60 protein-coding genes and 1 pseudogene (2 of these 61 only partly in view) are annotated in these 54,205 nt (G+C 64.2%); 35 read left to right on the top strand and 26 right to left on the bottom strand.

Annotated elements, in window-relative coordinates; all coding sequences use genetic code 11:
- On the bottom strand, nt 1-70 hold the beginning of the coding sequence (locus AC0L2J_RS03390) for a patatin-like phospholipase family protein (RefSeq protein WP_007609083.1). It extends 1,094 nt beyond the left edge of the window; only the first 70 of its 1,164 coding nucleotides appear in the window; it begins with the start codon at nt 68-70; its stop codon lies beyond the left edge, outside the window.
- A 232-nt stretch (nt 71-302) separates the two neighbouring features.
- Here AC0L2J_RS03390 and AC0L2J_RS03385 point away from each other — a divergent pair, with 232 nt between their 5' ends.
- The 3 genes from AC0L2J_RS03385 to AC0L2J_RS03375 all read left to right on the top strand — a co-directional run bounded on the left by AC0L2J_RS03385 (nt 303) and on the right by AC0L2J_RS03375 (nt 3,637).
- A complete protein-coding gene (locus tag AC0L2J_RS03385) occupies nt 303-1,085 on the top strand; it encodes an acetoacetate decarboxylase (protein ID WP_106943171.1) in 783 nt (260 codons plus the stop codon).
- A 109-nt stretch (nt 1,086-1,194) separates the two neighbouring features.
- On the top strand, nt 1,195-2,211 hold the full coding sequence (locus AC0L2J_RS03380; RefSeq protein WP_473248444.1) for a transporter: 1,017 nt from the start codon (nt 1,195-1,197) through the stop codon (nt 2,209-2,211).
- A gap of 22 nt (nt 2,212-2,233) precedes the next feature.
- Nucleotides 2,234-3,637 (top strand): carbohydrate porin, encoded by a 1,404-nt coding sequence (locus tag AC0L2J_RS03375; protein WP_473387189.1) that lies wholly within the window; start codon nt 2,234-2,236, stop codon nt 3,635-3,637.
- Here the strand turns inward: AC0L2J_RS03375 and AC0L2J_RS03370 are convergent.
- The 3 genes from AC0L2J_RS03370 to AC0L2J_RS03360 form a co-directional block, all read right to left on the bottom strand.
- Nucleotides 3,634-4,929: an MFS transporter gene (locus AC0L2J_RS03370; RefSeq protein WP_473248446.1), complete on the bottom strand. Its 1,296-nt coding sequence runs from the start codon at nt 4,927-4,929 to the stop codon at nt 3,634-3,636. The two genes, AC0L2J_RS03375 and AC0L2J_RS03370, sit on opposite strands and share 4 nt — an antisense overlap.
- Nucleotides 4,930-5,036: 107 nt before the next feature.
- The gene (locus AC0L2J_RS03365) at nt 5,037-6,233 is read right to left on the bottom strand and encodes an acetyl-CoA C-acyltransferase (RefSeq protein ID WP_473387187.1); all 1,197 of its coding nucleotides are present in this window, start codon (nt 6,231-6,233) and stop codon (nt 5,037-5,039) included.
- Between the two features lie 139 nt (nt 6,234-6,372).
- Entirely contained in the window at nt 6,373-7,143 is a 771-nt protein-coding gene (locus AC0L2J_RS03360; RefSeq protein ID WP_473387184.1) for an enoyl-CoA hydratase, read from the bottom strand.
- A gap of 151 nt (nt 7,144-7,294) precedes the next feature.
- On the opposite strand from AC0L2J_RS03360, the gene AC0L2J_RS03355 reads away from it, so the two are divergent.
- Together AC0L2J_RS03355 and AC0L2J_RS03350 are read left to right on the top strand one after the other, a co-directional pair.
- Nucleotides 7,295-7,834 carry a PaaI family thioesterase gene (locus AC0L2J_RS03355; protein WP_473387182.1) on the top strand — a complete coding sequence of 180 codons (540 nt, stop codon included), beginning with the start codon at nt 7,295-7,297 and terminating at the stop codon, nt 7,832-7,834.
- 59 nt (nt 7,835-7,893) lie between these two features.
- Nucleotides 7,894-8,514 carry a TetR/AcrR family transcriptional regulator gene (locus AC0L2J_RS03350; RefSeq protein WP_473387181.1) on the top strand — a complete coding sequence of 207 codons (621 nt, stop codon included), beginning with the start codon at nt 7,894-7,896 and terminating at the stop codon, nt 8,512-8,514.
- A 151-nt stretch (nt 8,515-8,665) separates the two neighbouring features.
- Here AC0L2J_RS03350 and AC0L2J_RS03345 read toward each other — a convergent pair whose 3' ends face one another.
- Nucleotides 8,666-9,574, bottom strand: a complete 909-nt coding sequence (locus AC0L2J_RS03345; protein WP_007609106.1) for a LysR family transcriptional regulator — start codon at nt 9,572-9,574, stop codon at nt 8,666-8,668.
- Between the two features lie 101 nt (nt 9,575-9,675).
- Here AC0L2J_RS03345 and AC0L2J_RS03340 point away from each other — a divergent pair, with 101 nt between their 5' ends.
- From AC0L2J_RS03340 to AC0L2J_RS03305, 8 genes are all read left to right on the top strand, one after another.
- On the top strand, nt 9,676-11,172 hold the full coding sequence (locus AC0L2J_RS03340) for a CoA-acylating methylmalonate-semialdehyde dehydrogenase (protein ID WP_473387178.1): 1,497 nt from the start codon (nt 9,676-9,678) through the stop codon (nt 11,170-11,172).
- Nucleotides 11,173-11,289: 117 nt separating this feature from the next.
- Nucleotides 11,290-12,435, top strand: coding sequence for an isobutyryl-CoA dehydrogenase (locus AC0L2J_RS03335; RefSeq protein WP_473387176.1), 1,146 nt, complete (start codon nt 11,290-11,292; stop codon nt 12,433-12,435).
- The gene (locus AC0L2J_RS03330; protein WP_473387173.1) at nt 12,432-13,499 is read left to right on the top strand and encodes an enoyl-CoA hydratase/isomerase family protein; all 1,068 of its coding nucleotides are present in this window, start codon (nt 12,432-12,434) and stop codon (nt 13,497-13,499) included. The genes AC0L2J_RS03335 and AC0L2J_RS03330 overlap by 4 nt, the downstream gene beginning before the upstream one ends.
- A gap of 28 nt (nt 13,500-13,527) precedes the next feature.
- Nucleotides 13,528-14,415, top strand: coding sequence for a 3-hydroxyisobutyrate dehydrogenase (gene mmsB, locus AC0L2J_RS03325; RefSeq protein ID WP_473387171.1), 888 nt, complete (start codon nt 13,528-13,530; stop codon nt 14,413-14,415).
- 132 nt (nt 14,416-14,547) lie between these two features.
- Nucleotides 14,548-16,266 (top strand): AMP-binding protein, encoded by a 1,719-nt coding sequence (locus tag AC0L2J_RS03320; RefSeq protein WP_473387169.1) that lies wholly within the window; start codon nt 14,548-14,550, stop codon nt 16,264-16,266.
- Nucleotides 16,267-16,746: a MaoC family dehydratase gene (locus tag AC0L2J_RS03315; RefSeq protein ID WP_473387166.1), complete on the top strand. Its 480-nt coding sequence runs from the start codon at nt 16,267-16,269 to the stop codon at nt 16,744-16,746.
- Between the two features lie 288 nt (nt 16,747-17,034).
- Nucleotides 17,035-17,952 (top strand): SDR family NAD(P)-dependent oxidoreductase, encoded by a 918-nt coding sequence (locus AC0L2J_RS03310; RefSeq protein WP_473387162.1) that lies wholly within the window; start codon nt 17,035-17,037, stop codon nt 17,950-17,952.
- On the top strand, nt 17,949-19,175 hold the full coding sequence (locus tag AC0L2J_RS03305; RefSeq protein ID WP_473387237.1) for a BaiN/RdsA family NAD(P)/FAD-dependent oxidoreductase: 1,227 nt from the start codon (nt 17,949-17,951) through the stop codon (nt 19,173-19,175). Before AC0L2J_RS03310 ends, AC0L2J_RS03305 begins: the two co-directional genes overlap by 4 nt.
- Before the next feature lie 29 nt (nt 19,176-19,204).
- On the opposite strand, the gene AC0L2J_RS03300 is transcribed toward AC0L2J_RS03305, so the two are convergent.
- The 3 genes from AC0L2J_RS03300 to AC0L2J_RS03290 all read right to left on the bottom strand — a co-directional run bounded on the left by AC0L2J_RS03300 (nt 19,205) and on the right by AC0L2J_RS03290 (nt 22,659).
- Nucleotides 19,205-20,284: an alanine racemase gene (locus AC0L2J_RS03300; RefSeq protein WP_007609122.1), complete on the bottom strand. Its 1,080-nt coding sequence runs from the start codon at nt 20,282-20,284 to the stop codon at nt 19,205-19,207.
- Nucleotides 20,285-20,347: 63 nt separating this feature from the next.
- Complete coding sequence (locus AC0L2J_RS03295) at nt 20,348-22,153, bottom strand: ABC-F family ATP-binding cassette domain-containing protein (RefSeq protein WP_473387160.1); 1,806 nt, start codon at nt 22,151-22,153, stop codon at nt 20,348-20,350.
- A gap of 8 nt (nt 22,154-22,161) precedes the next feature.
- Nucleotides 22,162-22,659, bottom strand: coding sequence for a YaiI/YqxD family protein (locus AC0L2J_RS03290; RefSeq protein WP_007609125.1), 498 nt, complete (start codon nt 22,657-22,659; stop codon nt 22,162-22,164).
- 141 nt (nt 22,660-22,800) lie between these two features.
- On the opposite strand from AC0L2J_RS03290, the gene AC0L2J_RS03285 reads away from it, so the two are divergent.
- Entirely contained in the window at nt 22,801-23,601 is an 801-nt protein-coding gene (locus tag AC0L2J_RS03285) for a hypothetical protein (RefSeq protein ID WP_473387158.1), read from the top strand.
- Between the two features lie 171 nt (nt 23,602-23,772).
- On the opposite strand, the gene AC0L2J_RS03280 is transcribed toward AC0L2J_RS03285, so the two are convergent.
- On the bottom strand, nt 23,773-26,145 hold the full coding sequence (locus tag AC0L2J_RS03280; protein WP_473387155.1) for a xanthine dehydrogenase family protein molybdopterin-binding subunit: 2,373 nt from the start codon (nt 26,143-26,145) through the stop codon (nt 23,773-23,775).
- A gap of 211 nt (nt 26,146-26,356) precedes the next feature.
- Here AC0L2J_RS03280 and AC0L2J_RS03275 point away from each other — a divergent pair, with 211 nt between their 5' ends.
- Both AC0L2J_RS03275 and AC0L2J_RS03270 read left to right on the top strand, forming a co-directional pair.
- Nucleotides 26,357-27,424: a Ppx/GppA phosphatase family protein gene (locus tag AC0L2J_RS03275; protein WP_473387151.1), complete on the top strand. Its 1,068-nt coding sequence runs from the start codon at nt 26,357-26,359 to the stop codon at nt 27,422-27,424.
- 1 nt (nt 27,425) lies between these two features.
- Nucleotides 27,426-28,115: an RlmE family RNA methyltransferase gene (locus AC0L2J_RS03270; protein ID WP_007609132.1), complete on the top strand. Its 690-nt coding sequence runs from the start codon at nt 27,426-27,428 to the stop codon at nt 28,113-28,115.
- 104 nt (nt 28,116-28,219) lie between these two features.
- On the opposite strand, the gene AC0L2J_RS03265 is transcribed toward AC0L2J_RS03270, so the two are convergent.
- From AC0L2J_RS03265 to AC0L2J_RS03255, 3 genes are all read right to left on the bottom strand, one after another.
- Entirely contained in the window at nt 28,220-29,710 is a 1,491-nt protein-coding gene (locus tag AC0L2J_RS03265; protein ID WP_007609135.1) for an MFS transporter, read from the bottom strand.
- A 161-nt stretch (nt 29,711-29,871) separates the two neighbouring features.
- Nucleotides 29,872-30,264: a type II toxin-antitoxin system VapC family toxin gene (locus AC0L2J_RS03260; protein ID WP_007609137.1), complete on the bottom strand. Its 393-nt coding sequence runs from the start codon at nt 30,262-30,264 to the stop codon at nt 29,872-29,874.
- Entirely contained in the window at nt 30,261-30,491 is a 231-nt protein-coding gene (locus AC0L2J_RS03255) for a FitA-like ribbon-helix-helix domain-containing protein (RefSeq protein WP_035974028.1), read from the bottom strand. The genes AC0L2J_RS03260 and AC0L2J_RS03255 overlap by 4 nt, the downstream gene beginning before the upstream one ends.
- A gap of 263 nt (nt 30,492-30,754) precedes the next feature.
- Between AC0L2J_RS03255 and guaB the strand changes: the two genes are divergently transcribed.
- From guaB to AC0L2J_RS03240, 3 genes are all read left to right on the top strand, one after another.
- The gene (gene guaB / locus AC0L2J_RS03250) at nt 30,755-32,245 is read left to right on the top strand and encodes an IMP dehydrogenase (RefSeq protein WP_007609139.1); all 1,491 of its coding nucleotides are present in this window, start codon (nt 30,755-30,757) and stop codon (nt 32,243-32,245) included.
- A gap of 120 nt (nt 32,246-32,365) precedes the next feature.
- Entirely contained in the window at nt 32,366-33,388 is a 1,023-nt protein-coding gene (locus AC0L2J_RS03245; RefSeq protein ID WP_007609140.1) for an NADP-dependent oxidoreductase, read from the top strand.
- Between the two features lie 151 nt (nt 33,389-33,539).
- Nucleotides 33,540-33,836 carry a hypothetical protein gene (locus tag AC0L2J_RS03240; RefSeq protein WP_473387235.1) on the top strand — a complete coding sequence of 99 codons (297 nt, stop codon included), beginning with the start codon at nt 33,540-33,542 and terminating at the stop codon, nt 33,834-33,836.
- A gap of 16 nt (nt 33,837-33,852) precedes the next feature.
- On the opposite strand, the gene AC0L2J_RS03235 is transcribed toward AC0L2J_RS03240, so the two are convergent.
- The gene (locus tag AC0L2J_RS03235; protein ID WP_007609144.1) at nt 33,853-34,695 is read right to left on the bottom strand and encodes a metallophosphoesterase family protein; all 843 of its coding nucleotides are present in this window, start codon (nt 34,693-34,695) and stop codon (nt 33,853-33,855) included.
- Between the two features lie 70 nt (nt 34,696-34,765).
- A complete protein-coding gene (locus tag AC0L2J_RS03230; protein WP_007609145.1) occupies nt 34,766-35,425 on the bottom strand; it encodes a hypothetical protein in 660 nt (219 codons plus the stop codon).
- Nucleotides 35,426-35,593: 168 nt separating this feature from the next.
- On the opposite strand from AC0L2J_RS03230, the gene AC0L2J_RS03225 reads away from it, so the two are divergent.
- Both AC0L2J_RS03225 and AC0L2J_RS03220 read left to right on the top strand, forming a co-directional pair.
- Complete coding sequence (locus tag AC0L2J_RS03225) at nt 35,594-36,016, top strand: MAPEG family protein (protein ID WP_007609147.1); 423 nt, start codon at nt 35,594-35,596, stop codon at nt 36,014-36,016.
- Nucleotides 36,017-36,050: 34 nt separating this feature from the next.
- Nucleotides 36,051-37,349: an RsmB/NOP family class I SAM-dependent RNA methyltransferase gene (locus AC0L2J_RS03220; protein ID WP_473387144.1), complete on the top strand. Its 1,299-nt coding sequence runs from the start codon at nt 36,051-36,053 to the stop codon at nt 37,347-37,349.
- Nucleotides 37,350-37,474: 125 nt separating this feature from the next.
- On the opposite strand, the gene AC0L2J_RS03215 is transcribed toward AC0L2J_RS03220, so the two are convergent.
- The 3 genes from AC0L2J_RS03215 to AC0L2J_RS03205 form a co-directional block, all read right to left on the bottom strand.
- On the bottom strand, nt 37,475-37,684 hold the full coding sequence (locus AC0L2J_RS03215) for a cold-shock protein (protein WP_007592195.1): 210 nt from the start codon (nt 37,682-37,684) through the stop codon (nt 37,475-37,477).
- Nucleotides 37,685-37,942: 258 nt separating this feature from the next.
- A complete protein-coding gene (locus AC0L2J_RS03210; RefSeq protein WP_473387142.1) occupies nt 37,943-38,275 on the bottom strand; it encodes a DHCW motif cupin fold protein in 333 nt (110 codons plus the stop codon).
- A gap of 253 nt (nt 38,276-38,528) precedes the next feature.
- On the bottom strand, nt 38,529-38,900 hold the full coding sequence (locus AC0L2J_RS03205; RefSeq protein ID WP_473387140.1) for a nuclear transport factor 2 family protein: 372 nt from the start codon (nt 38,898-38,900) through the stop codon (nt 38,529-38,531).
- Nucleotides 38,901-39,046: 146 nt separating this feature from the next.
- On the opposite strand from AC0L2J_RS03205, the gene guaA reads away from it, so the two are divergent.
- The 3 genes and pseudogenes from guaA to AC0L2J_RS03190 form a co-directional block, all read left to right on the top strand.
- Nucleotides 39,047-40,645, top strand: a complete 1,599-nt coding sequence (guaA, locus tag AC0L2J_RS03200; protein WP_473387138.1) for a glutamine-hydrolyzing GMP synthase — start codon at nt 39,047-39,049, stop codon at nt 40,643-40,645.
- Between the two features lie 67 nt (nt 40,646-40,712).
- On the top strand, nt 40,713-41,612 hold the full coding sequence (locus tag AC0L2J_RS03195) for an HNH endonuclease (protein ID WP_473248464.1): 900 nt from the start codon (nt 40,713-40,715) through the stop codon (nt 41,610-41,612).
- A 59-nt stretch (nt 41,613-41,671) separates the two neighbouring features.
- Nucleotides 41,672-41,825, top strand: a pseudogene (locus AC0L2J_RS03190) (GMP synthase (glutamine-hydrolyzing)); the annotation flags it as partial.
- An 81-nt stretch (nt 41,826-41,906) separates the two neighbouring features.
- On the opposite strand, the gene AC0L2J_RS03185 reads toward AC0L2J_RS03190, so the two are convergent.
- Nucleotides 41,907-42,299: a VOC family protein gene (locus AC0L2J_RS03185; protein WP_473387136.1), complete on the bottom strand. Its 393-nt coding sequence runs from the start codon at nt 42,297-42,299 to the stop codon at nt 41,907-41,909.
- Between the two features lie 453 nt (nt 42,300-42,752).
- Between AC0L2J_RS03185 and AC0L2J_RS03180 the strand changes: the two genes are divergently transcribed.
- The 4 genes from AC0L2J_RS03180 (at nt 42,753) to AC0L2J_RS03165 (ending at nt 44,228) form a co-directional block, all read left to right on the top strand.
- Entirely contained in the window at nt 42,753-42,977 is a 225-nt protein-coding gene (locus AC0L2J_RS03180) for a hypothetical protein (RefSeq protein ID WP_035974954.1), read from the top strand.
- Between the two features lies 1 nt (nt 42,978).
- Entirely contained in the window at nt 42,979-43,545 is a 567-nt protein-coding gene (locus AC0L2J_RS03175; protein WP_473248466.1) for a type II toxin-antitoxin system VapC family toxin, read from the top strand.
- Between the two features lie 147 nt (nt 43,546-43,692).
- Nucleotides 43,693-43,845, top strand: coding sequence for an integrase (locus tag AC0L2J_RS03170; protein ID WP_473387134.1), 153 nt, complete (start codon nt 43,693-43,695; stop codon nt 43,843-43,845).
- Entirely contained in the window at nt 43,845-44,228 is a 384-nt protein-coding gene (locus tag AC0L2J_RS03165; protein ID WP_473387132.1) for a hypothetical protein, read from the top strand. The genes AC0L2J_RS03170 and AC0L2J_RS03165 overlap by 1 nt, the downstream gene beginning before the upstream one ends.
- Before the next feature lie 91 nt (nt 44,229-44,319).
- On the opposite strand, the gene AC0L2J_RS03160 is transcribed toward AC0L2J_RS03165, so the two are convergent.
- The 5 genes from AC0L2J_RS03160 to AC0L2J_RS03140 form a co-directional block, all read right to left on the bottom strand.
- Nucleotides 44,320-44,559 (bottom strand): hypothetical protein, encoded by a 240-nt coding sequence (locus tag AC0L2J_RS03160; RefSeq protein WP_473387130.1) that lies wholly within the window; start codon nt 44,557-44,559, stop codon nt 44,320-44,322.
- An 11-nt stretch (nt 44,560-44,570) separates the two neighbouring features.
- Nucleotides 44,571-44,981 carry a nuclear transport factor 2 family protein gene (locus AC0L2J_RS03155; RefSeq protein WP_473387128.1) on the bottom strand — a complete coding sequence of 137 codons (411 nt, stop codon included), beginning with the start codon at nt 44,979-44,981 and terminating at the stop codon, nt 44,571-44,573.
- Between the two features lie 314 nt (nt 44,982-45,295).
- A complete protein-coding gene (locus AC0L2J_RS03150) occupies nt 45,296-45,895 on the bottom strand; it encodes an NADPH-dependent F420 reductase (RefSeq protein ID WP_473387127.1) in 600 nt (199 codons plus the stop codon).
- 30 nt (nt 45,896-45,925) lie between these two features.
- Nucleotides 45,926-46,678 carry a glucose 1-dehydrogenase gene (locus tag AC0L2J_RS03145; RefSeq protein WP_473387125.1) on the bottom strand — a complete coding sequence of 251 codons (753 nt, stop codon included), beginning with the start codon at nt 46,676-46,678 and terminating at the stop codon, nt 45,926-45,928.
- A 49-nt stretch (nt 46,679-46,727) separates the two neighbouring features.
- Nucleotides 46,728-47,462: an SDR family NAD(P)-dependent oxidoreductase gene (locus AC0L2J_RS03140; RefSeq protein WP_473387123.1), complete on the bottom strand. Its 735-nt coding sequence runs from the start codon at nt 47,460-47,462 to the stop codon at nt 46,728-46,730.
- Nucleotides 47,463-47,725: 263 nt separating this feature from the next.
- Between AC0L2J_RS03140 and AC0L2J_RS03135 the strand changes: the two genes are divergently transcribed.
- The 5 genes from AC0L2J_RS03135 (at nt 47,726) to AC0L2J_RS03115 (ending at nt 51,802) form a co-directional block, all read left to right on the top strand.
- A complete protein-coding gene (locus AC0L2J_RS03135; RefSeq protein WP_473387121.1) occupies nt 47,726-48,622 on the top strand; it encodes a LysR family transcriptional regulator in 897 nt (298 codons plus the stop codon).
- A gap of 143 nt (nt 48,623-48,765) precedes the next feature.
- The gene (locus AC0L2J_RS03130) at nt 48,766-49,665 is read left to right on the top strand and encodes an HNH endonuclease (RefSeq protein ID WP_473387118.1); all 900 of its coding nucleotides are present in this window, start codon (nt 48,766-48,768) and stop codon (nt 49,663-49,665) included.
- A 131-nt stretch (nt 49,666-49,796) separates the two neighbouring features.
- A complete protein-coding gene (locus tag AC0L2J_RS03125; protein ID WP_473387114.1) occupies nt 49,797-50,678 on the top strand; it encodes an AraC family transcriptional regulator in 882 nt (293 codons plus the stop codon).
- A gap of 99 nt (nt 50,679-50,777) precedes the next feature.
- Nucleotides 50,778-51,440 (top strand): SRPBCC family protein, encoded by a 663-nt coding sequence (locus tag AC0L2J_RS03120; RefSeq protein ID WP_473387112.1) that lies wholly within the window; start codon nt 50,778-50,780, stop codon nt 51,438-51,440.
- Complete coding sequence (locus AC0L2J_RS03115) at nt 51,440-51,802, top strand: ArsR/SmtB family transcription factor (RefSeq protein WP_007609182.1); 363 nt, start codon at nt 51,440-51,442, stop codon at nt 51,800-51,802. Before AC0L2J_RS03120 ends, AC0L2J_RS03115 begins: the two co-directional genes overlap by 1 nt.
- 37 nt (nt 51,803-51,839) lie before the next feature.
- On the opposite strand, the gene AC0L2J_RS03110 is transcribed toward AC0L2J_RS03115, so the two are convergent.
- The 3 genes from AC0L2J_RS03110 to AC0L2J_RS03100 all read right to left on the bottom strand — a co-directional run bounded on the left by AC0L2J_RS03110 (nt 51,840) and on the right by AC0L2J_RS03100 (nt 53,291).
- A complete protein-coding gene (locus tag AC0L2J_RS03110; RefSeq protein ID WP_063992751.1) occupies nt 51,840-52,244 on the bottom strand; it encodes an MAPEG family protein in 405 nt (134 codons plus the stop codon).
- A 25-nt stretch (nt 52,245-52,269) separates the two neighbouring features.
- The gene (locus tag AC0L2J_RS03105) at nt 52,270-52,683 is read right to left on the bottom strand and encodes a GFA family protein (RefSeq protein ID WP_473248477.1); all 414 of its coding nucleotides are present in this window, start codon (nt 52,681-52,683) and stop codon (nt 52,270-52,272) included.
- Between the two features lie 110 nt (nt 52,684-52,793).
- A complete protein-coding gene (locus AC0L2J_RS03100; RefSeq protein WP_473387110.1) occupies nt 52,794-53,291 on the bottom strand; it encodes a peptide deformylase in 498 nt (165 codons plus the stop codon).
- A 76-nt stretch (nt 53,292-53,367) separates the two neighbouring features.
- Between AC0L2J_RS03100 and AC0L2J_RS03095 the strand changes: the two genes are divergently transcribed.
- Nucleotides 53,368-53,952 (top strand): TetR/AcrR family transcriptional regulator, encoded by a 585-nt coding sequence (locus AC0L2J_RS03095; RefSeq protein WP_473248479.1) that lies wholly within the window; start codon nt 53,368-53,370, stop codon nt 53,950-53,952.
- Nucleotides 53,953-54,056: 104 nt separating this feature from the next.
- Nucleotides 54,057-54,205, top strand: the 5' portion of a protein-coding gene (locus AC0L2J_RS03090) for a DUF308 domain-containing protein (protein WP_473387108.1). The gene runs 433 nt beyond the window's last position; only the first 149 of its 582 coding nucleotides appear in the window; it begins with the start codon at nt 54,057-54,059; its stop codon lies off the right edge, out of view.

Genomic DNA, 54,205 nt, shown 5'->3' with positions numbered 1-54,205 from the left:
CGCGGTCGCAGCGCTCGGGCCGCCAGCCTCGTGAAGAAGGCTGATGTGTCTGATATGTGCGGGCGTCCATGGTCGGTGCTCCCTGTTTCGCCGAACGATTGCGTCCGGCGGTGACGGCGTAATGACAATTCTGGCGCCGATGCATCGCTTGCATGCACCATGATCGCCTTGGGAATGGCTGCGGTCGTGCGGCTGACGGAAATCCTTCACATCGCAGTCAATGACGGCGGCTAGCACTCTGCATCGCCGCCTGACGCCGCCGGGTGGGCATCACGTGAGCGCCACGAGAGGAGAGACCAGCGATGCGCAGGGAAGATTTGCTGAGACTTCCGTCGATGCCGGCGGCCGGGCCGAGCTATCCGGCCGGGCCCTATCGCTTCGTCAACCGCGAATTCCTCGTCATCACCTACGAGACCGATCCGGACCTCATCCGCGCCGGCCTGCCTGAGCCGCTGGAGCCGATCGATCAGCCGATCGTGCATTACGAATGGATCAGGATGCCGGACTCCTCCGGCTTCGGCAGCTACACCGAGTCCGGCCTCGTCATCCCCGCGCGCCTGCACGGCGAGGAGGTCAACTTCGTCTCGCAGATGTATCTGGACGATGATCCGCCGATCGCCGCCGGCCGCGAGATCTGGGGCTTTCCCAAGAAATACGCGCATCCCAAACTCGAGATCGTCAAGGACACGCTGACGGGCACGCTGGAATATGCCGGCCAGCTCGTCGCCATGGGCACGATGGGCTACAAGCACGAGAGCATGGCCGGCAACGGCGATCTGACCCGGGCGACGCTGTCGAAGACGCAGATCAATCTGAAGATGATCCCCGGCGTCGACGGCCGCCTCGAGATCTGCCAGCTCGTCGCGATCAACCTCATCGACATCGTGCCGAAGGGCTCCTGGATGGGGCCCGGCCGGCTGCATCTGGTGCCGCATGTCAACGCGCCCGTCGCTGATTTCCCGGTCCGCCGCTGCCTCGGCGCGCATCATTACATCGCCGACCTGACGCTGCCGTTCGGCCGCGTCGTGCACGACTACATCAGGGAAGCCGAGGCGGCGGCCTCGACGGCGCTGGCGGCCGAGTAGGGCGTCATCATCAAACTGTAACAATGCCGTAATTGAGTACCCGCGTGGGTCCGGAAGAGGCGTCAGCCATCTTCCGGAGCGGGGCATTCGTTGACGGTTGGGGTTGGTCATGGCTGAGCCGGCAAAGCGTGTCAGCGCGATATCGGATTCCGTGTCTGGCATTCCCGGCCTGGTGTGGGCGTTCCGCCTCCACAGCGACGGCGGTGCCGAAGCGCTGCCGATCGACCAGCCGATCGAGTTCAGTCACGACGGCCGGCTCTGGCTGCATTTCAACCTCACGGACACGCGTTCACGGCCGTGGATCGCCGCGTCACAGCTGCCGCCGCTTGCGCGCGAGCTCTTGCTGTCCAACGACACCTTCCAGCAGCTTCACGTCATCGATCACTGCATCTACGGCGTGTTCTCCGACCTCGTACGCGACATCGGCAGCGCGACGGAGGAGACCGCGTTCCTGCGCTTCGCCATGACCGAGCGGCTCCTGATCAGCGGCCGCCATCAGGCGCTGTGCTCGGCGGACGCGACACGCCGGGTGCTCGAAGGCGGCTACCGCGTCGACAATGTCGCCCATCTCCTCGAAAAGATCGTCGACGAGGTCGCCGACACGCTTGATAGGATGGCCGACAAGCTCGGCCAGGAGATCGACGAGATCGAGGAGCGGATTCTGGCCGACGACGCCAAGCCGGAGATGCGCCGCAATCTCGGCCGGCTGCGCCGGACCTGCGTCAGGCTGCATCGCCAGCTCACCGGCCTGCGTACGCTGTTCCATCGCCTCGACCAGAAGAACACCGACCACCTGTCGCCGGACCTGCGTATCCAGGCCGGCAAGCTGGCGCAGCGGCTGGACGGCCTTGACCACGATATCGTCGAGCTGCGCGAACGCAGCCGCCTGCTCGAGGAGGAGCTGCGTTTCAAGAACGAGGAGCAAAGCAACAACCACCTCCACACGCTATCGATCGTCACTTCGCTGTTGCTGCCGCCGACGCTGATCACCGGTATCTTCGGCATGAACACCAAGGGCCTGCCGCTGACCGATGTCGAGAGCGGATTTTTCTGGGCGGCGCTCCTGATGGCCTCGTCGGTCGGTGCGGCCTATCTCTTCATGCGGCGTAGCGGCATCTTCAAATAGCGTACGCCAGCCGGTATCAGCCGTGATCGCGAGTGCACATCGATTTTTGCTGCGATATGCGGCTGCCATTGCGCTGGCCTGGACAGTGGCAGGCACGAGCGCGTTCGCCGGCGCCAAGGACGAAAGCGCGGCGGGGTGGCTCGCTCCGAAATGGTTCAACGACTGGCATGACGGCCTCGCCGACAAGGGCCTGAATTTCGGCGCCACCTACATCGCCGACAACATCGGCAATGTGTCGGGTGGCGTTAAGCGCGGCGCCATCCATTTCGGCCGGCTTGATCTGTCGGTCGATGCCGATCTCGACAAGCTGGTCGGCTGGACCGGTGGCCGCTTTTACGCCAATGCCTTCGTGATCTACGGGCGAGGTCTGAGCCGCAACTACGTCATGAATCTCGCCACCATCAGCGAAATCGAGGCGCTGCCGGACCAGCGGCTCTACAATGCCTATTTCGAGCAGAGCTTCTTCAACGACCGCTTGAACATCAGGGCCGGCCAGCAGGCCGCCGATGTCGAGTTTTTCGACAGCCAGACCGACGATCTCTTCATCAACGGCACCTTCGGCTGGCCGGCGATCAAGGCATCCAACCTTCCGGCCGGCGGGCCGGCGCCGCCGATCGCGGTGCCCGGCATTCGCATCAAGGCCGCGCTGACGGATCAGATCACGGCGTTCGGTGCTGTCTTCAACGGCGATCCGTCAGGACCTGGCGATGCAGATCCGCAGCTTCGCGACCATCATGGTCTCGCCTTTCGCGTCAACGACCCGCCGTGGGTGATCGGGCAGGTTCGCTTCAACTACGCCATCGATATCGGCGGCCGTCCGCTCGCCGGCAATGTCACGCCGGGTGCCTGGAAGCATTATGGCTCCTTCGACAGCCAGCGCTTTACGGCGGAGGTGCAGTCGATCGCCGATCCCGGCGGAAGCGGCATTCCGGCGAAGCTTCGCGGCAATTACGGAATCTTCGCGGTCATCGAGCAGGTGCTCTACCGCCCGCCGGAGGTCAGGGACAACAGCACGTCGGCCTCGCTCGCGGGTGTCACCGCGTTCGGCCGCATCGCCTACAGCCCGCCTGACCGCAACCTGATTGATCTCTATATCGACGGCGGCATCGGCTTCGTCGGTTTCGTTCCCGGTCGACCGCTCGATCGCTTCGGCGTGGCGGCGGCCTACATGCGGATCTCGAACACTGCGCGTCATCTCGACGTCGATACCCGATTCTTCACCGGCATCCAGAGCCCGGTGCGCAGCAACGAAACCCTGATCGAGATGATCTACGAAGCGCATGTCAAGCCGGGCTGGCTGGTCGCGCCGTACTTCCAATATGTGTTCCGTCCATCGGGCGGCATCCCGGACCCGAACGATTCGAGCGGTGTCGCGCGGATCGGTGACGCCGCAATCTTCGGCGTCACCACCACGATCAGGTACTAAGCCATCGCGGCCTGCGGCTTCGGCTTCGGTTGTCGCGACAGCGTCAGCACGATCAGCGAGGCGAACACGCAGAGCGCACCGGCGATGAAGAAGGCGGGCAGGTAGCTCTGATAGACCGTACGCGAGAAACCCGCGCCGAAGGCGGCGGTGCCCGCGCCGAGCTGGTGGCCGGCAAAGATCCAGCCGAACACCAGATTGGCGCGCTCGGGTCCGAATTTCTGCGCGGTCAGGCGCACCGTGGGCGGCACGGTTGCGATCCAGTCGAGCCCGTAGAACATCGCGAAGATCGAGAGCCCATAGAACGAGAAATCGCTGAAAGGGAGGAAGATCAGCGAGAGCCCGCGCAGGCCGTAATACCAGAACAGCAAATAGCGGTTGTCGTAGCGGTCCGACAGCCAGCCCGACATGATGGTGCCGAAGAAATCGAAGATGCCCATCGCAGCCAACAGGCCCGCGGCCTGCACCTGGGGGATGCCGAAATCGAGGCACATCGGAATCAGATGCACCTGCACGAGGCCATTGGTGGATGCGCCGCAGACGAAGAAGGTCGCGAACAGAACCCAGAACGCGCTGCTCTTCGAGGCGTCGCGCAGCGTGCCGAGCGCCACGCCGGTGATCGAGCCGTGGCTGACGGGCGGGGCGGGCAGGGGCTCTGCGCCTTCGTCGCCGAAGGGGCGCAGGCCGACGTCGCTCGGGCGGTCGCGCATCGCGAGCAGGACCGCGAGGGCGGAAACACCGAGCGCGATGCAGACGAAGCCGAGTGCAAGCCGCCAGCCGAAGCGTTCGGTGAGGCTTGCCAGCAGCGGCAGGAACACGAGCTGACCGGTGGCGACACTCGCGGTCATGATGCCGACGACGAGGCCGCGCCGCGCCGCGAACCAGCGCGTCGCGATGGTGGCGCCCAGCACCAGCGCAGTCATGCCGGTGCCGATCCCGATCACCACACCCCACAGCGCGACGAGCTGCCAGACCTCTGTCATGCCGAGCGAGAGCACCAGCGCCGAGACGACGATGAGCTGCGCGGTCAGCGTGACGTTGCGCAGGCCGTAGCGGTTGAGCAGGGCAGCCGCGAACGGCGCCATCAGCCCGAACAGGATGAAGCGGATCGACAGTGCGGAGGAGATCTCCGCCGTGCTCCAGCCGAACTCCTTCTGAAGCGGAACGATGAACACGCCGGGCGCGCCGACCGTGCCGGCGCTGATCAGCGCCGTGAGGAAGGTCACGCCGACCATCACCCAGCCGTAGTGGATATTGCGGCGTCCGAGCGTTGCCGCGAGCCAGTTCGAGATCATTGGGCCTCAATCTTGATGGGCAGGCGAGAGACCTGCGCAAGTTTGCAGAATGGCACGGGACGCGTCTGTCGAAAATGACAGAGTTCCCTCACTTCCGGACTTTCACGTCAGTGCGTCAAGCGCTCCACCGCAATCGCAGTGGCTTCGCCGCCGCCGATGCAGAGCGCCGCGATGCCGCGCTTGAGCTTTCGCGCCTCGAGCGCATGTAGCAGCGTCACGATCAGCCGTGCGCCGGTGGCGCCGATGGGATGGCCGAGCGCGCAGGCGCCGCCGTTGACGTTGAGCTTGTCGCGGGGAATGCCGAGATCGCGCTGCGCCGCCATCGCCACCACGGCAAAGGCCTCGTTGATTTCGAACAGATCGACATCGTCGGCGCTCCAGCCGACCTTGTCGAGCAGCTTGCGGATTGCCGGGATCGGCGCCGTGGTGAACCATTGCGGCTCCTGGCTGTGGGTGGCGTGGCCCTTGATCTCGGCCAGAGCCGGCAGGCCGCTGCGATCGGCGAGCGAGCGCTTCGTCAGGACCAGCGCAGCGGCGCCGTCGGTGTTGGCGGAGGAGGCCGCCGGCGTGATGGTGCCGTTGGCGCGGAACGCCGGCTTCAGCCCGGGGATCTTCGCGGGATCGACCTTCAGCGGATGCTCGTCATTGGCGACGATGCGGGGACCTGCCTTCTCGCTCAGCGTGATCGGCGCGATCTCGGCCTTGAACGCGCCGCCCTCGACCGCCTTGCGCGCGCGGCTGAGCGTTTCCATCGCATAGGCGTCCTGGTCCTTGCGGGTGAACTGATAGGCTTCGGCGGTGGCCTCGCCGAAATCGCCCATGGAGCGGCCGGTCTCGTAGGCGTCTTCGAGGCCGTCCATCATCATGTGGTCGATAATGCGGTCGTGGCCGGCGCGATAGCCGCCACGGGCCTTGGTGAGCAGATACGGCGCGTTGCTCATGCTTTCCATGCCGCCGGAGACGACGATCTCGGCCGAGCCGGCGCGAATGATATCGTGCGCCAGCATGGTTGCTTTCATGCCGGAGCCGCAGACCTTGTTGATGGTGGTGGCGCCGGTGGCGTCGGGCAGGCCGGCGGCACGCGCAGCCTGGCGCGCCGGGGCCTGACCCTGGCCGGCAGGAAGGACGCAGCCCATGAAGACCTCGTCGACCTTCTCCGGCGCAAGCTTGGCACGCTCGAGTGCCGCGCCGATCACGTGCGACCCGAGCTTGTGCGCGGCCAGCGGCGACAGCTCGCCCATGAAACGGCCGAGCGGGCTGCGGACGGCGGAGACGATGACGACGGGATCGGCGGCTTCGGCCATGGGGAGGACTCCCTCAGATGTCAGAATGTAAGATTATGATCATCATATGATGCGGCGCAAAAAATGCAACCGCGTCCGGCATGAGAAATTGTCGTGGGTCAGATGAGATTTGCTCGTTCGAACGGACGAGGCGGAGAGCCTACCGTTTCCGATTCACAAACGCGCCCATCAGCCGCGTCGGCTCGTCCGTCAGGAACGACTCGCCGAAGACTTTGACGCTCAAATTCACCGACTCGGTCAGCGGCAGCTCCTCCCATTGCCGCAGCAGCGCCTTCTGCGAGCGCAGCGCCTCGGGGCCGCATTCGAGCAGGGCCTTCACGAGGTGCTCGACCTCGGCATCGAGCCCACCCTCCGGCGCGACCTTGTCGACCAGTCCCCAGGCCAGCGCCGTCGCCGCGTCGATGTTCTCAGCGGTCATCACCAGCCAGCGCGCGCGGGCCCACCCGATCAGGCGCGGCAGCAGCGCGGCATGGATCACCGAGGGAATGCCGACGCGCACCTCCGGCATGCCGAAATGCGCGTCATGCGCCGCGATCCGGAAATCGCAGGCCGCAGCGACTTCGAGCCCGCCGCCGAGGCACCAGCCGGGCATGCGCGCAATCATCGGGGCCGGGAACGCGCGCACGGCCTCGCAGAGGTCGCGCAGGCGGCTGATGAAGGCCTCGGCGGACTTCTGGTCGAGCCTGGCCATCTCCTTGATGTCGGCGCCGCCGATCATGCTTTTCTCGCTCTGGCCGCGCAGCACCGCAACCCGGATGCTGCGGTCCGACGAGAGCTGTTGCAAGCCTTCGCGCACCGCTTCGGTGACGGGCGAGCCCAAGATGTTCAGCGAGCCGGCGTTGCAGATCGTGACATGAACGACGCCGCGCGTATCGCGCGTCACGCCGCAGTGGTGGTTGAGCATTTCCATGAGAGGATCTCTGAGTTTCGTGGACGTGCGAATACGCCGGTCGGGATCACACTTCCGGGCCGAAATACATTGCTTGTCAAGCGGGCGGGGAGGGAGTTGCCAGCACGAAATCCGCAACATAGTATGATGGAAATCATACAAAGAGGCCGTGATGACCAACATCGATCAACTCGACCTGTTTTCGCCCATGCAGAGGCGCGAGCGGGTGGTGGAGTGGCAGGTGCCTGAGCCGGTTGCGAAAGTGGCGATGGGCCTGTCGGGCATGGACGCGATGCTAGGCATCCGCGACGGACGGTTGCCGCCGCCACCCTTTGCCAAGCTGATCGGCTTCGTCATGGCCGTGGTCGAGCCGGGCCGAATCGTCATGGAACTCGATCCGCGCGAGGATCTCGAGAACACCATCGGCCTCCTGCACGGAGCCACTGCCGCCGCGCTGATCGACACCGCCATGGGGTGTGCGATCTCGACCAGGCTGGAGTCCGGGCAGGGCTCCGTCACCCTCGATCTGAAAATGACCTTCCTGCGTCCGCTCTCGGTCCGGTCCGGGCTGATCGCAGCCGAAGGCAAGGTGATCAAGCTGGGACGCCAGACCAGCTACACTGAGGGCTTCGTGCGGGACGGTAAGGGGGCACTTGCGGTGCACGCAACGGCGACCTTTTCCATGATCGGCAACAATTTTACCGGGAATTAATGCGCCGTCCGGCCGATATCCGTGTTATTAGATGACCTCCGACATCCAATGAGATCCGCATGCGCTATTCCCGGGAACACAAGCAGGAAACCCACGACCGCATCGTGAAGAAGGCCTCCGTGCGGCTGCGCGAAAAGGGCGCCCACGGCATAGGCGTCGCCGACCTCATGAAGGAAGCGGGCCTGACCCATGGCGGCTTCTACGCCCATTTCGATTCCCGCGAGGCGCTTGTGATCGAGGCATTCGACTACGCGATGAATCGCTCGATGGAGCACTGGCGCAAGCAGTCCGATCAGGTCGCGCCGGAGAAGCAGCTTCCCCAGATCGTCGAGACCTATCTCTCGACGGTGCATCGCGACAACCCCGGTCACGGTTGCTCGATCCCCGCGCTCGGCGCCGAGATCGCCCGCGAGAGCCCGAAGACGCGAAAGGCCTTTGCCGGCAAGCTCGACGAGATGATCGAGATGATCACGGACTTCATCCCGAATCTGCCGCGCAAGGCTGCGCGCAAGCAGGCGATCGCGACCCTGGCGACCATGGCTGGCACCATGTTGCTCGCGCGCATCGCCGGCTCGAGCGAGCTATCGGACGAGGTGCTGAAGACGGGCAAGGACAGCGCGCTGGACGGCGCGCGCCGCGAGCCGAAGGTTGCGGTTGCGAAGAAGGCGAAGCAGAGTTAGCGAAAGCCAGAGGCTCCGGACGTTATCGTGAGGAGACCGCACAGCGGTCGTCTCGAAGGATGGCCGCGGGTGAGATGTGGCCTGCATGGTTCGAGACGGCGCTCCGCGCCTCCTCACCATGAGGTGAGGCAGTCGTGCTCCCCTGCAAATTCTACCTTCCCGCAAACAACGCCCGCTCGCGCTCAACGATCTCGCCGATGTAATCCGCCACCGCACGGATCCGCGCGAGGTCCTTGCTGTCGGCGTGCATCAGCATCCAGAAGGTGCGGGTGATCGAGACCTCTTCCGCCAGCACCGCAATCAGCTGCGGATAGTCGGCCGCCATGAAATGCGGCAGGACGGCAATACCGAAGCCGGCGAGCGTGGCGTTGAGTTGCGCGATCAGATTGGCGCTGCGCAACCGTGCGGAGATCTTCGGCGACACCTGCGGCAAATAGTCGAGCTCGGGCGTGAACAAGAGCTCCTCGATATAGCCGACGAATCGATGGTGCGGCAGCACCTCGCGCGAGGTGATTTTCGGGAAGCGGTCGAGATAGGCGGGCGCGGCATAGAGTCCGAGCCGGTAGTCGAGCAGCTTGCGGCCGACGATGCGGCCTTCCTTCGGCATGGTCAGGCTGATGGCGATATCGGCCTCGCGCTTGGAGAGGCTGAACAGCCGCGCGGTGGCCACAAGTTGCAGGTCGAGATCGGGATACCGGTCCGCGAACGGCGCCAGTCGCGGCGCCAGGAACGCGGTCCCAAAGCCGTCGGGGGCGCCGATCCGCACCGTGCCGGTCAGCCGCGCCACGGAGCCACCGACCTGCTCCTGGTTGGCGACGATGGTCGATTCCATGGCTTCGGCGCTGTCGGCGACGCGCTGGCCAGCCTCTGTCAGCAGGTAGCCGGTCTTGCGCCGGTCAAACAGCTTGGCCGAGAGGTGCTTCTCCAGCCGGTCGACGCGGCGGATGACGGTGGCATGGTCGACGCCGAGCTGTTTTGCCGCAGCCGAAACCGAGCCGCCCCGCACGATGGCCAGCACGAAGCGGAAGTCGTCCCAGTCGATAGCGCCTTGATCCAGCATTTTCGCACATCTATGGTGCATTATCTCAGACTTGAATCCTATAAAATGCAGGTCGATAGGATTTGTCAAAGCGTTCAAGCTCGCCTCAAGGAGACCATTCCATGCGTTCAGTCGGACATTTCATTGGTGGCAAAGAGGTCAAGGGCACCTCGGGCCGCACCGCCGACGTTTTCGAGCCGATGACCGGTGACGTCCAGGCCAAGGTGGCGCTGGCGTCCAAGGCCGAGGTTCGCGCCGCCGTGGAAAACGCCCGCGCCGCCCAGCCGGAATGGGCTGCGACCAACCCGCAGCGCCGCGCCCGCGTCATGATGAAGTTCGTCGAGCTGGTGCAGCGCGACTACGACAAGCTCGCCGAGCTGCTCGCCCGCGAGCATGGCAAGACCGTTCCTGACGCCAAGGGTGACATCCAGCGTGGCCTCGAAGTCGCGGAATTCGCCTGCGGCATCCCGCACCTGATGAAGGGCGAATACACCGAAGGCGCCGGCCCCGGCATCGACATCTACTCCATGCGCCAGGCGCTCGGCGTCGTCGCCGGCATCACGCCGTTCAATTTCCCGGCGATGATCCCGATGTGGAAGTTCGCTCCCGCGATTGCCTGCGGCAACGCCTTCATCCTGAAGCCGTCGGAGCGCGATCCCGGCGTGCCTTTGATGCTCGCCGAGCTGATGATCGAGGCGGGCCTGCCGGCCGGCATCCTCAATGTCGTCAACGGCGACAAGGAAGCGGTCGACGCCATCCTCGACGATCCCGATATCAAGGCCGTCGGTTTCGTCGGCTCCACCCCGATCGCGCAATACATCTACGAGCGCGCAGCCCAGACTGGCAAGCGCTGCCAGTGTTTTGGCGGGGCCAAGAACCACGCCATCATCATGCCCGATGCCGACATGGACCAGGCGGTCGACGCACTGATCGGCGCCGGCTACGGCTCGGCCGGCGAACGCTGCATGGCCGTGTCCGTCGCGGTCCCCGTCGGCAAGTCCACTGCCGACCGCTTGATGGAAAAGCTGGTCCCGCGCGTCGAGTCGCTCAAGATCGGCACCTCGATCGATCCGTCCGCCGATTACGGTCCGCTGGTGACGCGCGAGGCGGTCGAGAAGGTCAAGGGCTATATCGACATCGGCATCAAGGAAGGCGCGACGCTCGCCGTCGACGGCCGCGGCTTCAAGATGCAGGGCTACGAGAACGGCTTCTATCTCGGCGGTTCGCTGTTCGACAACGTCGCCAAGGACATGCGGATCTACAAGGAAGAGATCTTTGGTCCCGTGCTCTCGGTCGTGCGTGCGCACGATTACAAGGAAGCGCTGGCGTTGCCGTCGGAGCATGATTACGGCAACGGCGTTGCGATCTTCACCCGCGACGGCGATGCCGCGCGCGACTTCGCGGCCAAAGTCAACGTCGGCATGGTCGGCATCAACGTGCCGATCCCGGTGCCGATCGCCTATTACACCTTCGGTGGTTGGAAGAAGTCGGGCTTCGGCGATCTCAACCAGCACGGCCCGGATTCGGTCCGCTTCTACACCAAGACCAAGACGGTGACCTCGCGCTGGCCGTCCGGCGTCAAGGAAGGCGCAGAGTTCTCGATCCCGCTGATGAAGTGATCCCCTCGGCCGTCATTGCGAGGAGCGCAGCGACGAAGCAATCCAGCATCTTTCCGCGGAGGCGGTCTGGATTGCTTCGCTTCGCTCGCAATGACGAGTAAAAATGAGCAGCCCATCATGCAGTTCGCTCTGAACGAGGATCAGATCGCGGTTCGCGACATGGCGTTGGCGTTTGCGGCGGAAAGGATCGCGCCGCACGCGCTGCGCTGGGACGAGGAGAAACATTTTCCCGTCGAGGTCATGCGCGAGGCCGCCACGCTCGGGATGGGCGGCATCTACATCCGCGAGGATGTCGGCGGCTCCGCCATGACGCGGTTCGACGCGGCGCTGATCTTCGAGGCGCTGGCGACAGGCTGTCCGACCACCTCGGCCTTCATCTCCATCCACAACATGGCGTCCTGGATGATCGATGCCTACGGCAGCGACACCCAGCGCCACACATGGTTGCCCAAGCTCTGCACCATGGAGCTGATTGCGAGCTACTGCCTGACTGAGCCCGGCGCCGGTTCAGACGCGGCAGCGCTCCGCACCCGTGCCGTGCGCGAGGGCGATCATTACGTCCTCAACGGTCAGAAGCAGTTCATCTCCGGTGCCGGCGGCACTGATCTCTTGGTGGCGATGGTCCGCACCGGCGGCGATGGCCCGGGCGGAATCTCGACGCTTGTGATCGACGGCAAGACGCCGGGCGTCTCGTTCGGCGCCAACGAGCGCAAGATGGGCTGGAACGCGCAGCCGACCCGCGCCGTGATCTTCGAGAACGCGCGCGTGCCGGTCGCCAACCGGCTGAGCGAGGAGGGCGTCGGCTTCAAGATCGCGATGGCGGGCCTCGACGGCGGGCGCCTCAACATAACGGCCTGCTCGCTCGGCGGTGCGCAGACCGCGCTCGACAAGGCGCGCGCCTACATGAAGGAGCGCAAGGCCTTCGGAAAGCGCCTCGACGAATTCCAGGCGCTGCAATTCAAGCTCGCCGACATGGCGATCGAGCTGGAGGCCGCCCGCACCTTCCTATGGCGCGCCGCCGCCGCGCTGGATCGCAAGGATCCGGATGCCACCATGCTCTGTGCGATGGCCAAGCGTTTTGGCACCGATGCCGGCTTCGAGGTTGCCAACCAGGCGCTCCAGCTTCATGGCGGCTACGGCTATCTCAGCGAATACGGCATCGAGAAGATCGTGCGCGATTTGCGCGTGCACCAGATCCTCGAAGGCACCAATGAAATCATGCGGCTGATCGTGGCGCGCAAATTGATCGAGGGCGCGCGATGAGTGGAGCGCAGGAGGGCGACCTGGTCGCGCGGGTCGAGGGCGCGGCCGGCATTGTCAGGCTCAACCGTCCGAAGGCAATCAATGCGGTGACGCTGGAGATGTTTCGCGACATCGACAAGGCGCTCGACCGCTTCGAAGCCGACCCCGCCATTGCCGTGATCGTGCTGGAAGGTGCCGGCGAGCGCGGCCTGTGTGCCGGCGGCGACATTCGTGCGCTCTGGGAGAGCTCGAAGGTCGACGGTGACCTCGGCAAGATCCTGTGGCGGGAAGAGTACATCCTCAATGCCCGGATCAAGAAATTCCCAAAACCCTATGTCGCCTTCATGGACGGCATCGTGATGGGGGGCGGCGTCGGACTCTCGGCGCATGCGAGCCATCGAATCGTGACCGACCGCACCAGGCTCGCGATGCCCGAGGTCGGGCTCGGCTTCTTTCCCGACGTCGGCGGCACCTGGCTGTTGTCACGCTCGCCGGGCGAGATCGGCACTTATTTCGGCCTGACTGGCCAGACCATGAACGGCCCCGATGCGATCCATGCGAAGTTTGCCGACGCGGTGGTGCCGGCGGCCAAATGGCCGGACTTGCGCGACGCGCTGACCAAGGTTCGCCTGGGCATCACCGCGGCCGATGTCAGCAAGCTCATCAACGGTTTTGCGACGGGGGAGACCGTGGGGACGGTCGCCGCAAGGGAGCCGGCGATCGACGCACTGTTCGGCTTCGACCGCATGGAAGACATCTTTGCCGCGCTCAAGCGTGACGGTTCCGAGTTCGCGCTCACGACATTGAAGACGCTCAACGAAAAATCGCCGCGCGGCATGGTGGTGACGCTCAAGTTGCTGCGGCTCGCGCGCACCGCGTCCAGCTTGGAAGAATGCCTGGTGCGCGAATATCGCGCTGCGCTGGAAGTCTTCCGCAGCGACGACTTTCGCGAAGGCGTGCGTGCCGCCGTGATCGACAAGGACCGCAATCCGACCTGGTCGCCGTCGCGGATCGAGGACGTCACGCCGGACATGCTCGCGCAGTATCTCGCCGAGATCGGCGCCGACGAACTGAAGTTCAATTAACAACGTCTTTGAAGCGGAGGAAACCAAGATGGCCACGATCGCATTCATCGGTCTCGGCAACATGGGCGGTCCAATGGCCGCCAATCTGGTCAAGGCCGGCCACAAGGTCGTCGCTTTCGACCTCGCCGAGGCCTCCCGCAACCAGGCCAAGGCCGACGGTGCTGGCATCGCCGAGAGCGCGGCGGGCGCCGTGAAAGGCGCCGATGTGGTCGTCACGATGCTGCCGGCCGGCAAGCATGTGCTCGGCGTGTGGGGCGAGGTCGTTCCTGTGGTGACCAAGGGCGCACTGATCATCGACTCCTCCACCATCGACGTCGAGAGCGCGCGGCAGGCGCATGCGCTTGCGGCCAAGCACGGGGTGCTTTCGGTCGACGCGCCGGTCTCCGGCGGCACCGGCGGCGCCAAGGGTGCGACGCTCACCTTCATGTGCGGCGGCGAGGACAACGCGTTCGCAGCGGCAAAGCCCGTGCTGGAGAACATGGGCAAGAAGATCGTGCATTGCGGCGGTGCCGGCGCGGGCCAAGCGGCAAAGATCTGCAACAACATGATCCTCGGCATTTCCATGATCGCCGTGAGCGAGGCGTTCGCGCTGGCCGAGAAGCTCGGGCTCTCGCACCAGGCGCTGTTCGACGTCGCCTCGACCTCGTCGGGCCAGTGCTGGTCGCTGACGACCTATTGCCCGGTGCCCGGGCCAGTGCCGACCTCGCCCGCCAACAACGACTACAAGCCGGGCTTTGCCTCGGCGCTGATGGTGAAGGATCTGACGCTGGCGCAGGACGCCGCCAAGGCCGCGGGCGCGGCGACGCCGCTCGGCAAGCATGCGCAGGAAATCTATCAGTCATTCGACGCAGCCGGCCACGGCGGGGTGGATTTTTCCGGAATTATCAAGCACGTTCGCAGCCTCGCTGAGAAATAGCGATGCTTTGCTCGTAGCCGGGATGGAGCGAAGAGAAATCCGGGACAGCCGCTTCCAATTGCCTAGCTGGCCCCGGATTGCGCTTCGCTCCATCCGGGCTACGCTCGAAGGTCAATTCGACGGGCTCTCACCATGACGACATTTCAGGAAGCGCGCGCGTTTCTACTTCATAACCGCACGGACTACGAGACAGCGGTCAAGGGCTTCCGCTGGCCCGATCCGGTTCCCTTCAACTGGGCGCTCGACTGGTTCGACGCCGAGCTGGCGGCGAATGCGGACAGCAAGGATCGTCCTGCGCTCTGGATCGTCGATGCCGCGCAGGACCGGCAGACCAAGCTCTCGTTCGGGGCGTTGTCGCGCCGCTCCAACCAGGTCGCCAACTTCCTCCGTGCGCAGAGCTTGAAGCGCGGCGATCATCTCCTGCTGCTGCTCGGCAATGTCGTTCCGCTGTGGGAGACGATGCTGGCCGCGATCAAGCTCGGCGTCGTCGTGATTCCCGCAACGACGCTGCTCACCGCCGACGAGCTGCGCGACCGGCTCGATCGCGGCAAGGCGAAGGCGGTGGTGGCAGCGCAGGACCAGGTTGCGAAGTTCGCAAGCCTTGGCGCCGACAATATCGTCCGCATTGTCGTGGGCGAGGCTTCCGATGGCTGGCTTTCCTATGATGAGGCGGCAAAGGCGGCGGAGAGCTTTGCCGCCGACGGCCCGACCAACGCCGATGACCCCATGCTGCTCTATTTCACCTCGGGCACAACCGCAAAGCCGAAGCTGGTGCGGCACAGCCAGCGCAGTTACCCCGTCGGCCATCTCTCGACCATGTACTGGATCGGGTTGAAGCCCGGCGACGTCCATCTCAACATCTCCTCGCCCGGCTGGGCCAAGCACGCCTGGAGCTGCTTCTTCGCGCCGTGGAACGCGGGCGCGACCGTGTTCGTGCTCAACCAGCCGCGCTTCGACGCCAAGGGCCTGCTTGCCACCATCGGCCGCTGCGGCGTCACCACGCTGTGCGCGCCGCCGACGGTGTGGCGGCTGTTCATCCAGGAGAACCTGTCGTCATTCAAGGTGGCCTTGCGCGAGGTCTGCGGCGCGGGCGAGCCGCTCAATCCGGAAGTGATCGACCAGGTGCAGGCCGCCTGGGGCCTCACCATCCGCGATGGTTACGGGCAGACGGAAACGACAGCGCTCGCCGGCAACTCGCCGGGGCAAAAGATCAAGATCGGCTCGATGGGCCGGCCGCTGCCGGGCTATCGCGTGCAAGTCAGCGACGCCGATGGTCATCCGGCCAAGGAGGGCGAGGTGGCTCTGGTGCTCGGCGAAAACCGCCCCGCCGGCCTGATGCAGGGCTATCAAGGCGACAACGGTGGGCTGTCCGGGGCCGAAGGCGAGCTTTATCGCAGCGGCGACGTCGTGTTCGAGGACGATGATGGCTATCTCACCTTCGTCGGCCGCTCCGACGACGTGTTCAAATCCTCCGACTATCGCATCAGCCCGTTCGAACTCGAGAGCGTGTTGCTCGAGCACGAGCTCGTCGCGGAAGCCGCCGTGGTACCAAGCCCGGATCCGATCCGGCTGGCGATTCCCAAGGCCTTCGTGCTGCTGGCATCCGGCGCGGAGCGCTCGCCGGAAACCGCGCTCTCCATCTTCAGGCATCTGCACGCGCGCCTGGCGCCGTTCAAGCGCATCCGCCGCCTCGAAATCGTGACGGAGCTGCCGAAGACGATATCGGGAAAGATCCGCCGCGTTCAGCTCAGACGTCTCGAGCGCGACGACGACCGCAACGATCCCCTGCGCGGTCGGGAATTCCGCGAAGAGGATTTTCCGGAACTGCCGAAAACACGGAGCGAGACCTAAGTGAACGAAGTCTGGAAGAAGCCGCCGATTTCCTTGGACGCCTATCAGGCCATGGTCGGCAACGAGATCGGTGTGTCGTCGTGGCACCTGGTCGATCAGCCCCGCATCGACACCTATGCCGATGTGATCGAGGATCACCAGTTCATTCACGTCGACCCGGAGCGTGCGAAGAAGGAGACGGCGTTCGGCACCACCATCGCGCACGGTTTCCTGACGATGTCGCTGCTGTCGATCATGTCCTACGAGGTGATGCCCGTCATCGCGGGCACCACGATGGGCGTCAATTACGGCTTCGACAAGCTGCGTTTCATCTCGCCGGTACGTTCGGGAAAACGCGTGCGCGGCCGTTTCGTGCTGGCGGAAGCCAAGCTGCGCAAGCCGAATGAATTGCAGTCGCGCACCAACGTCACCGTGGAGATCGAAGGTGAGGACAAGCCCGCGCTGGTTGCGGAGTGGCTGGGGTTGATCTATTTCGCCTGAGGTGGGCCGTCGCTGCCGGACTTGACCCGGCAACCCAACGCTGCTCAAAAGCCGTTCAAATCGCGCTCGGTGCACCCTCTCCCCTTGCGGGAGAGGGTGGCGAAATCGAGCGGAGCGAGATGAAGCCGGGTGAGGGGTATCTCTCCACACGCTCATCTGCCGAGACAGACCCCTCCGGCGCCGTAGCCAACGCTACGCGTTGGCGTTTTAACTAGGAACGGCGGCCGTTGGCCGCCTATGCCACCTTCTCCCACAAGGGGAGAAGGGAAGACAGCACAAGGAAGCACAATGGCAATCAGGTTCGACGGACGCGTCGCCATCGTCACCGGCGCGGGGAATGGTCTGGGGCGCGCGCATGCGCTGGGATTGGCCAGCCGTGGCGCCAAAGTGGTCGTCAACGATTTCGGTGGCGCGCGCGACGGCAGCGGCGGCTCGCTCTCGCCGGCGGAAGCCGTGGTCGAGGAGATCCGGAAGGCCGGTGGCATCGCCATGGCCGACGGCGCCGACGTCTCCAATTTCGAGCAGGTCACCGCGATGGTCGAGCGCGCCACCAAGGAATGGGGCAGCGTCGATCTCTTGTGTGCCAATGCCGGCATTTTGCGCGACAAGTCGTTCGGCAAGATGGAAGCGGCCGATTTCCAGAAGGTGCTCGACGTGCACCTCGTCGGCACCTTCTATTGCTGCAAGGCGGCCTGGGCCGGCATGCGCGATCGCAACTACGGCCGCATCGTGCTGACGACGTCGTCCTCCGGCCTCTACGGCAATTTCGGCCAGGCCAACTACGGAGCAGCCAAGTCCGGCATGGTCGGCCTGATGAACGTGCTGGCGGAAGAGGGCCGCAAGTCCGACATCCGCGTCAACATTATCTCGCCGACGGCGGCAACCCGCATGACGGAAGAGCTGCTGCCGCCGCAGGCGCTGGAGTTGATGAAGCCGAACGCGATCACGCCAGCGGTCGAGTACATGCTGAGCGAGGATGCGCCGACCCGCACCATCATGGGCGCTGGCGCCGGCTCGTTCGCGGTGATCAAGATCGTCGAGAGCGAAGGCATCAACCTGCCGGAGTCCGAGTGGACCCCGGATGCGGTCGCGGCGCATTTCGCCGAGATCAGCGACATGTCGAAGGCGAAGGCGCTGCAGGGCGCTTTCGAGCAGACGCAGAAATACGTGGCGCAGGCCGCTGCGCGCGCCGGGGTTAAACTCTGACAGCCGTCGCCGTCATCGGCGCCGGCCCTGCCGGGCTGATGGCGGCCGAAGTGCTCGCGCACGGCGGTGCTCGCGTCACCGTCTGCGATTCGATGCCGTCCGCTGGCCGGAAATTCCTGATGGCTGGCCGCGGCGGACTTAATCTCACCCACAGCGAACCGCTGCCGCAGTTCATGGCGCGCTACCGCGAGGCGGCGCCGAGACTGCAGGCTGCGATCGAAGCGTTTTCGCCTGACTCGCTGCGTGCCTGGAGCGAGGCGCTGGGCGAGCCGACCTTTGTCGGCTCCAGCGGGCGTGTGTTTCCGAAAGCGTTCAAGGCATCGCCATTGCTGCGCGCCTGGTTGCGACGCCTCGATGCCGCCGGCGTGCGCTTTGCCTTTCGGCAGCGCTGGATGGGCTGGAACCGGGACGGACGGCTGGTCTTTGACCCGCCCGGCAGCGGCGCTACCGTCGCCGCGGACGCCACAGTGCTGGCACTCGGCGGCGCCAGCTGGCCGCGACTAGGCTCCGATGGCGGCTGGACGACGATCCTGGCCGACAAAGGCGTTGCGATCTCGACGCTGCGGCCAGCGAACTCCGGCTTCACAGTCGCATGGTCCGAAATCTTCCGCACGCGCTTCGAAGGCCAGCCACTCAAGGGCATTGCGCTGTCCTTCGGCCCACACCGGGCGCGCGGCGAGGCCATGATCACAAGCGGCGGGATCGAGGGCGGGGCGATCTATGCGCTGTCGGCCGAACTGCGCGAGGCGATCGCGGCGAACGGCGAAGCGGTCCTTCACGTCGCCTTGCGGCCGGATATCGATCATGGCGAACTCGTCAAGCGCCTGTCCGCCTCGCGAGGCAAGCAATCCTTCTCCAACTTCTTGCGCAAGGCTGCGCAGCTGTCGCCGGTCGCGGTCGGGCTGCTGCAGGAGGCCACCATCGGTGCTGGCCAGTCGTTGTCGGCCGTGTCGGCCGAAGGTTTGGCGGAGCTCATTAACGCCGTGCCGATCAAGCTCACGGGCGTAGCGCCGATCGCGCGCGCGATCTCCAGCGCCGGCGGGATTTCTCTCGATGAACTCGACTCGGACTTCATGATCCGCAAGCTGCCGGGCGTGTTCGCGGCCGGTGAGATGCTGGACTGGGAGGCGCCGACCGGTGGCTATTTGCTTCAGGCCTCGTTCGCGACGGGGGCTGCGGCGGGCAGGGGCGTGTTGCGACGGCTCGCCCTGAAGGACGGGTAGAGCGCACGCTCCACCCATCCCACGGAGCCCTACCTCAGTTTTCCCCGTGCCGCCACCGGCAGCGTGCCGATGATCTCCTCACCGCGCACCATCACCACTTCGTCCATCATGTTGACGACGACGCAGACATGATTGGGCACGACCCGCACGACGTCGCCGACATTGGGCCGGGTGTTGCTGCGGGAGAGGTCGAGGAAGCCGTGCTCTTCGGCGAAGCGTGCGATCTTCGCTTCGGGGTGCTCGAGGATGAGGCCGTGGCCGTCGAGGCCGCCGGTGTCCGTCGTCAGAGTCTTCGAGCCCGCGTCGAGGATGCCGCGCTCAGGCGCGGCGCGGCTGACCACCGTCGAATAGATGTGCAGCGCGCAGTCATCCCAGGTGGCGACGCCCGCCGCGACCTGCATGCGGTCGTTATAGATGTAGGTGCCGAAGCGGTGCTCGGTGCCGCCCTTGAGCTTGCCGAGATTCTTCAGGTTCGGCGTTCCGCCGGTCGAGACGATTTTTGCATCCAGCCCGTGCGCGCGCACGCCGGCCAGAGCTTCGTCATAGAATTTTTGCGCGTCCACCCAGCCGGTCTCGGTCGGATACATCATGAAGCCGGCGAATTGCAGTCCCTTGGATGCGGCAATCTCCTGCGCCAGCGCAATCGCCTCGGCGGGCGTCTCGACGCCGGCGCGCTTGCGTCCCGTGTCGCATTCGACCACGACCGACAGCGGTCGGCCTGAGGCCGCGGCGGCCTTGGGCAGGCCGGCAACGACGGTCGAATTGTCAGCGGCGACCGTCATGTTCGCCTTCGCCTGCAGCGCCCCTAACCGCGCCATCTTCTCTTCGCCGAGCAGATTGTAGCTGATCAGGATGTCATCGATGCCGGCATTGGCCATGATCTCGGCTTCACCGAGCTTCTGGCAGGTGATGCCCTTGGCACCGGCAGCGATCTGCATCTTCGCGATCGTCGGGTTCTTGTGCGTCTTGATGTGAGGACGGTTGGCGATCCCGGCGTCGTCGCAAGCCTTCTGGATCCGCGCGATGTTGCGCTCGACCTTGTCCATGTCGATGACGGCGCAGGGCGTGCCGTATTCGCGGGCGATCTTGGCGGCAAGGGTCGTTGTCATGGAAGTCTCTGAGTTGGCGCGCATTCCGTTTGCAAAAGCGGTGCCCACTTTTGCGAATGCACGCTAGGCCTGTTCAATCTCTTCGCGCCGCACTTCGAGCTCCAGCCATTTGTCCTCGGCCTCGGCCAGTTCCTTTTGCGCCTTCGTCAGAGCGTCGGAGGCCTGGTCGAAGCGCTTGCGATCCTTTCGGAAGAGATCGGGGTCGTCAAGGAAGCGCTGCTGCTTGGCGATTTCGGCCTGCAGTTTGGCGATGGTCTTGGGCAGCGTCTCCAGCGCGTGTTGCTCGTTGAAGGTCAACCGTCGTCTCGCGCCGCCGGACGGCGCAACTGATCGCTGCTCTCTCGTCTCTTCGACGGCCTTCGCTGTCGCGCGCTTCACGTCGGCGCCGCGCTGGGCCAGCATGTCGGTATAACCGCCGGCGTATTCGAGCCAGCGTCCGTTGCCCTCGGGCACGATCACAGACGTTACCACGCGGTCGAGAAAATCGCGATCGTGGCTGATCAGGATCACGGTGCCTTCATAGTCGCTGAGCATCTCCTCGAGGACGTCGAGGGTCTCCAAGTCGAGGTCGTTGGTCGGCTCGTCCAGCACCAGGAGGTTGGAGGGTTTTGCCAGCGCGCGTGCCAGCATAAGCCGGCCGCGCTCGCCGCCCGACAGCACCTCCAACGGCGTGCGCATCTGCTCCTGGGCGAACAGGAAGTCTTTCATGTAGCTGACGACATGCTTCGGCTTGCCGCCGACCATGACATGGTCGCCGCGGCCGCCGGTGAGCGCCTCGGCCAGCGTCGTCTTCGGATCGAGACTTTCCCGATGCTGGTCGAGCGTGGCCATCTCGATGTTGGCACCGAGCCGTATGCTGCCGCTGTCCGGTGCGCTGGCGCCGGTCAGCATCTCGATCAGCGTGGTCTTGCCGGCGCCGTTCGGGCCGACGATGCCGATGCGATCGCCGCGCTGGACGCGGATCGAGAAGCCGTCGACGATCTTCCGCTCGCCATAGGACCGGCTGATATTCTTGGCCTCGATGACGAGCTTGCCTGACTTGTCGGCCTCGGCAGCCGCGAGATTGGCGTTGCCCGTCGCGCCGCGATGGGTGCGGCGCTGGTCGCGCAGCGCGTGCAGGTTTCCCAGCCGCTTGACGTTGCGCTTGCGGCGGCCCGAGACGCCGTAACGCAACCAGTGCTCCTCGTTGACGATCTTGCGGTCGAGCTTGTGCTGGTCGCGCTCTTCCTCCGCGAGCACCTCGTCACGCCAGGCCTCGAAGGCACTGAAGCCGCGGTCGATCTGCCGGATCTGGCCGCGGTCGAGCCAGGCGGTGCTGCGCGAGAGATTGCCCAGGAAGCGCCGATCGTGGCTGATAATCACCAGCGCGCAGCGGCGGCTCTCCAATTCGCCCTCCAGCCATTCGATGGTCGGAAGATCCAGATGGTTGGTCGGCTCGTCCAGCAGCAGGATGTCGGGTGAGGGCGCCAGCACGCGCGCCAGCGCGGCGCGACGCGCTTCGCCGCCGGAGACATGCGCCGGATCTTCTTCGCCGCTGAGACCGAGCTGCTCGACCAGATAGCGCGCCTGATAGTGGTCGTCGCCGGCATTGAGGCCGGCCTCGACATAGGCCAGCGTGGTGGAGAAACCGGAAAAATCCGGCTCCTGCGGCAGGTAGCGGATGGTAGCGCCGGGCTGCACGAAACGGCTGCCGCCATCCGGTTCGACCAGGCCGGCGGCGATCTTGAGCAGCGTCGATTTGCCGGACCCGTTGCGGCCGATCAGACAGACGCGCTCGCCGGTCGACACCGACAGTTCGACGCCTGCCAGGAGCGGCGTGCCGCCGAAGGTCAGCTTGATATCGCGCAGTTGAATCAGCGGTGGCGCCATGCGGTGTCTCAGTCCTGTCTTGTTGCGGCCTGGTCGGCGCGGCGGCGCTGGATGCGGCGGATGGTCTGGTCGAGCGTCGACAGAAACGTCGAGCGGTCGCGCGGCGAATAGGATTTCGGACCGCCGGTGACTTCGCCGGCCGAGCGTAAATCGGTCATCAGGTTGCGGACGGCGAGCGTCATCCCGATCGATTCCTCGGTGAACGCCTTGCCGTTGGACGCAATCACATCGGCGCCGGCCTTCACACAGCGGCTCGCGAGTGGAATATCCGAGGTAATGACGATATCGCCGGGCCCGGCGCGTTCCGCGATCCAGTCATCGGCTGCGTCCATGCCGGCACCCGCGGCGACCCGCTCGATCAGCGGATCCTGGGGCACGCGGATGAAATTGCCCGCGACTACGCTCACGGGCAGGCCGTGCCTGCCAGCGACGCGATAGATCTCGTCCTTCACCGGACAGGCGTCGGCGTCGACATAGATGCGGGTGGTGTTTTGAGGGTTCGTCATGGTCCGTAGATGGGGCTTGCGAAGCGGTTCCGCAGCAGCCGCGTGGTACCCCATTCGGATCGCAAAGGCGAGGGGATTGACCCCGGTTCCTCAGGGCCTACGATCGGCCCGAAACAACAAGAATTTGGGGAAAGCCAAGCCATGCCGAACCGGCTCGAAACCTATCGCGTCGAGGCCTACAACACGGCCAAGCAGTCCGAAAACAAGATGCATGACGACAATGTGGCGCGCCGCTTCGGATTTTCCGGCGGGCTGGTCCCCGGCGTCGACGTCTTCGCCTACATGATGCATGTGCCGGTGGCGCGCTGGGGCCGCGATTTCCTATCGCGCGGGTTGATCGAGGCGCGTTTCATCAAGCCGGTCTATGACGGCGAGACCGCCGACGTCGATGCGACCGAGCACAACGGACTGCTCACGATCGAGGTGTTCAGCCGCACCGAGCTCTGTGCCACCGGCACGGCGTCGCTGCCGGCGACTGCGGCTGCGGTGTCGTTGAACGACTATCTCGAGGTCCCCGCGATTGCCGAGCGCAAACCGGTCAGCGCGGCAACATTCGAGACCGGCAAATGGCTCGGCACGACGCCGCGCCGCTGGGCCGGGCAGGATGCGGCCGACTATCTCGCCGACATCCGTGAGACCGATCCGATCTTCGCGGGCGAGGGGCTAGGCCACCCCGGCCTGATCCAGCGCGTCATGAACCGCGTGCTGGTGGACAACACGATCCTCGGCCCCTGGATCCATGTCGGCAGCCGCATGCAGTTGCTGTCGGCCGCACGCGCCGGTGACGTTATCACCGCGCGGGCCAAAGTCACCGCGAACTACGAGAAGAAGGGCCACCGCTTCGTCGAGCTCGACGCGCTCGTGGTCGCCAATGGCACGACGCCGCTGGCGCACTGCCAGCACATCGCGATCTACCAGCCGCGCGAGCAGGCGGTGGCGTAGAGCGCGGGCGAAGAGAGGCAAGTACACGGCTCCAAGCTCGGTGTCATGCCCCGCGAAGGCGGGGCATCCAGTACGCCGCGGCTTCTCCGTAAATCACTGCCGCCTCAGAGTACTGGATCGCCCGGTCGAGCCGGGCGATGACAGTGAGCTTGTGGAGGCAGATGGGCAGCGCTACGCCGCTTTCCCCTTGGCATCCTGGATCGCCCGCCACACGCGCTCCGGCGTCAGCGGCATGTCGATGTGCTTGATGCCGTAGTCGGAGAGCGCGTCGATCACCGCGTTCACGACCGTTGACAGGCTGCCGGCGCAGCCGGCCTCGCCGCAGCCTTTGCTGCCGAGTGGATTGGTCGTGGCCGGCACCGGGTGGTCGCCGACCGTCATGTTCGGAACGTCCTCGGCGCGCGGCAGTGCGTAGTCCATCAGCGAGCCCGTGATCGGCTGGCCGCTCTCGTCGTAACGGACGTGCTCCATGAGAGCCTGGCCGATGCCCTGGACAACGCCGCCATGGAGCTGGCCCGCGACCAGCAGCGGGTTGATCACCGTGCCGAAATCGTTGACCGCGCTGTAGCGCACGATCTGCACGACGCCGGTCTCGGGGTCGATCTCGACCTCGGCGACATGGCAGCCGTTCGGGAAGGACGACGGCACCGGTTCGCTGGTGTGATCGACGTCGAGGCTGTCGGGCACGCCATCCGGGGTCTTGCCGTCGTGCAGGCGCTTGGCGAGCTCCATGATGTCGATGCTGCGGTCGGTGCCGGCGATCGTAAAGCTGCCGCCTTCGAATTCGATGTCGGCTTCGGATGCCTCGAGCATGTGCGCGGCGGCGCGCTTGCCCTTTTCAATCACGAGCTTGGCGGCGCCCACGATCGCCATGCCGGTCGCGGTGATCGAGCGCGAGCCACCGGTGCCATTGCCGGTGTGGACGATATCGCTGTCGCCCTGCACCAGCTTGACGCTGTCGAAGGGGACGCCGAGCTGCTGGCAGAGTACCTGCGCGAATGCGGACGCGTGGCCCTGACCGTAATCGAGCGTTCCGGTGATGAGCTGCACCGAGCCGTCGGGATCGAACACGATCTTGCCGAGTTCGACGCCGGGAGGTGCGGTCACCTCCAGATAGGAGCCGACGGCGATGCCGCGCAGCTTGCCGGACTTCTTGCTCTCCTTCTTGCGCTTGGCAAAATTCTCGTGGTCGGAGATTTCGAGCGCCTTGTTGAAGACAGCCTGGAAGTCGCCGCTGTCATAGGTGACGCCGGAGGACGCGGCGAACGGCATCTGGTTCTGCTTGATGAAGTTGCGCTTGCGCAACGTCAGCCGATTGATGCCCATCTCATCGGCGGCGCGGTCGATCAGCCGTTCCATGTAGTAGTTGGCCTCGGGCCGGCCGGCGCCGCGATAGGCGCCCATCAACGTGGTGTTGGTCAGCACCGTCTTGATATCGACGGCCATCAGCGGTGTGCGATAGACGCTGGAAAAGTTCTTGCTGGTGTTGAGCGAGAGCGGACTGGGCGCAACGCCGGTGATGTAGGCGCCGAGATTGCCGTAGCCCGAGAGCTTGGCGGCGAGGAAGTGCCCCTCGGCGTCCAGCGCGAGCTCGGCGTGAATCTTCTGCGCACGGCCGTGGCTGTCGGACAAGAAGCTGGTCGAGCGCTCGTCCAGCCATTTCACCGGCCGTCCCAATTCCTTGGCCGCATACAGGATGCACATGTACTCGGGATAGTTGACGTTCTTCATGCCGAAGGAGCCGCCGACATTGGCGGTGAGGATGCGTACCTTCTCGTTCGGCACCTTCAGGTTCTTGGCGAGATTGGCGCGGTTGCCGGCGACGCCCTGCGTCGGCATCTGGATGGTGTAGCGCTCGGTCTTCTTGTCATAGGACGCAAGGCCGACGCGCGGCTCCATCGAGACCACGGCGACGCGGGTGTTCTCGATGTCGACCTTGGTCACGTGAGCGGCGCTGGCGAAGGCGGCGTTGACCTTCTCGATGTCGCCATAGTGGTAGTCGAGTGCGACATTGTTGGGGATGTGGTCGTAGAGTTGCGGCGCGCCAGGTTTTGCGGCTTGCTCGGGATCGGTCACCGCCGGCAACGGCTCGATATCGAGCTCGACCGCCTCGGCCGCGTCGCGCGCCTGGGCCAGCGTCTCCGCGACCACGAAGGCGACGGGATCGCCGACGAAGCGGACCTTGTCGGTTGCGAGCGGCTGGCGGTTGGTCTGGAGCAGGGGAGAGCCGTCACGGCTCTTCAGCGGCAGGCCGCAGGTGAAGGGGCCGTAGCCGGCCGCATCGAGGTCCTTGCCGGTCCACACCCCCAGCACGCCCGGCATCGCCCTGGCGGCGTCGATGTTGATGCCGCGAATGGCGCCGTGGGCATGGGTCGAGCGGACGATCACGGCATGGGCCTGGCCCGGCAGGTTGAAATCGTCGGTGTAGCGGCCCTTGCCGCGCACCAGGGTATCGTCCTCCTTGCGGCGGACCGGCTGCCCGACGCCATATTTTTGCAGTGCAATAGCGTTTTCGAGCGTGGAAGATTTGGTGTGTTCTTGCATGGAATTGACCTGAAAAGCCGGCAATTGCGCGGTTTGGGGGGCGCCTGGGGGACCGGACCCCTCAAAAATAGCCCACCGGCCCGTTCACGACAACGCACGAATGGGCATGGTCCCATGTGATGCGTTGTTGCGCAGGATTGGCGCGCTGCTAAGGTTTCAGGCGAAAAAGCAATTCCAGCTCGGCCTAACCGGCCGCGGAAAGACAGTTTGTATGAATGACCACACGCGGCTCCGCGACGGCCTTGCGCCGCACGGTGAGCTGGGGTCGATGGCGGCGGCGTTCGCCACTGAACCGGCCGTCGGCGCGCAAGCGCCGGGAACCGGCGTCTACGCGGCGCTCGACCTCGGCACCAACAATTGCAGGCTCCTGATCGCCTGTCCGACCCACGACGGCTTTCGCGTGGTCGATTCCTTCTCGCGCATCATCCGGCTCGGCGAGGGCGTCTCGGCAACCGGGTGTATCAGCGAGGCCGCGATCGAGCGCGCCATCGTGGCGCTCGGGATCTGCCGCGACAAGATCAACCTGCGCAAAGCCAAGCGATTGCGGCTGATCGCCACCGAAGCCTGCCGCGCTGCCTCGAACGCCGAGGGCTTTCGCAGCCGCGTCGCTGCCGAGACCGGGATCGAGCTCGAGGTGATCGACCGCGAGACCGAGGCGGCGCTCGCCGTGCTCGGCTGCTCGCCGCTGGTCGATCCCAGGGGGCGCGGCGCGATCCTGTTCGACATCGGCGGCGGCTCGACCGAGCTGGTGCGGATCGAGCGCGACGCCGCAAATCCGGAGCCGCGCATCAAAGCCTGGATGTCGATTCCGTTCGGCGTGGTCACGCTTGCCGAACAGTTCGGCGGGCGCGACGTGACGCCCGAGATCTACGCCGCGATGGAGCGCGAGGTCGCCCACCACATCAAGCCGTTCGCCGAACAGCATGGCGGCGATCTCGCCGACATGCATTTGCTCGGCACGTCAGGCACTGTGACGACGCTCGCCGGCATCCATCTCAATCTCGTGCGCTACGACCGCCGCCGCATCGACAGCGTCTGGATGAACGATACCGACGTCACCGCGACCATCAACAAGCTGCTCGGCATGAGCTATGAGGAGCGCGCCGGGAACAGCTGCATCAGTATCGAGCGCGCCGATCTCGTGCTGGCCGGCTGCGCCATCCTCGACGCGATCCGCCGTGCCTTTCCCCTGCCACGCCTGCGCGTCGCCGACCGGGGCCTGCGCGAAGGCATGCTGGTCGAGATGATGCGCGAAGACGGCGCGCTCAGGAGCTGGTGAGATGGCCAAGGACACCACCGGCCGCTTGCACGTCCAGGTCAAGACCCACGGCAAGCGCAAATTGTCGTCGAAGCTCTGGCTGGAGCGGCAGCTCAATGACCCCTATGTGGTGAAGGCGAAGGCGCTGGGCTATCGCTCGCGCGCCGCCTTCAAGCTGCTCGAGATCGATGACAAATACCGGCTGCTGAAGCACGGCATGGCGGTGGTCGATCTCGGTGCGGCGCCGGGCGGCTGGAGCCAGATCGCCGCCAAGCGCGTCGGCTCGGTCGACGGCAAGGGCAAGGTCATCGCGATCGACCTGCTGGAAATCCCCGAGATTGCCGGCGTCGAGTTCGCGCAGCTCGACTTCATGGACAATGACGCGCCGGGCAAGCTCAAGGCCATGCTCGACGGCGGCGGTGCCGACGTCGTGATGTCCGACATGGCTGCCAACACGACCGGCCACCGCAAGACCGACCAGCTCCGCATCGTCGGCCTGATCGAGACCGCCGCCGCGTTCGCCTGCGATGTGCTGAAGCCGGGCGGGACTTTCCTGGCGAAGGCGTTCCAGAGCGGCGCCGACGCCGAGCTGCTCGCCCAACTGAAGCGCGATTTCGCAACGGTGCGTCACGTCAAGCCGGCCGCGAGTCGTGCGGATTCCTCGGAGCGCTATGTGCTGGCGACGGGATTTCGGGGCGGGGCGACGGAATAGCAACAAACTCCGTCATTGCGAGGAGCTCTTGCGACGAAGCAATCCAGACTGTCTCCGCGGAGGGATTCTGGATTGCTTCGCTTCGCTCGCAATGACGAGATGGGCTACCCCAGCCGCTGATCCCTCACGTCCTGCGTATCCTCGGTCGCCGCCTTGACGGCCGCCTTGGCCGCGCCCTTGCCGGCACCTTTGCGGCTCGCGATCTCCACCGCTTTGCGGCCGGAGACTTCGTGGCCGGCATCGGCGGGCATCTGCCAGAAGAACCAGCTCGACGCCGCCGAAGTCAGGGCGACCACGACGAAGGCCGGCGCGAACACGGTGGCGTTGAGCTCGCTGGCGTGGCTGAGCCACATCGTCGTCTCCACGGACGCGGCGCCGACGGCGACGCCGGCCGAGACCGCGAGCTGCTGGTTGACGCTGACGAGTGTGGTGGCGCGGCTCATCTGCGCGTGCTCGACCTCGGCATAGGCGACCGTATTGATCGCGGTGAACTCGAGCGAACGGAAGAAGCCGCCGACCACCAGGATGATCATGATGATCAGCAGCGGCGTCGTCACGGTGAAGAGCGCACAGGCGGCGAGGAAGACGGCACTGATGATTGCGTTCACCGTCATCAGGTTGCGGAAGCCGAAGGCGCGGATGATGCGTGCGGCCAGCGCCTTCATGCCCATGGCGCCGAGCGAGGAGCCAAACGTGACGAGGCCGGACTTGAACGGCGAGAGGCCGAAGCCGATCTGCATCAGCAGCGGCAACAGGAATGGCAGCGCGCCGATGCCGAGCCGGAACATGAAGCCGCCGAGAACGGCGGCGCGTAGCGTCGGCAGCCTCAGCAGCGTGAAGTCCAGCACCGGCGACCCCGTTCGCCGCGCGTGAAGGACATACAGCGTCATCGAGATCGATCCGCCGACGACCAGGGCGGCAACCGTGCTCCACGGCAGCAGATTGAGTCCGGCAACCGACAGCCCGAAGGCAATGCCGGCGAGCCCGAGGCCGGCGAGCACCATGCCGTAGAGGTCGAACGGCTCTCGTTCCTCGCTCTTGATGGGATCGATGAAGCGCAAGGCCATGAAGATGCCGAGCAGCCCGATCGGGATGTTGATCAGGAAGATCCAGTGCCACGACGCATAGGTGGTGATGAAGCCGCCGAGCGGCGGCCCGATCACGGGGCCGATCAGGGCAGGGACCGTCACCCACGCCATGGCATTGACCAGCGCACTCTTGTCGACCGACCGCAACAGCACGAGGCGCCCGACCGGCGTCATCATCGCCCCGCCCATGCCTTGCAGAATGCGCGCGAAGACGAAATCGGTGACCGATGTCGAGAGCGCGCAGCCGACAGAGCCGACCATGAAGACGCCGACGGCAATCGCAAACACCATGCGCGCGCCGAACCGGTCGGCGGTCCAGCCGCTCGCCGGGATGAACACCGCAAGCGACAGCAGATAGGAGGTGATCGCGAGCTTGAGCGTCAGTGGGCTGGTGCCGATGTCGGCCGCAATCGCGGGCAGCGACGTGGCGATCACCGTCGAGTCCATGTTCTCCATGAAGAGAGCAGTGGCCACGATCAGCGGGATGACGCGTTGCTTGTCGACCATGACGGATTGGCAATGAAAATCGGAAGGAAGGGCGAGAATTGCGGCTTATCACCGCCACGGGGCCGCGACCATGGCGGATCGACGCATGGCACCTAAATTCTCTGCGAGGGCGACGGTGGGCGCCGGGACGCGTGACGTGCTCGCTGCGGCGCCCGATGGGACTACACCAGTTGGATCTGCGCGTGATGTCCGGGAGCCGCGGCCAAGCGTCTGTCGCGCGTCAGCAGTGGTGTATCGAGCGCCTCGGCCAGCGCGACATAGGTGGCGTCATATGCAGTCAGATTGTTCCGTAACTCCCATATGCGCGGCAGAAGGAAATCGTGGGGGTATCGCCGCAGGGACAGGTCCGCCAAGTCGGCGAGGGCCATACGCCCACGCTCGACGTTGATCTCCCTGTTGGCGGCATAGCGCTGGATCACTTGGGCGACCTCGACGTCGAGCAAATGAGGGGCGTGCAGTGTTTGATGAGGGGCGAACAGCCGCTGTTCCACCGTTGCCGCTGCGGGCGTCCGTAGAAGGACTTCAAGCAGGGCCGAGGCATCGACGACAATCACGCGCGATCACGCTCCGCGCGAACCGCTTCAGCCGGGGCGATCGAGGGCATGGTTTCGGTGCGGCTGCGCAACCGCGCCCGCAACTCGTCGAGCGTCGGCCGTTCCGCCACCTGCCGAATTTCGCTGAGCAGATAGTCCGACAGCGACATGCCTGCCAGCGCAGCCCGCGACTTCAGCCGACGATGCAAGGCGTCCGGGACGTTGCGGATCTGAATCATCGTTGTCATGCGATCAGCATAGAAACATGTGCTGCACATGTCAAAGTGTCTCAGCCCAGCTTCTCAGCGCCTTTTGATCCGCGGCGAATTTGCCAAAGTACCTGTGCATGGCTGGCCGGCGGTCCGATTTGCTTTGATTCGTCGCCCGCCCGTGCTATCGACCCGCGTCAACCCCACCGATGGGCTCCGATTCTCCGGCGTTGCCGCAAGGTACGCCGAGGGCGGCGCTCATCCATAGCTATTTGCGGCAGGGCCGCGGAAGGAGTTGGCACATGGCCACCGTGCAACAAGGCATTCGCGAAGCCCTCACGTTCGACGACGTGCTGCTCAAGCCGGGCCTGTCGGACGTCATGCCGGGCGAGGTCGACATCCGCTCCCGTGTCACCCGCGCCATTCCGCTAAATATCCCGATCATGGCTTCCGCCATGGACACGGTCACCGAAGCCCGCATGGCGATCGCGATGGCGCAGGCCGGCGGCATCGGCGTCATCCACCGCAATTTCGATCCCGAAGGGCAGGCCGCCCAGGTGCGGCAGGTCAAGCGCTACGAGTCGGGCATGGTGGTGAACCCGCTCACCATCAGCCCCGACGCCACGCTGGACGACGCGCTCAAGCTGATGAGCGATCACGGCATCTCGGGCATTCCGGTTGTCACCGGTGCGGGCAAGTCCACGCCGGGCAAGCTGGTCGGCATTCTCACCAACCGCGACGTCCGCTTCGCCACCGACCGCCAGCAAAAAATCTCCGAACTGATGACGCATGAAGGTCTCGTCACGGTGCGCGAGAATGTCAGCCAGGACGAGGCGCGGCGGATGCTGCATCAGCACCGCATCGAGAAGCTGCTCGTGGTCGACGAGCAATATCGTTGCGTCGGCCTGGTCACCGTGAAGGACATGGAGAAGGCGGTCGCCCATCCGCTGGCCTGCAAGGACGCGCAGGGCCGCCTGCGCGTCGCCGCCGCCACCACGGTCGGTGATAGCGGGTTCGAGCGCACCGAGCGGCTGATCGATGCGGGCGTCGATCTCGTCGTGGTCGACACCGCGCACGGCCATTCCCGTCACGTGCTCCATGCGGTCAACCGCATCAAGCGCCTGTCCAATTCCGTGCAGGTCGTTGCCGGCAACGTCGCGACCTCGGAGGGCGCGCAGGCGCTGATCGATGCGGGCGCGGACTGCATCAAGGTCGGCATCGGTCCGGGCTCGATCTGCACCACGCGCATCGTCGCCGGCGTCGGCGTGCCGCAGCTCACCGCGATCATGGATGCGGTCGAGGCGGCGAAGAAGTCCGACATCCCCGTCATCGCCGACGGCGGCATCAAGTTCTCCGGCGATCTTGCCAAGGCGCTTGCTGCCGGTGCCGACATCGCCATGGTCGGCTCGCTGCTCGCCGGCACCGACGAGACGCCAGGCGAAGTGTTCTTGTGGCAGGGCCGCTCCTACAAGGCCTATCGCGGCATGGGCTCGGTCGGCGCGATGGCGCGCGGCTCGGCCGACCGCTACTTCCAGCAGGACATCAAGGACACGCTCAAGCTCGTGCCCGAAGGAATCGAAGGCCAGGTGCCTTACAAGGGCCCGGTCGGCAACGTCATGCATCAGCTCGCGGGCGGCTTGCGCGCCGCGATGGGCTATGTCGGCGCAAAGGACATGAAGGACCTGCACGACAAGGCCCAGTTCGTCCGCATTACCGGCGCGGGCCTGCGCGAAAGCCACGTCCACGACGTCACCATCACGCGCGAGGCGCCGAACTATCCGGGCGGGGGTTAGGCGCTCCACATTCCGCTGTCATGCCCTGGCTCGACCGGGGCATGACAGCGCCTGTTGGGTTTGCTTCATTCCCATCCACCTCCTAAATGATTGCGACAAAGCAATCTGGAGGAAGCCATCATGTCCCAAGGCAAACGCATCGTTCTCGCCGCGCGTCCCGTCGGCGAGCCAAAGCCGTCCGATTTCCGCATCGAGGAATTCGCCGTGCCGACGCCTGCCGCAGGTGAAGTCCTGCTGCGCACCATCTGGCTCTCGCTCGATCCCTATATGCGCGGGCGCATGAGCGACGGTCCGTCCTACGCGACGCCGGTGCCCGTCGGTGGCGTGATGGAAGCCGGTACGGTCTGCGAGGTCGCAGCCTCCAACAATCCGAACTTCGCCAAGGGCGACATCGTGCTCTCGCGCGCGGGCTGGCAGACGCATGCGATCTCCGACGGCAAGGGGCTGAACAAGATCGACCCGAAGCTCGCGCCGATCTCGACGGCTATCGGCGTGCTCGGCATGCCCGGCATGACCGCCTACACGGGCCTGCTCGATATCGGCAAGCCGCAGCAAGGCGAGACCGTCGTCGTCGCCGGCGCCTCCGGCGCGGTCGGTTCGGCCGTGGGACAGATCGCGAAGATCAAGGGCGCACGCGCGGTTGGAATCGCCGGCGGCAAGGACAAATGCGATTACGTCGTGAAGGAGCTCGGCTTCGATGCCTGCATCGATCACCGCGATCCCGATCTCGCGGCGAAGCTGAAGGACGCCTGCCCGAAGGGCATCGACGTCTATTTCGAGAATGTCGGCGGCGCCGTGTTCGAGGCGGTGTTCCCGCTGCTCAACGCGTTTGCGCGCGTACCGGTCTGCGGCCTCATCGCCCACTACAACGACACTGAAGCGAAGCCGCCGAAATGGGCCGCCAGCATGATGCGCGCGACCCTGACCAAGCGGCTGACCTTCCGCGGCTTCATCGTCTCCGACTTCGCCTCCCGCCATGGCGACTTCTTGCGCGACATGTCCGGCTGGGTCCGCGAGGGCAAGGTCAAGTACAAGGAGTTCGTCACCGAGGGGCTGGAGAGCGCGCCCGAGGCCTTCATGGGGCTTCTGAAGGGGGCCAATTTCGGGAAGCAGCTGGTGCGGGTCGGGCCGGACAAAGCTTGACCGGCCGCTCCCGGCCCCTTCGGGCGCCGAGTATGATTAACAAAGAGTGACCGATCGGCCACACCCGCCCGTAAAAACCGCAGGTGTGACCCTCGGTTCATTGACGGGCAGGCGAAGGCATTGAATCATTGCGCATATTTCAGGTGCGATGATGTTAGAGCTTGTTGTTTTCTGCGTAATCCTGCTGGCCGCCGGTTATTGGGCGACGATGTTTGTCATGGGCCGTCGCGACGACGTCATCCATGGCAAGTTCGTTCATACCGAGGACGCCAGCGCGTTGGCGCAATCCGCGATGCCCACGCCCATGCCGCCATTTCCCAAGCGCCCGGTCAAAGCCGCGCGGCCTGCCAATGTTCAGCCCGCCAACACCGGGGCCAAGCCGGTGAACAGCGACGCGCTGCAGTCCTTGCTTGCCGCAATCCAGCAGGATCTCAAAAGCGTAGCTTGAGCAGCGATGGGCAGCGCTAATGCTCGCCGCCCATCTGGGCGAGCAGTTCCTCGATATCAATATCGACCTGGCCGGCGGCCCTGACGTGGCGAACCTCGAAGCCGTCGGGCTGGAAGCGGTACTCCACAAGGCCGACCTCCTTGATCGCGATCCGGTCCTGGCGCGCATCGTTGATCTTGAAGCCGGCCGACGGCGCCCAGACGTGGCGGGTGTGGCGCCAGGTGAAGTCGCGCCGCTGGTGCACGTGACCACTGGCGATGATGCGCAGGTCGACATGTGCAAACATCTCGATCAGCCGCGCGCGGGCCGGCTGCGGCACGTAGCGGATCGACGTCTCCGGCGTCTCGGGGTCGTCGGGCCCGTTGAGAAATACCGGCTTGTGCACGAACAGCGCGATCGGCTTGCCGTTCGCGCGCGAAACTTCCGAGGCGAGCCAATCGAACTGCTCGGCCTCGAAGGCGAGCCCTGAATTCATCACCAGCGAGTTGAGGCCGATGAAGCACCAGCCCGCGGCCTCGAACGACCAATGGTCCTCGCCGATGATCTCGCGGAATTGCTGGCGATGGGCTTCCGCGACCGGCGGCTTCGGCGCAGGGCCGATCGCGGTCGGATTGTCGCCGATGTCGTGATTGCCGGGGATGTAGCGGCAGGCGACGGGCAGGGCATCGTGCAGGCCCTTGGCGAATTCGACATCGTCGCGACTGGTCGGCCCGTCGAACGAGACGTCGCCGGTGTTGACGACGAGATCGGGCCTATCGGTGTCGATATGCGCGCTCAGCGCCTGGAAGTTGGCGATCAGGCCGGGGAAGCGCCGGCCAAGATGGGTGTCGGAGATCTGCGTCAGGCGAAATACGGACATGGATTGATCATAGGCGCCGCCCGACGTCGGAACGATGACGGCGCACCCACGGTCAGCGATCGAACAATGTTTAAAGCACGCGATAGCGGATCATGTAGGCGTCCTGCGGCGCGGCGGGGCTCGCCAGCGGCGAGGCGATGCGGTCGGCGAGGTGCCAAGGGCCGAACTGAGGGCCGAACTGAGCGCCGGGCTGTTCGGAGCGATGCGGCTCGGCCGGCAGGCGGAGGCGAAATTCGAAAGTGCCCTTGCCGGGCAGGTTCACGACCAGCATGCGGTCCGCGGTGCGGTGGTTGAGTGCCACCGCGCCGCGCAGCACGGAGCGGCCATCACCGAGCTCCCGCACGCCGTCAATCAGTGCCAACGTCTGGTTACGGTCGGTATGCAGCTCGATCTGGGTGTCGGACGACGCCGCCAAGGTCTCCCTGGGCATGCGGATCTCGAACTCGACCGCGGGTTTCGAGGGATTGAGGCCGAGATAGGCCAGCGCGGCATGGCGCATGTCGTAGGCGGCAAAAGCGAACAGAGCGAGGGCGGCGAGCGCAGCGAGGCCATGCCTGAGGACATCGCGCCAGGTCCGATAGCTCATTCGGAAGTAGACCGTCATTGCTAGCGCCACCGCAAGCGCCGTCGCGATGCCTGCCAGCGCCGACATCAGGATGCCGAACTGGCCGTCGGCGGACTCGGTCAACGCGCCGGTCAGGCTGGCGATCTGGCTGAAGAGGGTGTTCATGGCGGTCTCTCGCCTTGCGCGCCCCAAGGGGCAATATCGCTTTAGCTGTCGGCAGTTGGTCGCCTCATCGGGAACGCCGGTTCAACTGGTTGATTGTCAGGAGCAGCGGTGACCGCTAATGGACGCTAGCTGTGGCTTCCGCCCGATGGGAAATCCCGGGAAATTTCGATGTCCGTTCAAATGGTTTTGCTGCCGGTCTTCGTGCAGGTCGGTCTCACCTTCGCGCTCCTGATCGCCATGGCGATGGGACGCCGGCGCGCGCTCGTCTCCGGCGAGACCAAGAGCCGTGACATTGCGCTCGGCGAGCCCAACTGGCCCAAGGGCGCCACACAAATCGCCAATTGCTACCGCAACCAGTTCGAACTGCCGGTGCTGTTCTACGCCCTGATCGCGCTGGCGCTCCCGTTGCGCCATGCCGATCTGTTCATCGTGCTGATGTCCTGGGTGTTCGTGGTGACGCGCTTCGTCCATGCCGGAATTTTCGTCTCCTCCAACAATCTCGGCCGCCGCTCCACGATCTGGCTCGCCGGCGTGCTCGTCCTGCTCGCGATGTGGATCTACTTCGCGTTGAAAATGCTGTTGCTGATCTAGCCGCTACTCGCCGATCCTGATCTGAAAGATTCAAATGACTCCCGCTGCCCGGCTGTCCGCAGCCATCGAACTGATCGACACCATCGAGAAAGACCGCGTGCCCGCGGCCAAGGCGCTGAAGGAGTGGGGCACCGCGCACCGCTTCGCCGGCTCGGGCGACCGCGCCGCCATTGCCGGCCTCGTCTGGGACGTGCTGCGCCGCTACGCCTCGAGCGCGTATCTGATGGATTCGGACACCGCGCGTGCGCGGCTGATCGGCATGCTTCGCCTCGAGCGCAACATGGACACGGCCACAATGGCCGCGCTGTTCGATGGCAGCCGCTTTGCCCCCGCGCCGTTGACCGAGGCCGAGCAGGCCGCGCTCGCCTCGCGGTCCCTTGAGAATGCCCCGGCCGCGACCGCCGGCGACTATCCGGAATGGCTGGATCCTTATTTGGCAAAAGCGTTCGGCGACGAGCGCGTTGCGGAGGCGGCCGCGATGGCGAGCCGGGCGCCGCTCGACCTGCGCGTCAACACGCTAAAATCCAATCGCGACAAGGCGCTGGCGGCGCTTGCTCATCTTCATGCGAAACCGACGCAGTGGTCCGCAACCGGCCTGCGCATCGAGCTTTCGGCCGATGCGCGCAACCCCGGTATCCAGGCCGAAGAGGACTTCATCAAGGGCGCCATTGAAGTGCAGGATGAGGGGTCGCAGCTTGCGGCTGCCTTGACCGCGGCAAAACCGGGCGAGCAGGTGATCGATCTCTGTGCGGGAGCTGGCGGCAAGACGCTGGCGCTCGCCGCGATGATGCAGGGCAAGGGCCGGCTGATCGCGACCGACAGCGACAAGCGGCAACTTGCGCCCATCCACGAACGCCTGTCGCGCGCCGGCGTCCACAATGCCGATGTGCGCACGCCCAAGGGCGAGGCCGATCCGCTGGCCGAGATCAGCGCCACCGCCGACCTCGTCGTGATCGACGCGCCGTGCACGGGAACCGGAACCTGGCGCCGCAACCCCGATGCCAAATGGCGCATGCGCCCGGGCGCGCTCGAGATCCGCTTGCGGGACCAGGCTGCGGTGCTCGATCGCGCGGTTCCGCTGGTCAAGGCCGGCGGCCGCATCGCCTATATCACCTGCTCGGTGCTTTCAGAGGAGAACGGCGAGCAGGTGAAGGCGTTCACCGCCCGCCATCCCGAGTTCGCGGTGGTGCCGCCCGAGCAGACCGCGAGCGTGCTCTGGGATAGGGCGGAGGAGTTTGCACAAACCGCGCTGCGATCCGCCGAAGGCTGGCTGATGACGCCGCGGCGGACGGGGACGGACGGGTTCTTCGTCTCGGTGCTGAAGAAATCGTAGCGTCGTCGCCGCTCTTGGCGGGTGCGGCGGCCCCAAACAAAAACCCCACGAACCGGAACCCGGTCGCGGGGTTTTTTAACTTGACGTTCTGCCGGTACGTCCGTGGTCAGAACGGTGCGCGGGCTTTAGCCGACGCGGAGATTGTCAGCCGAGGACTTGCCGCTGCGACGATCGGCGACGATGTCGAACGAGACCTTCTGACCTTCGTTGAGGGTCGAGAGGCCGGCGCGCTCGACGGCGCTGATGTGCACGAACACGTCCTTGTCGCCGTCATCCGGCTGAATGAAACCAAAACCCTTTTGATTGTTGAACCACTTCACGGTGCCCATAGCCATGGGAATTTCCTTTGCTTAAGAAGTTAACACGCGGACCGGTACGCACTATTGCGCCCATAGTCCTGATCAGTCGATGTTGGAGAAATCATCTGAAGCGTGCGCGCCCGTCAGCAACGAAGCGAAGCGGCCCAGTCGTTCGGCCAAGTATCGATGATCACAATATAGCGAGATTTTGGGGCCACTTCAAGGCACCACCCGTCGCTCGGGATGTGGCCGAATTTTGCTATTTTGCGGTGCAAATTAACCCTCCCGGGCGCCTCAATCGACGATAAACAGCGTCGCCCCCGTCACCGTCGAGGACCGGTGCGCGGCGTCGCCGAAATCCGAGACCTGGTAGCTCATCCCCGCCGTGAGCTTGAACTTGCGCCCGTCGCGCAGCTCGCTGTCGAGCTCGCCCTGCAGCACATACAGCACGTGGCCGCGGTCGCACCAATGGTCGGCGAGATAGCCCTGCGAATATTCGACCATCCGCACCCGGAGTTCGCCGATGTCGACCGTGCGCCACTGCGCTTGCCCGGTCTCGCCGGGATGGATGGTCGGCTCGACCTTGCTCCAGTCGGTGACGGTGAAGGGGGAGGTGGGGAGCTTCATGGGGTGTCCTGTCTCGGTGCCGGCAGTATTGTTGTTAGCGCACGCTCTCGCCACAGTCTCCGTCGTTGCGAGCTCTACTCCATCACCGTCACCCTGAGGTGGCCGCTTCTTAGCGGCCCTCGAAGGGCGATGGCCCGGCTGCTTCCCGGGCCGTGCATCCTTCGAGGCTCCCTCAGCGGCGCAGTTGCGCCGCAGAGCTCGCGCCTCAGGATGACGGGAAGGGAGAGCGACGTCGCTGAGCCGAAGGCAGCGCTTAATGCACCGGATGATTCGCCGATCCCTGCACGATCTTTCCGGCCGCATTCACCCGCAGATATTCGCAGATCCGCTTTCCCCGCTCGTTCTCGTAGAGCACCGCCACGCTGTCAGGGCTGACGAACAATTCGATGAGCGAGAAATGCAGGTTCGGCAACAGGGCGAGCGCCTTGCCCCAATAGGCGCGCAACACATCCTTGCCGCGCACGGTACCGCTTTCATCGAACCCCATCGCGGGGATGCGGTCCGAGGTCATGACGACGTCGTCGGCATAGAGCGTGAGCACGCGTTCGAGATCTCGGGCGTTCCAGACCTCGATCCAGGTCCGGCCGAGCTCGGCAAGCGTTGATGGCTGATGGTGCTGTGACATGGCGGTCTCCCTGATTGCTCCTGTGTGACGCGGAGCACATTAGGTCAATAATACTGACCTATCTCCATTTGTCCATGCCCAAAGAAGAATGTGGGCGCGCGGCCCGCGCGGTTGCGGGAAAAGTCCCCGTCGCGTATTTGCTTGCCATGACAGCAGCACAGACCGACCGCTCCGCGTCGACGCCCTCGCTGGCCTCGGCGCACGACAAGATTCTCATCGTCGACTTCGGCAGCCAGGTGACGCAGCTCATCGCGCGTCGCGTGCGCGAGGACGGCGTCTATTGCGAGATCGTCCCGTTCAACAAGGCCGAGCAAGCCTTCAACGAGATGAAGCCGAAGGCGGTGATTCTCTCCGGCGGGCCTGAGTCGGTGCATGAGGCGGGCTCGCCCCGCGCCCCGCAAGCGATCTTCGATTCCGGCGTGCCGGTGATGGGCATCTGCTACGGCCAGATGACCATGGCGGAGCAGCTCGGGGGCACGGTCGAGGGCGGCCATCACCGCGAATTCGGCCGGGCCGATGTCGAGGTGAAAGCGCCGAGCAAGCTGTTCGAGGATGTCTGGTCGCCAGGTGGCAAGAACCAGGTCTGGATGAGCCATGGCGACCGCATCACGAAAATGCCGCCGGGCTTCTCGGTGGCCGGTACCTCGCCGAACGCGCCCTTCGCGATCATCCAGGACGAGACACGCAAATATTATGGCCTGATGTTCCACCCGGAAGTGGTGCACACGCCGGACGGCGCCAAACTGATCCGCAATTTCGTCCGCAAGATCGCCGGCCTTTCCGGCGATTGGACCATGCGCGCCTTCCGCGAGGAGGAGATCGCCAAGATCCGCGCCCAGGTCGGCAAGGGCAGGGTGCTCTGCGGCCTGTCCGGCGGAGTCGATTCCGCGGTCGCGGCCGTGCTGATCCACGAAGCGATCGGCGAGCAGCTCACCTGCGTGTTCGTCGATCACGGCATGCTGCGTCTCGACGAAGCCAAGACGGTGGTCGACCTGTTCCGCCACCACTACAACATCCCGCTCGTGCACGTGGATGCCTCGAAACAGTTCTTGGGTGAACTCGAAGGCGTCACCGATCCCGAGACCAAGCGCAAGACTATCGGCCGTCTCTTCATCGAGGTGTTCGAGGCGGAGGCCAAGAAGATCGGCGGCGCCGACTTCCTTGCCCAAGGCACGCTCTATCCCGATGTGATCGAGAGCGTCTCCTTCACCGGCGGCCCGTCGGTGACGATCAAGTCACACCACAATGTCGGCGGTCTCCCTGAGCGCATGAACATGAAGCTGGTCGAGCCCCTGCGCGAGCTGTTCAAGGACGAGGTGCGCAAGCTCGGCCGCGAACTGGGCCTGCCCGAAATCTTCGTCGGCCGCCACCCGTTCCCGGGCCCCGGCCTCGCCATCCGCTGCCCCGGCGACATCACGAAGGAGAAGCTCGACATCCTGCGCAAAGCCGATGCCGTCTACATCGACCAGATCCGCAAGCACGGCCTCTACGACGACATCTGGCAGGCGTTCGCGGTGCTGCTCCCGGTCAAGACCGTCGGCGTCATGGGCGACGGCCGCACCTATGATTTCGTGGTCGGCCTGCGCGCCGTCACCTCCACCGACGGCATGACCGCGGACTTCTACCAGTTCGACATGAAATTCCTTGGCGAGACCGCCACGCGCATCATCAACGAGGTGAAGGGCGTGAACCGGGTGGTGTACGACGTGACCAGCAAGCCGCCGGGGACGATTGAGTGGGAGTAGGGGATCTCAACGGTAGGTCGTCGCTCATCAGCTGTTTTCATCCCAGAGAGGCGGCGCCGCATTAGCCATGGGATTTGGGGTATTCATCCATCGATCGGACTCGATCTACGATGACAGCCCGGCTGAACGCTATCAGTTTCCCAGCCAGTACTTGCGTCGCGTTGAAGCCTGCGTCGGCAACTGGATCATTTACTATGAACCGAGCAAGATAGCCGAAACGCGCGGCTACTTTGCGATTGCGAAGGTACGGCAGGTTATTCCCGATCCCGGCAGGCCGGGGATGTACCTTGCTTTGATTGAGCCGGGCAGCTATCTCGATTTCGCCAATCCAGTTCCATTCAGCAGTCCCTCTGGTCCTGTGGAGCGCGGCGTCTTAAACGAGCAGGGACGAATTTCAGGACGTGCTCAGTCTGCGGTCCGTCCAATCTCTCCAGACGATTTCAATACAATATGCGGACTTGGTTTGGCGGAGAATGCGCCGCTGCTGCCGCGGCGCGACGAGGACTTCCACTCACTCGATCTCAACGAGGAGCAGACGCCGTTCAGCTTCGACCAACAGCGCGAACGTGTTAACCTGACAGTATCGAGAATCTTGCGTGATCGAGTTTTCCGCCGCATCGTGCTCCGCGCCTATGATGAGCGATGCGCTATTACCGGGCTAAAGCTCATCAATGGGATGGGCCGTGCAGAGGTCGCAGCCGCTCACATACGACCAGTCGAGGCACACGGGCCCGATATCATTAGCAATGGCATCGCTCTTTCTGGCACCGCGCATTGGATGTTCGATCGCGGTCTCATTAGCCTGGCGGACAATCTCGAGATATTGGTCTCGCGCCACACCAACGATCCGGACGGAGCGCGATCGATCATCAATAATACTGGGCATGCACTTGCGCCGCGACGGATATCGGATCGTCCACATCCGCATTTCCTAAAATGGCATCGCGAGCATTGCTTCAAGCAATAGGCGATACCGGAGAAGCTTAAGACGGACAGACCGCAGCAAAATCCGTCGCATTTGCGGTGGTCTACATCGACCAGATCCGCAAGCACGGCCTCTACATCGACATCTGGCAGGCCTTTGCGGTGGCTCCCCGTCAAGACCGTCGGCGTCATGGGTGACGGCCGCACCTACGAGTTCGTCGTGCGCTTGATAGCGGCGCTATCGCCCATTGGCCTTGGTGGTGCCATCGGAGCAATGCTCTGCCACTCGCCAATTAGACCCGCTTTGGTGCAGACGTCCCGGCGCTGATGACGGACGCTAGGAGGGTATCTCCTGTGCGATCTCCCACATATGACCGGATGGGTCGGAAAAGGCGGCGGTGCGGCGACCCCAGGGACGATCGATAGGGCCGTTCACTAGGTCCACGCCGCTTTGGCGGAGCCTTACGCAGGCATCATCGACATCGCTGACTCGAATGGTCATGAGCATGCGAGGTCCGGCGCTCGAAGCAGCCGGCACCAACGGCTGGACGAGCTGCAGTGCCTCCGTCTCCTGAAGCAAATTGACCATGACACCACCAAGCCCGATCACGCTGCATACCGCGTCGGAATAGATAGGCTTGGCGTCGAACACGGCCTCGTAGAATGTCCTCGCGCGCGCGAGGTCGTCAACGAAGAGGGTCACACACTCTAGATTGTTCAAGCTTTTCATTCGCGGGCCTCGGTTGACCGACAGTCGAGTTTCTTCTGACAAAAGATAACAACGTATTTGAAAATAATGAAGCAGCACCACGATCGCGTCTGGCGGCGTACCGAACGGAGAATGCCTTGTTGACCGACACGGGACTGGAGTCACGGTGCCAGTGCACACAACTTCCGCCGCCCTAAGTGCAAGGATGGGTATCGCTGCGCTCCACCTCATCCTGCGAGCTGCCGCGACGGTCGCGTCTTGAAGCCGGCGAACCAAAGCTATATGTTCAACAATATGCCGATTTGTTCAACATGAGGGAGCGCCATGGCAGGAGTTTCGTCAAAACGGCCGGCGGCGCGGGGTCGGCGGCGGTCGCCGGGCAGTGGCCTTACGGGCGGGGCGCGGCGGCCAAAGCGCGTCCAAGGTGACGCAAAAGGCGAAATCCAGCTCGGCAGCGTACGGGTGGAGGCGGTGATGCGGGCCGCCGAGCAATCCGGTCTCCTCAGTAGGAAGAGCGGCCGGATCGCCGGCCGCGTCAGTCCGGCGCTGATCAGGCAAGCCAAACGGCAGACCGGAATCGTGGCCGATACGGACCTGATCGAGTTTGCTCTGGCCAGCATCGCTCTGGAGGACAATTTCGCCGAGGACTTTCGGAAGTCACGAGGCAAGGTCGATCCTGATCTGAAACTCGGCTTCTGACGTGGCGGAGTTCGATTTCGACGCCGCATGCAGGTGGGCCCGGTTCAACCCCAAGCGAACGCTCGCCCGGCGTCATGACAACGTCCTTCCGTTCGTCGCCGCCGGCCAGATCGGTGGGCAGGGGCTCTTGCTCGACACCTGCGTCTACATCGACCAGATGCAGGCGCGCGCGCCAGCTCTGCTGGAAGAGCTCATCGCGCATCGCCAGGTCAATCATTCGTCGGTTGCCATTCAGGAATTGATGCACACTGTCGGCGTGCTGAACCCGGCTGACAAGCGGACCCCGCGGGTCACCGCCGAGATTGGCAAGCGGATCAAGGCGATGCCGCCCCATCGAATCTTTACGCCAGACATCGAGGTGCTCGGCAGAGCAGCGCTGCTGTCGGGAATCCTCTGCCGGCTCCAGGGCTACGGGAACGATCTGAAGCTTCGGGCGCTCGGGGATAGTGTGCTGTTCCTCCAGGCGCGGAAGCTCGGCCTTGTCGTGCTGACGACGAATATTGGTGACTTTGATATCCTGCTCCAGCTCATGCCCGGCGGGCGGGCACTGTTCTATCGGCAGATATGAGGCTTCCGACGACCGCTGATTTCTCTACTAACCTGTTCATGCTCGCGGGCCCATCGCACAAACGGAAATACGGTGGCTCCGTTTCGGTCGGTTCTGTACCATCATGGTCCATGATGGTATCTGGCGGCGAACCGAACGGAGAATACCTTGTTGACCGATACGGGACTTCCGAAGCTCAAGCGTGGCAAGACGCTTTGCAAGCGCGGCGACCGCGACGGCATGTACGTTGCCGTCCCGCCCATCAATGGGCGTAAGCAGATCCGGGAAAGTGGTCACCACACCATCGAGGTGGTGCATTGATGTGCGCCGCGTTGAAAGTGGTGATGGCCGCAATATTTGCCATGCCGGCTGCGGTGGCTCTGGCAAAGTCTCCGGACTGCGCGAGTTGGCCCACGAACATGGCCCTCGTGCACCTCAAGAACGCCGGCCTGATTGATATCCCATCAGTGATCGAGGCGCAGACCAAGGCCGTTCGTCTCGCATCCGAAAAGATCGGCAAGGACCTCCACCAGCAGGTTTACGACATCACGTTTCACACCAAGGATGGCAAGACAATCGAGGTCATCACGAAAAACCAGGCATCAAGCGAGGAATGCTCGATGAGCGGCGTCGACGTCTATTTGGTCTCGAAGAAAATCGGCGGGTCGGCAGAGCTGCCATCTGACGGCACGCCTAAAAAGTGATCCGGCAGCACCGGAAGCTCAAGAACTGCAACTGACCCGCAGCGGATGCGTAGGGCGGATTACGCTTCGCTAATCCGCCCTACGATCTCTGTCAGGGCTTCACGAACCGATAGGCGAAGCGATCGGTCTTGCCCTTGATCGCGGGATCGAACACCTTGATCGAATGCGGATCGTAGTTCGCGAGCAGGGTGCTTACTCGTCCGTCGGCCCCCACGAGGTCGGAGAAGAGACGGGTCCAGTCGCCGTCGCCTGGGTAAACGTCGATGACGGTGGAGCCCGCGTTTACGCGTGCGAACCGGATCAACTCGGCTAGCTTGGATTCTTCGTACATCGGAATCTCCTTTAGGCTCGGGTGTTCGACACGCGCGCGGCTCGCGCCAGTGCTTGCGTGTCGACGTACTCCCGGATGTTCGTCAGTTTGCCGTTTCGAACGGTGATGGCGAAGACCCAGTCGTCCTCGAATGTCTTGCTCGTGGCTTTGATCTTTCCCTTCGCGAAGCCGACGACCAGGACCCGGTCTCCTTGCGCGACGAACTCGCGGGGTTCCGTGGACGTTTCGACCGACTTGGATGCCGTCTGGAGCAAATCCGTCACCCCGTCGTGACCGCGGTGCGTGCCGGCCAGCGGCCAGTCCTCGCCCGGAATGATCCACTCAATGTCTTCAGTGACCAGCGCCAGCAGGGCCTCTCTGTCGCCGCGGCCGATCGCGGCGAAGAAGTCCTTCACGGTCTGGATGTTGTTCTCGATGCTCATGGGATTTCTCCATTGCTCGGATCGGATCGCACGCGATCCGATCCCGTGTGTCGTGTCCCGGCCGGTGGCAGCGCGTCGCAGACGACGTCTCAGCGACGCCTGAGCGAGCGCCTCGTCCTTCGAGACGACCGCTTCGCGGCCTCCTCAGGATGAGGCTCAGCCCCATCCATCCGCGTCGAATGCTGCCGCACACGTATTCCTCATCCTGAGGGCCCGCCGCAGGCGGGCGTCTCGAAGGATGGCCGCAGCCGAGCTTCCAGCCTTATGTCTCTTCAGCTGCTATAGCCCTGCTGCCGGTGGGGACGTCGTGTTCATCAGCCGAACTTGACCAAATCCTTGAAGATCAGGTGGCCCCAGCTGTTTCCGCGCGCTTGCACAAGCAGCCCGCCTTCCGAAAGCCCGCCGAGTTTGATCGGCGCGAAGCCGAGCTTTTCCGCAAGCGTGCCAATCTCCGCTGCGGCAGCGTCATCGTCGCTCGCCAGGAACACGACTCTCCTGCCGCCATGGACGGCCGGATCCTGGCCAAGCACGGCAGCACCCAAATGGTTGAAGCCCTTGACCAGTCGTCCGCCGGTGAAGGCTTGCGCGAGGGCCTTGGAAGAAGGTTGTCCCCCCAGTTTCTCAGGCGGCACGCCGTAGGCGTTGGTCACATCGACGATCGTCTTGCCCTGCCAGGTGGGCAGCGCCTTCGCGACATCCTGGTGCGACTCGAAACGGACCGCCAAGAAGACGATGTCCGCCTTGACGGCGTCCGCCAGTTTTTTGGGAATGATCGTGGGTCCGATCGCGGCCGCGGCGGATGCAAAGCTTTCCGGGTCGCGCGTGGTTGCGACGGAGACTTCGATGCCATTGCGGGCAAACGCCCTGGCCAGGGCCTGGCCGATATGGCCGAAGCCGATGATTGCGTAGCTCATGATGTTTCTCCGATCTTGTGTTGACCGCGGTCAGACCTGCGCCATGCCGCCATCGACGGCGAGATCCACACCGGTGATGTAGGAACTTTCATCGGAGGCGAGGAACGTGACGGCAGCCGCGATTTCCTCCGGCTTGCCCCTGCGACCCATCGGGACCTGTGAAGCAAATCCGGCGGCGGCTTGCTCGGCTTGCTCGCGGGTCAAGCCCGTCGTCGTCTCCAGGGCAGGGGTCTCCGTTGGCCCGGGGCTCATCGTATTGACGCGGATTTTGCGGTCTTTCAGCTCCAGCGTCCAAGCGCGCGAGAAGCTGCGCACCGCGGCCTTGCTCGCGGCGTAGACGCTGAACCCCGGCAGCCCCTTCACGTTCGACACCGAAGAGTTCAGGATGATCGAACCGCCGTCCCTAAAGAGGGGGAGGGCCTTCTGCACGGTGAAGAACAGCCCCTTCACGTTGACGTCGAAGGTCTGGTCGAAATGGGCCTCGGTCGCTGCCGCGAGCGGTGCGATCGTTCCCGCGCCCGCGTTCGCAAAGAGAATGTCGATGTGACCATGTTTCTCTTTCACGACGGCATAGAGCCGGTCGAGATCGTCCAGGCGCGACACGTCGCTCACGACCGTCGTCACGTTGGTCTTGATAAAGGCCGCGGCCTCCTTCAGCTCTTTCTCGCGTCGCCCGGTGATCACGACATGCGCACCTTCGTTCACGAAGCGCTTGGCCGTGGCCAAGCCAATTCCGCTGCTGCCGCCGGTGATGACGGCGATCTTGGCTTCTAGTTTTTTCATGACGTTTATCCTTCGTTGTGTGTGGGCCAGGCGCGGGACCGCGCCGGGATCAGAGTTGCGCCAGGCCGCCGTCGACGGCGACTTCGCTGGCGGTCATGAAGCTGCTGTCCGACGAGGCGAGAAAGGCGGCCACGGCCCCGATCTCCGAGGGATCGGCCATGCGCTGCAGCGGAGTCATCGCGGCGAAGATCTTCTGGCCTTCCTCGCCCAGCGCTTCCTTGGCGAGCTCGGTCGCGGTCGCCCCGGGCGACAGCACGTTGACGCGGATGCCGCTACCCTTCAGGTCCTCCGCCCAGGTCCGCGCGAGGTTGCGCACGGCCGCCTTGCTCGCGCTGTAGGCGCTCATGGCCGGGGCGCCCGTGGTGCCCGCGCTCGATCCGGTCAGGATGATCGAACCGCCCCGGCGCATCAGCGGCAGCGCCTTCTGCACCGTGAAGATCGTACCCTTCACGTTGGTGTCGAAGGTTTCGTCGATGTGCGCGGCGGTGATCTTGCCGAGCGCAAGCTGGCTTCCCGCGCCGGCATTGGCGAAGACGATGTCGAGGGTTCCGCGCTCGGCCTTCACCGCCGCGTAGAGCCGTTCGAGGTCGGCCTCATCCGAGACCGAGCCCTTCACCGCGCGGGCATTGGGCCCGAGAGCGGCAATTGCTGCGTCGAGCGCTTGCTGTCGGCGGCCGAAGATGAAGACGAAGGCGCCGTCTTCGATGAAGCGCTTTGCCGCAGCGCGGCCGATGCCGGTCGCGCCACCCGTGATGACTGCAACCTTGCCGTCAAGCTTTCCCATAATTTCTCCTGTCGTGGTGCCGGGACAGCATCTGCCCCCGACGTCCCCGACATAGGTCCGCCGGCGTCAGGCGTTGAGTGCGGAAGCGCGCACATCGGTGGTGCGAAATCGATCCGGCTGGACGATCGACGCCAGCCGCGACGGCCGGTGTCCGCCGTTGGGAAGGGCTGCGCCTGCCGGAACGGGCTATGATGACCGCCCGTACTGCGGTACGAGGCATCCGGAGGGCTTGAAAGGCGCACCGCGCGGTGCGGGATTGCACCATGATCGACTGGGATGACGTTCGCTACTTTCTGGCCGTCGCGCGCGGAGGCTCGGTGCGGGCTGCGGCCGAGCAGCTCGGTGTGAACCATGCGACCGTGCTGCGGCGCATCGCCCAGCTCGAGGAACGCCTCGCCGTCCAGATGTTCGAAAAGCTGCCTTCGGGCTACCGCCTGACGGCTGCGGGCGAGGAGGTCCTCGAATTCGCGGACCAGATGGAAGCCTCGTCGCACCAGCTGGAGACGCGCGTGTTCGGGCGCGATCAGAGCGTGCGCGGGCGTCTGCGGGTGACGCTGGCGCCACCGCTGGCGACACATTTGCTCATGCCTGATTTTGCCGATTTCGCGCGTCTGCATCCGGACATCGAGATGGATATCCTGTCGTTCGGCGAGCTGGTCAATTTGACCAACCGGGAGGCCGACGTCGCGATCCGCGTCGTCTACGACCGCAAGACCCTGCCGCTCAATCTTCACGGCGTGAAGGGACCGGAGCTGTTCGGCGCCGTCTACATGTCCAGGGATCGGCTGGCCGCGTGGCGTGCCGGCGCGCCTGATCCCTTCCGCTGGATCGTCATCAGCATTCACGGCATCCCGGACTGGGCCAGCGCGGGTGAGGTTCGCACCGCGGGCGTTCCATTCAGGACCTCAGACGCCGGGGCGCAGATCGCTGCTGTCCGGCAAGGGCTGGGCATTACGACACTGCCGTGCTTCGTCGGCGATGCCGACCCGCTGCTGGTGAGGGTGCCGGGCACCGAGTTGCACATGTACGGAACGGTCTGGCTCCTCACGCAGGGCGAGACACGCAAGACCAAGCGCGTGCGGCTGTTCACCGAGTTCGTATCCCGCAGGCTCGCCGCGTACGCGACGCTTCTCGCGGGACTGTCGGTGGCGCGCGACTGACGCGCGGCGGGTCGGCGACGGAAAGGGTTGGCCTCGACAGATCAGTGCGTTATCGTGCTTCAGAACAATCGAGTGGGAGTAGGGTTGTGACTGCTATTCGTCCAGCATCGGCTATTTCCTGGAGAGGCAGCGCCGCTTAGGTCATGGGATTTGGGGTATTCATCCATCGATTGGACTCGATTTACGATGACAGCCCAGCTGAGCAGTACCAATTTCCCGGTCAGTATCTCAGCCGCGTCGAAGCCTGCATCGGCGATTGGATTATCTATTACGAACCAAGGAAGGTCGCTGAGACGCGCGGCTACTTTGCGATTGCTCGCGTTCAGCAGGTTATTCCCGACCCCGGTACTTCGGGGATATATCTTGCTCTGATGGAACCCGGAAGTTACCTCGATTTTGCCAATCCGGTGGCTTTCAACGGGCCGACCGGTTTAGTGGAACGGGGCGTGCTGAACGCGCAGGGACGAATTTCAGGGCGTGCTCAGTCTGCGGTCCGCGCAATCTCACCCGACGATTTCAATCGAATATTCGAGCTTGGATTCGCGGAGACTGCGCCGATGCTGCCGCGCGTTGATGCTGATGTTCAATCTCAATTCGGCGAAAAAGAGCAGGCGCCCTTCAAATTCGAGCAGCAGCGGGATCGTGTCAGTCTTACGGTATCGAGAATTTTGCGCGATCGGGTTTTTCGTCGCATTGTATTGCGCGCCTACGACGAACGTTGCGCCATTACCGGGCTGAAGCTCATAAACGGAATGGGGCGCGCAGAGGTCGCGGCGGCGCATATACGGTCTGTGGAGGCAGATGGGCCGGACATCGTGAGCAATGGCATCGCTCTGTCCGGTACCGCTCATTGGATGTTCGATCGTGGCTCGATCAGCTTGGCGGATGATCTGAAAATACTGATCTCGCGCCAGACAAACGATCTGGACGGAGTCCGAGCGGTAATCAACAAGACTGGCCGCGCGCATGAGCCAAAGCGACTATCAGATCGGCCTCATCCGCATTTTTTGAAGTGGCACCGCGAGCATTGCTTCAAACATTGAACACGTAGGAGGGCTGTCGCTTCGTTCCGCGCGAACAGTGACGGTCAGGGTCGATCCGTGCCATACCGCAAGATCGGTCGAGCAAGTCATGGCCGTTAGCGACTAGATGGAGCCGCCACGGAGGAGGGACGATGAAGGCGGCGCTGCAAAACTATCGGGACCGGATGCGACGGGTGCTGGACCATATCGACCGGCATCTCGACGGCGATCTGGATCTGGACACGGTGAGTGCTGTTGCGGCCTTCTCGAAGTTTCATTTCCACCGGCAGTTCTCGGCGACCTTCGGACTATCAGTGCATCGTTATGTCCAGCTGGCCCGCATGAAGCGCGCTTCGCATCAGCTGGCCTACATGGAGGCCCTTGATGTCACGGAGATCGCGATGGATGCCGGTTACGAGGCCCCTGATGCCTTCGCACGTGCCTTTCGGCAACGGTTCGGGCAATCGCCGTCGTCGTTCCGGAAGTCTCCCGACTGGGAGCCGTGGCTTGCGGCCTTCGGGCCTCTCGACAACGCCAGGAGCAAGCTCATGCAGACGACGTTTATCACCGACGACGTGACGATCCGCGATGTGCAACCCACCAAGGTGGCGATCATGGAGCATCGGGGCAGCTCTGAGACACTTGGTGACACGATCCGGCGGTTCATCGCGTGGCGCAGGGCATCTCACCTGCACCCCAGCACAAGCCCGACCTTCACGGTCTGGCGCTCCGAGCGGCGGCCCGCATCGCCCGCTGATTACAGCATCGACCTCTGCGTCGGGACCGACCAGCCGATCGCGGCGAACGGTGAAGAGATCAAGATCGGCGAGATTCCCGGCGGACGTTGCGCGGTGCTGCGCGTCGTCGGCTACACCGACAATCTCGAGCCGGCCGCGCGCTATCTTTATCGCGACTGGCTTCCGGCCAGCGGCGAGGAAGCCCGCGACTTCCCGATCTATTGCCAGCGGCTGAGCTTCTTCCCTGAGGTGCCGGAGCACGAGACGGTCGCGGACCTCTTTCTGCCACTGAAATAGCGCCCTCGAATCCAGACATCGAATACCCCATTAATATAAGACTTGACTTATATTAGTGCGGGTCGATATTGATCCTTGCACACGACAAGGAGCAGCGCCATGGAGATCGACGTCGTCAGGGTATTGGGGCTGGTTACGCGTTCGGTGAGGAATTTCGAGAAGGACGGGAAAGCGGCCAGTGCGGTGACACTGACGCGGCTTTACGAGACCAGCGTCGACGATCTCTGGGACGCAGTGACCAGCCAGCAACGCATTCCGCGCTGGTTCTTGCCGGTCGAGGGAGATCTCCAGATCTGTGGAAAGTACCAGCTCAAGGGGAATGCCGGCGGCACCATCACGGCGTGCACGCCGCCGACCCATTTTGCGGCGACGTGGGAATTCGGCGGCGCGATGAGCTGGATCGATGTCAAGCTGACGGCAGAACGAAGCCAGGCGCGGTTGACGCTTGAGCACACCGCGATGATCGAGGATCATTGGGAGCAGTTCGGTCCAGGGGCGGTCGGGATCGGTTGGGATCTCGCCATTGCGGGGCTGGAGCGATATGTTGCGACCGGGGCATCGGTCGACCATGAGACGGCCGAGGCATGGATGGGCTCTCCCGCAGGCAAGGAATTCATGACCAGTAGCGGCGAGTATTGGCGCGCGGCGCATGTCGCAAGTGGCGTGGATCCTGCCTCCGCGAAACAGCGGTCGGACCGTACCATCGCTTTCTATCGCGGCGAGCCGCCGCCCGACGTCGCGCATCCGGGCACAGGAAGCTGATGCAAATCTTCGAGGTCCTCGCCGACCCCGTCCGCCGTCGCATCCTCGAGCTGCTTGCGCCCGGCGAGATGGCGTCCGGCGAGGTCGTCGAAGTGATCGGAGCCGAGTTCGGGATCACGCAGGCCGCCGTGTCGCAGCACCTCAAGGTGCTGCGCGAGAGCGGCTTCGCGACGGTTCGTGCGGAGGCGCAACGGCGGCTCTATTCGGTCGATGCTGCGGGGCTTCAAGCGGTGGATGCATGGGTCGGTCAGTTCCGCAATTTCTGGGAGCCGAAGCTGGATGCGCTGGCGACGGAGATCGCGCGCGGCAAACGCGAGCGTCGGAATGCTCCGATGACCAAGCGGAGCGGGAAGCGGGCGTGAAGGCATCGCGGCAAAGGCCACGTAGCATCGCGCCGCTTCAGTGAGGCACGAAAGCCGCCGCCAAAACAGCAAGCATACCAAAGCTGGCGATATTCCAGAACAGCGAGCGGACGAGCGGTATGCCGGATAGGTAAAGCGCGGTGTAGGCGATGCGTCCGCCAAGATAGGCGATCGATCCCCAATAAGTCAGCTCATTGTGAACGCCTGCGGCGTGAGAGATGAGGATCGCGGCGGCAAAGAATGGAAACGTCTCCATGTAGTTGCGGAAATTTCGGTTGAGCCGGCCGGGGATGGGCTTGAGCGGCGGCATCTCGGTGTCGCGCGGGCTCGCAGCCCATCTGAGGCCGTACTGCAGGTTCGCGGCTTGCGCGGCGGCGACAAGCTGTACGAAGCCCCAGATGATTGCGGCGGCCAGCATCGATAGCTCGAAGCTCATCGCCATTGGCTGTCCCCCAATCTGCAAGAAATCAGCGCGATCCCGGGTGCCATTCCGGGAGTTTGGGAATCTCGCGATCGAGGTGATCCCAGGCATATCCGCGCGAGCAGAACAGCACGACGGACGGCTTGAACGTGCTGGCATCGTCAAGCGTGCCGACATAGATGCCGATGAACTCCGGCTTCTCGTCCGGCTTGTTGTAGATCGGCGAGCCGCAGTTCGGACAGAACCCCTTGCGCTTGACTGCGCCGCTGTCGGCAATGCGTGCGATTTCGCGCACCTCGCCTGTCACCGAGACTGCGCTGCGCGCGAACACGAAGATGGAGCTGTGGCCGCTGCCGGTATCGCGCTGACAGTCGCTGCACTGACATTGGAAGCCGCGGATCGGCGCGGACGCAATGGTGTAGCAAACCGCGCCGCAGGCGCAACGACCTGAATATGTCATTCGTCTCCCTCCCGACGGGGCCGACCGTTCCAATCATATCAGGCTGGTTTGATTTCGCCACATCGAGCAGCCGGCGCGATTTCACACAAGCCTGATCTCTGCTGGCCCGCTCACTCGCGCGACATCTTCTCGAATTTCTTCACCAGCCGCTCCCGCTTCAGCCGCGACAGCCGCTGGATCCAGAACATCCCATCGAGCTGGTCGATCTCGTGCTGATGGCAGACGGCACGCAAGGCTTCCGATTCTTCAGTGTACATCTCGCCGCCGAGATCCTGATAGTTGATCCGCACGCGGGCGTGGCGTTGGATGTCGTCGTTGACGCCAGGCATCGAGACGCTGCCTTCGCGATGCAGAATCATCTCGGGTGAGGCCCATTCGATCTCCGGATTGACATAGGTCTGCGCACCTTCCCTGGCGTCGAGCTCGAGCACGACGACGCGCATGGGTACGCCGATATGCGGCGCCGTGATGCCGATGCCGGGCGCGGCGCGCATCGTATCGAGCAGATCGTTCGCAAGCTCGCGGAGCGCATCGTCGAACGCGGTGACGGGGCGGGCCGGCATCGCGAGGCGGCGGTCGGGATAGCGGACGATCGGGCGAATGGTCATGCAGGCTCCTACCACTCACGGATGGTTGAAGCATCCCGTTCTTGACGCCCTACCAACTGGAAGGTAGCTAAGAGCCATGACCAACGTTTCCTCGACTGCCGACGATATCCTGGCCTGCGCGCGCAGCTTGATCATCGCGGGCGGCTATAATGGTTTCAGCTACGCCGACGTGGCCGAGGTGGTCGGCATCCGCAAGCCGAGCATCCACCACCATTTCGCCAGCAAGGTCGACCTGGTCCGCACCCTCGTGTCGCGCTACCGCGCAGAGGCCGAGGCGGGACTGTCCGCGCTCGAGCGCAATGTCCCTGATCCGCGCGCCCAGCTCGAAAACTATGTCGCGTACTGGAAGGCGTGCATCAATGATGCGACGGCGCCGTTCTGCGTGTGCGCGCTGCTGGCCAGCGAGCTCCCCATTTTGCCGGAGGAGGTCGCGCTCGAAGTCCGTGCGCACTTCCGCTCCCTGGCGTCCTGGCTGACGGCCGTCATGGAGCGCGGCAAGCGGAAAGGGCAACTCAAACTCTCCGGCACAGCCCGCGTCGAGGCCGAAGGATTCATGGCGACCATTCACGGCGCAATGCTGTCGGCGCGTGCCTATGGCGATCCAAAAATGTTCGGTGTGATCACCACCCCGCTGCTGGACCGGCTGGCCAACAAGCACTGAGAGATATCAGCGAGACGATGGCGACGGTCCACAAGCGGGCTGGAGCGAAGTCGGTTTCGCTGCGTGCAAGAAAACTACCAACTAGTAGGTATAGGAAAGATGCAATGGCGCAATATCAACTGGATCCGGTTGGTGCCGATCGCGAGCGATGGCTGAAGCAATACTACTTCGTGCGAGCGGCATTCTCGGTTGCCTGGGTCGCTGCTGCGTTTGCCGCCGGGGCTTCTTCTCCCGTGATCGCCGCCGCCTTGCT

The sequence above is a fragment of the Bradyrhizobium sp. MV1.5 genome, assembly GCF_055807615.1.
Note: the sequence above shows the minus strand (reverse complement) of the source record. Positions and strands in the feature narration are given on the sequence as shown.

Bases quoted from the DNA above. Each gene is read 5' to 3' on its own strand.
- AC0L2J_RS03385 (WP_106943171.1), top strand. From the start codon at position 303: ATGCGCAGGGAAGATTTGCTGAGACTTCCGTCGATGCCGGCGGCCGGG.
- AC0L2J_RS03380 (WP_473248444.1), top strand. From the start codon at position 1,195: ATGGCTGAGCCGGCAAAGCGTGTCAGCGCGATATCGGATTCCGTGTCT.
- AC0L2J_RS03370 (WP_473248446.1), bottom strand. From the start codon at position 4,929: ATGATCTCGAACTGGCTCGCGGCAACGCTCGGACGCCGCAATATCCAC.
- AC0L2J_RS03365 (WP_473387187.1), bottom strand. From the start codon at position 6,233: ATGGCCGAAGCCGCCGATCCCGTCGTCATCGTCTCCGCCGTCCGCAGC.
- AC0L2J_RS03360 (WP_473387184.1), bottom strand. From the start codon at position 7,143: ATGGAAATGCTCAACCACCACTGCGGCGTGACGCGCGATACGCGCGGC.
- AC0L2J_RS03355 (WP_473387182.1), top strand. From the start codon at position 7,295: ATGACCAACATCGATCAACTCGACCTGTTTTCGCCCATGCAGAGGCGC.
- AC0L2J_RS03350 (WP_473387181.1), top strand. From the start codon at position 7,894: ATGCGCTATTCCCGGGAACACAAGCAGGAAACCCACGACCGCATCGTG.
- AC0L2J_RS03345 (WP_007609106.1), bottom strand. From the start codon at position 9,574: ATGCTGGATCAAGGCGCTATCGACTGGGACGACTTCCGCTTCGTGCTG.
- AC0L2J_RS03340 (WP_473387178.1), top strand. From the start codon at position 9,676: ATGCGTTCAGTCGGACATTTCATTGGTGGCAAAGAGGTCAAGGGCACC.
- AC0L2J_RS03335 (WP_473387176.1), top strand. From the start codon at position 11,290: ATGCAGTTCGCTCTGAACGAGGATCAGATCGCGGTTCGCGACATGGCG.
- AC0L2J_RS03330 (WP_473387173.1), top strand. From the start codon at position 12,432: ATGAGTGGAGCGCAGGAGGGCGACCTGGTCGCGCGGGTCGAGGGCGCG.
- mmsB (WP_473387171.1), top strand. From the start codon at position 13,528: ATGGCCACGATCGCATTCATCGGTCTCGGCAACATGGGCGGTCCAATG.
- AC0L2J_RS03320 (WP_473387169.1), top strand. From the start codon at position 14,548: ATGACGACATTTCAGGAAGCGCGCGCGTTTCTACTTCATAACCGCACG.
- AC0L2J_RS03310 (WP_473387162.1), top strand. From the start codon at position 17,035: ATGGCAATCAGGTTCGACGGACGCGTCGCCATCGTCACCGGCGCGGGG.
- AC0L2J_RS03300 (WP_007609122.1), bottom strand. From the start codon at position 20,284: ATGACAACGACCCTTGCCGCCAAGATCGCCCGCGAATACGGCACGCCC.
- AC0L2J_RS03295 (WP_473387160.1), bottom strand. From the start codon at position 22,153: ATGGCGCCACCGCTGATTCAACTGCGCGATATCAAGCTGACCTTCGGC.
- AC0L2J_RS03290 (WP_007609125.1), bottom strand. From the start codon at position 22,659: ATGACGAACCCTCAAAACACCACCCGCATCTATGTCGACGCCGACGCC.
- AC0L2J_RS03285 (WP_473387158.1), top strand. From the start codon at position 22,801: ATGCCGAACCGGCTCGAAACCTATCGCGTCGAGGCCTACAACACGGCC.
- AC0L2J_RS03280 (WP_473387155.1), bottom strand. From the start codon at position 26,145: ATGCAAGAACACACCAAATCTTCCACGCTCGAAAACGCTATTGCACTG.
- AC0L2J_RS03275 (WP_473387151.1), top strand. From the start codon at position 26,357: ATGAATGACCACACGCGGCTCCGCGACGGCCTTGCGCCGCACGGTGAG.
- AC0L2J_RS03270 (WP_007609132.1), top strand. From the start codon at position 27,426: ATGGCCAAGGACACCACCGGCCGCTTGCACGTCCAGGTCAAGACCCAC.
- AC0L2J_RS03265 (WP_007609135.1), bottom strand. From the start codon at position 29,710: ATGGTCGACAAGCAACGCGTCATCCCGCTGATCGTGGCCACTGCTCTC.
- AC0L2J_RS03255 (WP_035974028.1), bottom strand. From the start codon at position 30,491: ATGACAACGATGATTCAGATCCGCAACGTCCCGGACGCCTTGCATCGT.
- guaB (WP_007609139.1), top strand. From the start codon at position 30,755: ATGGCCACCGTGCAACAAGGCATTCGCGAAGCCCTCACGTTCGACGAC.
- AC0L2J_RS03245 (WP_007609140.1), top strand. From the start codon at position 32,366: ATGTCCCAAGGCAAACGCATCGTTCTCGCCGCGCGTCCCGTCGGCGAG.
- AC0L2J_RS03240 (WP_473387235.1), top strand. From the start codon at position 33,540: ATGTTAGAGCTTGTTGTTTTCTGCGTAATCCTGCTGGCCGCCGGTTAT.
- AC0L2J_RS03235 (WP_007609144.1), bottom strand. From the start codon at position 34,695: ATGTCCGTATTTCGCCTGACGCAGATCTCCGACACCCATCTTGGCCGG.
- AC0L2J_RS03230 (WP_007609145.1), bottom strand. From the start codon at position 35,425: ATGAACACCCTCTTCAGCCAGATCGCCAGCCTGACCGGCGCGTTGACC.
- AC0L2J_RS03225 (WP_007609147.1), top strand. From the start codon at position 35,594: ATGTCCGTTCAAATGGTTTTGCTGCCGGTCTTCGTGCAGGTCGGTCTC.
- AC0L2J_RS03220 (WP_473387144.1), top strand. From the start codon at position 36,051: ATGACTCCCGCTGCCCGGCTGTCCGCAGCCATCGAACTGATCGACACC.
- AC0L2J_RS03215 (WP_007592195.1), bottom strand. From the start codon at position 37,684: ATGGCTATGGGCACCGTGAAGTGGTTCAACAATCAAAAGGGTTTTGGT.
- AC0L2J_RS03210 (WP_473387142.1), bottom strand. From the start codon at position 38,275: ATGAAGCTCCCCACCTCCCCCTTCACCGTCACCGACTGGAGCAAGGTC.
- AC0L2J_RS03205 (WP_473387140.1), bottom strand. From the start codon at position 38,900: ATGTCACAGCACCATCAGCCATCAACGCTTGCCGAGCTCGGCCGGACC.
- guaA (WP_473387138.1), top strand. From the start codon at position 39,047: ATGACAGCAGCACAGACCGACCGCTCCGCGTCGACGCCCTCGCTGGCC.
- AC0L2J_RS03195 (WP_473248464.1), top strand. From the start codon at position 40,713: ATGGGATTTGGGGTATTCATCCATCGATCGGACTCGATCTACGATGAC.
- AC0L2J_RS03185 (WP_473387136.1), bottom strand. From the start codon at position 42,299: ATGAAAAGCTTGAACAATCTAGAGTGTGTGACCCTCTTCGTTGACGAC.
- AC0L2J_RS03180 (WP_035974954.1), top strand. From the start codon at position 42,753: ATGCGGGCCGCCGAGCAATCCGGTCTCCTCAGTAGGAAGAGCGGCCGG.
- AC0L2J_RS03165 (WP_473387132.1), top strand. From the start codon at position 43,845: ATGTGCGCCGCGTTGAAAGTGGTGATGGCCGCAATATTTGCCATGCCG.
- AC0L2J_RS03160 (WP_473387130.1), bottom strand. From the start codon at position 44,559: ATGTACGAAGAATCCAAGCTAGCCGAGTTGATCCGGTTCGCACGCGTA.
- AC0L2J_RS03155 (WP_473387128.1), bottom strand. From the start codon at position 44,981: ATGAGCATCGAGAACAACATCCAGACCGTGAAGGACTTCTTCGCCGCG.
- AC0L2J_RS03150 (WP_473387127.1), bottom strand. From the start codon at position 45,895: ATGAGCTACGCAATCATCGGCTTCGGCCATATCGGCCAGGCCCTGGCC.
- AC0L2J_RS03145 (WP_473387125.1), bottom strand. From the start codon at position 46,678: ATGAAAAAACTAGAAGCCAAGATCGCCGTCATCACCGGCGGCAGCAGC.
- AC0L2J_RS03140 (WP_473387123.1), bottom strand. From the start codon at position 47,462: ATGGGAAAGCTTGACGGCAAGGTTGCAGTCATCACGGGTGGCGCGACC.
- AC0L2J_RS03135 (WP_473387121.1), top strand. From the start codon at position 47,726: ATGATCGACTGGGATGACGTTCGCTACTTTCTGGCCGTCGCGCGCGGA.
- AC0L2J_RS03130 (WP_473387118.1), top strand. From the start codon at position 48,766: ATGGGATTTGGGGTATTCATCCATCGATTGGACTCGATTTACGATGAC.
- AC0L2J_RS03125 (WP_473387114.1), top strand. From the start codon at position 49,797: ATGAAGGCGGCGCTGCAAAACTATCGGGACCGGATGCGACGGGTGCTG.
- AC0L2J_RS03120 (WP_473387112.1), top strand. From the start codon at position 50,778: ATGGAGATCGACGTCGTCAGGGTATTGGGGCTGGTTACGCGTTCGGTG.
- AC0L2J_RS03115 (WP_007609182.1), top strand. From the start codon at position 51,440: ATGCAAATCTTCGAGGTCCTCGCCGACCCCGTCCGCCGTCGCATCCTC.
- AC0L2J_RS03110 (WP_063992751.1), bottom strand. From the start codon at position 52,244: ATGGCGATGAGCTTCGAGCTATCGATGCTGGCCGCCGCAATCATCTGG.
- AC0L2J_RS03105 (WP_473248477.1), bottom strand. From the start codon at position 52,683: ATGACATATTCAGGTCGTTGCGCCTGCGGCGCGGTTTGCTACACCATT.
- AC0L2J_RS03100 (WP_473387110.1), bottom strand. From the start codon at position 53,291: ATGACCATTCGCCCGATCGTCCGCTATCCCGACCGCCGCCTCGCGATG.
- AC0L2J_RS03095 (WP_473248479.1), top strand. From the start codon at position 53,368: ATGACCAACGTTTCCTCGACTGCCGACGATATCCTGGCCTGCGCGCGC.